We start from the raw sequence: 49,057 nt of genomic DNA, 5'->3' as shown, positions 1-49,057 counted from the left end.
TTTAAGGAGTTTATTTTAAACTCTCTCTTTTTGGGGGTTTTAAATTCTCTTTTTTGAACCCTTTGTTTTTGAATTCTCTTTTTAATGGGTTTCTTTTTTAAACTCTCTTTTTTTAAAGCTTTCTTTTAAATTCTCTTTTTTTTAAATTCTCTTTTTTTTAAATTCTCTTTTTTTAAAGCTTTTTTTAAATTCTTCCTTTTTTAAGGGATTTCTTTTTTTAAACTCTCTTTTTTTGTGGGGGTTTGATCTTTTTCTTTTTTCTGATTTTTTAATTTTTTAATCTTTTTACAAAACAAAGTTTTTATTTTCAAACGCTAATCATAAAAAACACTCAAAGGTGTTTTTTATAACCAACAATCAAAGAGCTTGCCAAAAGCAAGCGATAGTTTTAAAAAGGAAAAATCTTTTTTAGCGTTTTTGATGATGTGTTAGTGGAAAACTTGACGCTAAGTTAAGCGATAATCTCTTAAAAAAGTGCTTTTTTGGGGGATTTAGTGGGGTTAAAAGGGGGAGAATGGTTTCAAATACTTCCTATCTCTTTAAGGAAATGCGTTTTTAAATGTTTGAAATAAAACTCAATAAAATGATTTTTACAATAAAACGAGAGTTAAAACGATAAAAAAATTTAAAAACCCATTTTAAAAAACGAAAGAGTATTGAAGTCAAGAGCAACTCAACGCTTTCACTTGAAATCAAGGCATTAAGTTAGTAGAACTAATGAAATCACAAGCCAAACGCCTATAAAAGCGTTTGAGCGTGTTTTCACAAAGATGACCAAACCTTAAGCATGCTCGGATTTTTGCTTTTCTCTATACTCTATGATCATGCTGTGGATTTCATCTTTTAATTTTAATTTCTGTTTTTTCATGTGGCTGACTTCAGCGTCGCTAGCGTTTTGTTGCTCGGCGGTTTTGATGTCGTCATCAAGCTGGTTGTGTTTCTCAAAAATCTTATCAAAATGCGGATTATTCGCTTTTAACACGCTGATCTCGTCTCTAAATTCATGGAACATGGTTTTCTCCTTTATTTTGGATGTTTAAAGTATAATAAACTATCTTTTTAAAAAAACAACTTAAAAGAGCTGTAAAATAGCCTTAAAAGACGCGATAAAACAACAAAAAGGAATACCCATGGATATTCGCAACGAATTTTTACAATTTTTTCAAAATAAGGGGCATGCCGTTTATCCTAGCATGCCTTTAGTGCCTAATGACGCTACCTTGCTTTTTACCAATGCCGGCATGGTGCAATTTAAAGATATTTTTACCGGGATGGTGCCACGCCCTAGCATTCCTAGAGCGGCAAGCTCGCAATTGTGCATGCGCGCAGGGGGTAAGCATAACGATTTAGAAAATGTCGGTTATACCGCAAGACACCACACGCTTTTTGAAATGCTAGGGAATTTCTCTTTTGGGGATTATTTCAAAGAAGAAGCGATTTTGTTTGCGTGGGAATTTGTAACCAAAAATTTAGGGTTTAAGCCTAAAGATTTATACATCAGCGTGCATGAAAAAGACGATGAAGCCGTTAAATTATGGGAAAAGTTTGTGCCTATTGATAGGATTAAAAAAATGGGCGATAAAGATAATTTCTGGCAAATGGGCGATAGCGGACCTTGCGGGCCTTGCAGTGAAATTTACATTGATCAAGGCGGAAAACACTTTAAGGGGAGCGAGGATTATTTTGGGGGCGAGGGCGATAGGTTTTTAGAAATTTGGAATTTGGTGTTCATGCAATACGAACGCTCTAATGATGGCGTTTTGTCCCCCTTGCCAAAGCCCAGCATTGATACAGGCATGGGATTAGAAAGGGTGCAAGCGTTATTAGAGCATAAGCTCAATAATTTTGATTCTTCATTATTCGCGCCCTTAATGGAAGAAATCAGCGAGCTTACAAGCCTAGATTATGCGAGCGAGTTCCAGCCAAGCTTTAGGGTAGTGGCCGATCACGCAAGAGCGGTAGCGTTTTTGCTCGCTCAAGGGGTGCATTTTAATAAAGAAGGCCGTGGCTATGTTTTAAGGCGCATTTTAAGGCGCGCTTTAAGGCATGGGTATTTAATGGGCTTGAAAGAAGCGTTTTTATACAAAGTCGTGGGCGTGGTGTGCGAGCAATTTTCTAACACGCATGCGTATTTGAAAGAGTCTAAAGAAATGGTAATGAAAGAATGTTTTGAAGAAGAAGAGCGCTTTTTAGAGACTTTGGAATCTGGCATGGAATTGTTTAACTTGTCTTTAACACATTTGAATGAAAATAAAATCTTTGATGGCAAGATCGCTTTCAAGCTTTATGACACTTTTGGTTTCCCTTTGGATTTGACAAACGACATGCTAAGAAGTCATGGGGCGTGCGTGGACATGCAAGGCTTTGAAAATTGCATGCAAGAGCAAGTGAAACGCTCTAAAGCTTCATGGAAAGGCAAACAAAATAACGCTGATTTTAGTGCTATTTTAAACGCTTATGCGCCCAATGTTTTTGTGGGGTATGAAACGACAGAATGTTCTGCTAAAGCCTTAGGGTTTTTTGATAGCGGTTTTAAAGAAATAACAGAAGCAAACCCTCACCAAGAAGTCTGGGTCTTATTAGAAAAAACCCCTTTTTATGCAGAAGGTGGGGGGGCTATAGGTGATAGGGGCGCGCTTTTTAAAGACAATGAAGAAGCGGCTATCGTGCTAGATACAAAAAACTTTTTTGGGCTTAATTTTTCGCTTCTTGAAATCAAAAAAGCGCTCAAAAAAGGCGATCAAGTGATCGCACAAGTGAGCGATGAGCGCTTAGAAATCGCTAAACACCATAGCGCGACGCATTTATTGCAGAGCGCTTTAAGAGAGGTTTTAGGCTCGCATGTGAGTCAAGCAGGGAGTTTGGTGGAATCCAAGCGATTGCGCTTTGATTTTTCGCATGCTAAAGCGCTCAATGATGAAGAGTTAGAAAAAGTGGAAGATTTAGTCAACGCTCAAATTTTTAAACATTTGACAAGCCAAGTGGAGCATATGCCTTTAAATCAGGCTAAAGATAAGGGAGCGTTAGCGTTGTTTAGCGAAAAATACGCTGAAAATGTGCGGGTGGTGAGTTTTAAGGAAGCGTCCATTGAATTGTGTGGGGGCATTCATGTGGAAAATACTGGGCTGATTGGGGGGTTTAGGATCCTTAAAGAAAGCGGGGTGAGCAGTGGGGTCAGACGCATTGAAGCGGTGTGTGGGAAAGCCTTTTACCAACTGGCTAAAGAAGAGAATAAAGAGCTTAAAAACGTTAAGATTGCATTGAAAAATAACGATGTCATAGCCGGCATCAACAAGCTTAAAGAGAGCGTGAAAAACAGCCAAAAAGCCCCCGTTTCTATGGATTTACCGATTGAAAAAATCCATGGCGTGAATTTGGTGGTGGGCGTCGTGGAGCAAGGCGACATTAAAGAAATGATTGACCGATTGAAAAGTAAGCATGAAAGATTGCTCGCTATGGTGTTTAAACAAGAAAACGAGCACATCACTCTCGCATGCGGGGTGAAAAACGCCCCCATAAAAGCGAACGCATGGGCTAATGAAGTGGCGCAAATTTTAGGGGGCAAAGGGGGCGGGAGAGACGATTTTGCGAGCGCTGGGGGCAAGGATATTGAAAATTTGCAAGCCGCGCTCAATTTAGCGAAAAATACCGCTCTTAAAGCTTTAGAGGGATAGCATGGAGCTTGTTTTAGGCTCTCAATCCAGTGCTAGGGCGAATCTTTTAAAAGAGCATAAGATTAAGTTTGAACAAAAAGCACTCTATTTTGATGAAGAAAGCCTAAAAACCACAGACCCTAGGGAGTTTGTCTATCTGGCGTGCAAGGGGAAAATAGAAAAAGCTAAAAAATTGCTCACAAACCATTGCACTATCGTGGTGGCGGATAGCGTGGTGAGCGTGGGTAATCGCATGCAACGAAAAGCTAAAAACAAGCGAGAAGCCCTTGAATTTTTAAAACGCCAAAATGGCAATGAAATAGAGGTTTTAACATGCTCTGCATTCATCTCTCCTGTGTTGGAATGGCTGGATCTATCGGTTTTTAGAGCGCGTTTAAAAGCGTTTGATTGCAGCGAAATAGAAAAATATTTAGAGAGCGGATTGTGGCAAGAAAGCGCGGGCTGTGTGCGTTTAGAGGACTTTCATAAGCCTTATATTAAAAGCTCAAGCAAGAATTTAAGCGTGGGGTTGGGGCTGAATGTGGAAGGCTTGTTAGGGGCGCTAAAATTAGGGGCTAAAATCGCATCGTCATAAACGCTATTGTTTTATAAGCGTTAAAAACACTCCATCTGACTGATAGACCCCCTTGACAAACAAAAAAAACGATATACTCTAGCATTTGATGTTTAAGGAGTTGTCATGGGGTCTTGGTCTCGTATTCTTTTATCAATCTTGATGGTGGTTTTGGGATTAGCGCTTACTGCCATGCTCATAAATTGGCATGTTTAGCGGGAATGATCTATTGTGGCTATGGCATTATTACAGATTTTAGTGCTCTATCAGCCGCAATGGGGTGGTGGTCTTTATCAAAAATAACATGGTTTTGTGTGGGCTATGCGCTTTTTTGGTCGCTCGTGCTTATTATGGGTCGTCTTGCATGCTCTGTGATAGAAGACTATTCGTAAAAATTGATTGAAAAAATTAAAATAGGGGAAAAACCAGAACCTTTAAAAACAGGTTCTAGCAAAAATATAAGATTAGGGATTATTTCCCAAAACGCCCACCGGTGGTAGGGTAGCCATAAATAGAGCCATCTTTGATTTTCATGTGATCTTCCCAAGGCAATTTGTATTTACCAGCGGCTAAGTCTTTGATGTAGGTTAAGCCTGCGTCATGTTCTCCGCCCGGTTTAGCCACATACCCTCTATGGCCTAGGTTGTAAATGTTGTTTTCTAAGCCCCAGCTTAAGCGAGCGTTGTCTGCCATTTTAGGATAGATTTCCCCGGTTACAATCTCCCAAGGGTTGCGGTGCCCTTGAACAAGAGTCGTGCCATCAAAGTTACAGATTTGCCCTTCGCCAAAGTAGTAAAAGACATTGTCATAGCCGGCTAAATTCACGCTCACGGTATACATCAAATTGTGCCATGCGTTGGAGCGGTTGGTCAAAATCCATTGATCATTGACTTGAGTGCTATAGCCTGAAATGCGGATATACACATTGCACCCTTTATAGGCCGCTTCTCTAGCGAGCTCTGGAATCATGCCGTCATGGCAAATGCACACGGCTAATTTTGATCCGCCCGGACCCTCGCACACAGGCATTCCTAAATCCCCAGGATACCATGGCTCAATGGGATTCCATGGGAATAACTTGCGGTATTTTAAAACGATTTTACCTTGCGGATCAATGATAATAGCGGTGTTGTAGGGGTTTTTGTTAGAATCAGGATTGCGTTCCATGATTGAAAAAACACCATAAACTTTCGCCTCTTTACACGCTTGAGCGTAAGCTTCCGTCTCTTTACCCGGGACATCTAATAAAAACTCTTCACTAAGCCACTTAGCGGTATTCAAACCTTGCGTGCTATACTCAGGGAAAATGATAAGCTCCACTCCTGGATACCCCGCTTTAGTCGCATGCAAGGTTCTGATAATGCTTTCAATATTGTGATCAATATCCTTACGGCTGTTGACAATTGGTACAGGAAACTGAATGGCTGCCACTAAAAACCCTTCAATAGGTTTGCCCATACTACCGATACTTCCCATAATAACTCCTTCTAAAAAGTTTTGTCGCAATAACAATAATAATTATTGCGAGAGAATACTATTACAAGAGAACTAATTTAGAGTAAATGCGAGATTTTTTGATAAAAAGATTTAAATCTATTTTTAAAGTGCTTTTCAACCTTTATGGGTGTTGTTTTAAAAACCCCTAAAAGCCCTCTAGCAATTCCACAAATTCCTTAAAAATATAATGGCTTTCTTTAGGGCCGGGGCTACTTTCTGGGTGGTGCTGGACAGAAATAATGGGAGCGTTTTTATAACGCACGCCCTCAATGGTGTTGTCAAAAAGATTGCGGTGCGTGATTGTAGCGATTTCTTCAATTTCTTCAGGGACGCAATAGTTGTGGTTTTGCGCGGTGATTTCAACGGCGTTTGTTTTTAGGTTTTTAACGGGGTGGTTGCTCCCATGATGGCCAAATTTGAGCTTGTAAGTAGGGTAGCCTTGCGCGATAGAGAGTAATTGATGCCCTAAGCAAATGCCAAACATGGGGATTTTAGCGTTAATGAGTTGCTTGATTTCTTTAATTTCTTGCTGCAAACTCAAAGGATCGCCCGGCCCGTTAGAGAGAAAAATCCCGCTAATTTCTTTTTTTTCATAGGCTTTAATCAGCTCGCTAGCCTTAGTGTGGTGCGGGTAAATAAGGGCTTTTAACCCCACATTTTGAAGCTCGTTTAAAATATTGCCCTTAGTCCCAAAATCTAACACAGCGATAATTTTATGCGAAGTTTTTTCATCAAAAGGCTTGTAATCTAGGGTTTTGAAATCAAAAGCAACGTGCTGGTGCGTGATTATTTTTGGCGTGGAAACGCTAGCTACTAAAGGGGAATGAGAAATTCTAGGGGCGTTTTTTAAAATTTTTTCAAGCTCGTTTTTGTCATGCTCTATCGTGGAAGCGACCATCATCAAGCACCCATGATGGCGTAAGGTTTTGATCAAACTCCTGGTATCAACGCCACAAATCCCTAAAACGCCACGCTCTTTTAAATAAGCGCTCAAGCTAGAATCCGCCCTTGAGTTAGAAAAAAAATCGTTGTAATGGCGCGCTAAAACCCCTGCACATGAAAAAAAGGATTCATCATCTTTAGAATTAGCGCCCACAACCCCAATTTCAGGCATGCTAAAAACCACAAATTGCCCCTTATAGCTAGGGTCGCTGATGACTTCTTGATAGCCGCTCATAGAAGTGTTAAAAACAAGCTCGCCCACTTGCGTACCGCTAGCCCCAAAACTTTGCACTTGCAAAAAAAGCCCGTTTTCTAAATAGAGAGAGACCATTATAAAAAGCCCTTGCGTCTTAATTCTTCTTCATAGAGCCTTTCAAACACAAGCTCGTATTCATCGCTCCCTACGGGGAGTTTGCGTTTGTAATGCTTGATTTTTTCATGCACTTCATTTTCAATGTTTTCATACGCTTTAGAATAGGTGTCAATGGATTTGTAAATCAAATTCCTTATCAAATTTTCTGACACGCTAAACATGATCAAATCTTCATCTAAGATTTTATTCAAAATCTGGTGCGACAAATCGTTGCACCTTTCTTCCCAAAACAAATGAAAGCCCTCTTTTTGAGCGATCTGTCTTTTAATCATCCAAAAAAGCTGCCTTTCATCCATCCGCATGAATTCTATCTCATCGGTGTTTTCTTCTAAAAGCTCTCTAGCTTGTTCATCTATGGCGTTTTCTTTTTTAACGCTTTTTTCCAAAATCCCTTCTATCAATTCGCACAATAATTCTCTAGGGGCTTTTAATTCTAATAGTTTTGAATGGATAAAGTCATTGGCAATCTTATGGCTTATATGGTTTATATGGGTTAGTTTGAGTCTCATGATTTTTCTCGCGTATTTTATTTATTTTTAGAGTGTATTTTATCGTTTTTTAGATAAAACGCTTTTTAAAGAATGGGTTAATGGCGCACCAAACTATAGGATTGTAGAATTTTATCAGCGTAGATGATTGTAATATCCGGGCGTTTTTTAGAAATCTTAGTGTTGATCAGTCTTAACCTCCCCCCTTCTTTAATGCCATAAAATTGGAGCCTTAAAGCGAGTTGTTTATCGTTAGTGCGGATTTGATGAATGCCCCTTAATTGCAAAGCTGTAGCGACTTCTTTGGCTAAAAAATGCCGGTTCAATAATTTTTCATTAGCGCCAGAAATTTTACTCCCCCATAAAAAAAGCGTTTCAGTGAGCATTAAAAGATACAAACTAAAAACGCGCAAATAATACTGCCCCCTAAATTCTTTTAAACGCACCCTAAGGCTATTCAAAACGCTTTTAATGAATAGGGGCAAACCGATTAAGGCTAAGGGGGCGAAAGTTTTTAAATCTATTTCTTGGCGCATGCTCAAAAGCAAAGGGAAAAGCCAACCGCTCGCGCTCATAAAGGCTAGTAACGATGGTTTTTTATCCAAAAGGGCTTTATAGAGCGTATAAGGGTAGTAGAGGAACAATAAGGGCGAATACAAAAGCATGAGTTCTAGGCATGTGTCTATGAAATACCCACTAGGCAAGCCCTTATTGAAACTCCCGCTAAAAAGAGCGGTATTCACACCCAAACAAACCAAAGTAAAGATCGCGCTCTTAAAGTAGCGTATTCTTAAAGCGTAGGCAAAAACCCCTAGCAAAAGCGGGATAAACGCGCCGTCTAAAAACGCGCAAGCGCTAAGGGTTAAATAAGGGATTTTTTGGGTTTTGATATACAAATAGCTAACCAAAAGCCCAAGGCTTAACACCAGCACGCTTTTAGCCAGTAAAATCGCAAAGAGATTCACTCCAGGCAATAAAGCGTAAGTCAATACCACATAAAGGGCGTCTTTAGGCTTTTTTAAAATGTTTCGCCCTATAAAATAAAATAAAAACATGTTAATGAGATGAGCGATCAAAAAAGGCAACCTCAAAGCCAAATCGTTTTGACCTAAAATAGCGGTGCTTTTTTGAGCGATTTGAACAAACCATGCGCTGCTATAAAAAAAGTCTTTCGCTTCATTGTAGCTGATAGAAATTTCTCCACTCATCAACAGCCCCAAAGCTAGGACTAAAAAAACCATGACGATAAAGACTAAATCGCTTAAATCAAAGCTTCTTATTTTTTTCTCTGGATAAATAAAATAGCTAAAGTATAACAGAGCACTTTGTAAGGGGCTTAGTTGCATCGCTTAAATTTTTTTCAATTCTTTTAAAAGAGCGGGCAAAGCAATGAGTAAGCCTGAACATAAAATCAAAGCCACCCCCAAAGAGCTTTTAAGATCCAAAAATTTATCGCCTAAATACAGCCCGAACAACAGCCCCCAAACAATGCGGGTGTATTCAATGGGGGCAATGATCCCAGCAGGAGCGTTCATGTAAGCATAAGTTAAGAAATACTGCCCTAAAGTCCCGCTAATCCCTATTAAAGAAATCCACAAAATGTCTTCTTTTCTAGGAATATGAATGCCTGTGGATAAAAAAGGAATATCAATGAACATGCCCATTAACCCAAGAAGGCTCATGCCAAAGGCGAACGCTAAAATCACGGCTTGCTTGTCATAATATTCCCTCAAATCCCTTAAAGTGATATACGCTAAAGACACAAAGATCCCGCTCAATATGCCCATAAAAATTTCAACCGGCCCCACATTTTCCACGCTAGGATCTGAAATCAACACCACCCCCACTAGCCCGATGCATGCGGAAATCAACGCGCTTCTTTTGAGTTTTTCTTTCAAAAGCAAAGGGGAAAGAAGCACCGTATAAATCGGCGCGCATTGCGAGAAAGCCGTCGCTGTAGCGAGCGAAATTTTTTCAATATTATAAAAAAACGCTAACATGGCCAAGCCCCCCACAACGACCCTAAAAGCGAGCTTTTTAAAACCGCCTTGTTTGTAACTCTTTAAGCGGTAGGGTTTGAAAGGATAAATAAGTAAGAGTAAGAGCGTCATGGTAATGGAGCGGTAAAACACGTTTTCCATAGGGGAAAAATAATCCGCTGTGATTTTAACAAACGCGCTCATGATCCCAAAGCATAAATTCGCCAAGAGTATCATTGAAACGCCAAATAAAATGGTATTACGCATGCCCTTTACCCATAAAGATTTTAGGGTAGTTTAACCTAAAATCTCTAATTAAGACTTAAGTTTTTAGGCTCTAAAAGCATAAAAGTTGCATTGATTGGTAAAATCATGCTATAACAATGTTCTAGGAGTTTTACCTTTTGTTTTGTCTAGAATCATTCTAGAAGCTTCAGCATTTCAAACTCCTTATAGAAATATGAAAACATAAAAACACAAATCCTTTTTGAAAATAAACTCCTAGACCCTTTTTAAAGGGTTTGAACGCCATCACTTAGAAAACTCTTTTAAGCTTTTTGAGTCCCTTGTTCTGTTAAACCCATGCTATGAGGCTTAGTCTCATTAGGGAATGAATTTTGCTTAATATTAGCGTAAAATTCAATTTTAGGAAATTCGCATGGCTGTTTCTTCTATCAATCAATTTGATTCTAATCTCTATGGGCTTTTAAACGCTAAAAGCGCTCCTAAAGAAGACCTGGCTCCTGTTGAAAACACAGAAAAAATAGAGCGAGAAAAAAAGGACGCTCCAACAGAAAACCTCCCCTTCAACCCTGACAAGCGAGAGACTTACGGCTTTTTGGTTTTAGAATTGATGAGCGATAGAGAGTATGAGGCTTTTTTAAGGGCTACGGCAGGAATGGATGAGAGCCAAAAACGCTTGGCCGCTCAGTCGCTCTATAGTTTGACGGATTTTTATAACGGGAAATTCTCTAAAGAAGTGGAAAACGCTCCCAAACAACCGGTGAATGGCTTGCACAAAAAAGCCCTACAAACCTTTAACGCTACCAACCATAACGCTTTTTTACAACGCTATCAAAACGCTTACAACAACCCTTCAACGATGGATGTTACCCTTTAAAAAGGGGGTTAGGGTGAGGCGCTTTTTTAATCCGTTTCTTCTAAACTCTTAAACACCTTGATGAGATCGATATGCTCATCAATGTCATGCACTCTTAAAACGCTCGCTCCATTTTGCAACGCCATTAAATGCAAGCTCAAAGTGCCGGCGAGCCGGTCTTGAACTTCACGCCCGGTGATAAGTCCGATCGTGTTTTTGCGACTCGCGCCCACCAATAAGGGTTTTTTGAATTTGAGAAAGTGGCTTAAATGCTTGATCAAGGCTAAATTATGCTCTTTTAATTTAGCGAATCCAAACCCAATATCTAAAACAATATCTTGAAGCGCGTATTTTTCTAAAACCTCTAGTTTTTCCTTAAAAAAGCGATCCATTTCATCAAATAAATTGTGGTAAAAAACGTTTTCTTGCATGTCTTTGGGGGTTTTTTGAGCGTGCATTAAAATGCAAGTGGGCTTGTAATCTCTGGCGACTTCTAGCATTTCAGCGCTATTAAAACCGCTCACATCATTAAGGATGGAAAAATGATGCTCCAAAGCCATTCGGGCGGTTTGGGCATGGTAGGTGTCTATGCTGAATTGTGCGCATTGGTAGAGTTTTTGGGATTTGATTTCTAATAAAATTTCTTTTAAGCGATCTTGCTCTATTCTTGGATCAATGATTTCACTCTTTGGTCTTGAACTGGCCGCACCTATATCAATGAGCGTGATACCTTTTTCTAGTAATTGATAGATTTCTTCAAGCGCTTTTTTGCTATCAAAACGGCTCTTTTCATAGAAACTATCCGGAGTGAGATTCAAGATTGCCATGATCTGTGGGTTGTTAGGTTTTTGGGCTTTGAGATGGCTTTTTAATTCTTGCGCTAAATGTTTAAGCCCAAAGGGTTGGGAATGGCACTTAACAATCAGGCGTTCTAATTGGTTAGCGCTTACAACCAACACCCCATCATAAAAAGGCTCTTTAGCTAAAATACAATCTCTTGGCGTGGCGAAATCGCCCCCAACGCTGATGGCCTCTTGTTTTAAAATGAGCGCAGCGCTTAAGGGCAGATGTTGGATTTCAAAAACAAAGCTAACGCCTTTTTGATGCATGTGGTTTTGCGCGATCTTTTCTGGGCCTATTTTTTGTAGAGCACTTTTGAGCGCATCAAGGTTAAGGCGTTTTACAATCATGGCGTTTTCTTTTTAGACAACAGGCTTAAAAGTAGGGGTAAAAGATTGTAGCTGAGTTTGTAATAAGAGCTGTTAGCCTTGATCGCTAAATCAAAAGCTTGCAATTCTTGTTCGTTTAAGGGGATCTTATGCCTGCTAACGCTCTCTAACAGGCTTTCAATTTTTTCCCTCTGATTTTCTCTGGAATCAAAATTTTCTTTGTCTAAATTTTTTAAAAACGCATAAATATCTTTCAAATCCAGCCTTGATAAATCCAAATCTAAAGGTTTTAGGGGGATTTTTTGGCGCTTGTCTTCTTTGATCAAGCGGGATTTAATGGTGGCTAAAACATGGTTTGGGCTTTTAGCAAACATGATAAAACAAACGTTATTCGGGGGTTCTTCTAAGATTTTTAAAAGCGCGTTTTGGGCTTCTATGCCATAACTGGGCGCGGCGATTAAAAAGGCGTTTAATTCGCTGTGTTTGAGGTGGGCCTTTGAAATCACTTCTTTGGCATGCTCTATTTTAAAATCCTTATTGAAAGTTTTGATCACTTTTTTGTCTTTTTCAAGGATCTCGGTGTAGAATTTAATGTGGTGTTCAAAAAGGCTTGCAGTCTCTTCTAGGCTCTCTTCAAGATTGTCCGTATAAATAAGGCGGTTGGAGTTTTTCACAGAGTAACCTTATTGTATAGCACGCTAAAAAGCGCGTTTTCAAAGAGTTTGAAGAGTTGCAATAATTTATAATCCAGCAAACTATCATGCTCTTTTAAAAGCAGGCAATCTTCTTTAAGCTCTTCAAAAAGCCATAAAAAACTAGGGATTTTACTCAGTAGTATCGTTTTCAAGCCTTCATTTTCAATTTTCCCAACATGCCAAAACATGGGGTTTTGATAAGTCATTTCTATGGTGGCTAGAGAGAGATTCGCATCGTTTTTGGGGTAGAAAGAAGAAGCGTTAAAATCAATGACTGACAATAAGGGGCGCTCTTTTAAATCTTTAGGGTTGAGATTAGAAAGAATGTAGTTTAGAAACCAGCTCCTAGAAGAATCAGCGCTCACTAACAGCGATCCGCCATTAAGCACATGCGAAATGGTTTGCGCGATGAGTTTTGCATAGCTTGATCGCTCTAATTCCAACCACCCGCTTTGTTGGGCGATAAACTCCCCTTGATCGCGCACAAATTCCTTGATCCAGTCGTAGAAATTTTTCATTGATCTAATTGATACACCGCATGCAAAGTTCTAACCGCTAATTCAGCGTATTTAATGTCAATCAAAACCGAAATTTTAATCTCGCTTGTAGAAATCATCATGATATTGATATTGTCTTTGGCTAGGGCTTTAAAAGCGATGCTCGCTACCCCAGAATGCGACTTCATGCCCACGCCCACTATGGAAACTTTAGCGATATTTTCATCATAATCAATGGAATCCATTTGCGCTAAAAAAGGCTTTAGGGCTTGCTTGGTTTCTTCTATTTGGGTTTTAACGATCGTAAAATCCAAATCGGTTTTGCCGTCTCTGCCGATCGTTTGGACGATCATATCCACATTAATGCGATACTCCGCTAAAGCGCCAAAGATTTCAGCGGCAATGCCTGGCCGATCTTCCACGCCCTCCATGCTCACACGAGCCTGATTCTTATCCAATGCGATCCCACTCACTATAGGGGTTTCCATGCGTTTTCCTTTAAAGTCTTTTTCAGCCACAATGAGCGTGCCTTCGCTATGGTTAAACGAATTGCGAGTCACTAACTTCACGCTGAGTTTTTTGGCTAATTCTACCGAGCGGTTTAACAACACTTTAGCCCCCATAGAAGCTAATTCAAGCATTTCATCATAGCTGATTTGTGCGATTTTTTGAGCCTTTTCTTCAATGCGCGGATCGGTGGTATAAACGCCATCCACATCCGTATAGATTTCGCACAAATGCGCTTTTAAAGCCCCGGCCAAAGCGACCGCGCTCAAATCGCTCCCCCCACGCCCTAAAGTCGTTGTTTCGCCTTGAATATCAGCGCCTTGAAACCCAGCGATCACCACAATGTAGTTTTTTTCTAAAAGCTCTGTGATGCGTTGGGTGTCAATGGATTGGATCACGGCGTTTTGAAAATGCGAGCTGGTTAAAATGCCCGCTTCTTTCCCGCTCAAGGAAATGGCTCTATGCCCGTATCTCTCTAACGCCATGCTCAAAGCCGCGCTTGAAATCCATTCTCCTGCGCTTACAATCCTATCCATTTCCCGCTTGTTAGGGTTGTGGCTAAAATTCTTGCCAAATTCTAAAAGCCTGTCGGTTTCGCCGCTCATCGCAGAAACCACCACCACCACTTGATGCCCTAATTTAACGCTTTCTAAAACCCTTTGGGCGACATTGTGGATCCTTTCTATGCTGCCCATGCTCGTGCCGCCGTATTTTTGAACGATTAACACCCTATAAATACCCCTCTTTTCTAAAATAAGCGATGACCTGGCGGTACACTTGACGCTTAAAGGGGACGATTTTTTTAAGCAAATCCTTAAGATGGATGAATTGATAGGCTCTAAATTCTGGCGTGTGTTTGTTCAAATCAATGTTGTTGGTATGCTTTAGGCGCACTAAAAAATAGCGTTGCTTTTGCCCGTCAAAGGAATAAAATTTATGTTCCATGTTGCTTGGGAAATCATAGGCGATCCATCTGGGGTATTGCGCCAAAATCTCTATTTCATTCGTGCCGATTTCTTCTAACAATTCCCTATGGAGCGCTTCTAATGGGGTTTCTCCCTCATCAATGCCCCCTTGGGGGAATTGCCACGCTCCTTCAATATCTATGCGTTCAGCGATAAAAATTTCGCATGTATTAGGGTAGTCTGGCGACACAATGATAGCCGCAACGTTAGGACGATATTTTTTATGTAGCATAGGTCTTTATTTTAGCTCTTTCTTGTTTGATATAAGATCGTATTATAGTGTATGCTGGCTTTAAATAGGGTTAAGAATGCCATTAAAATCAAAAATTAAGAAAAAAGGGTTTGAAACTCATTTTAATAGCGCCCAAATAACGCTATTAAAATTAAGAGAGTTTATTTGAGAGTGGGGATGTATTTGGCTAAAGCTTTGATGTCTTCATCGCTTAATTTTTTAGCTTGCGCGGTCATGACAGGATTTTTGTTGGTACCGTTTTTAAAATCCATAAGCTCTTTTTCAATTTCCGCTTCAGTCATCATGTTGACGATTTTGCTTTTACCTAAAGCTTTCTTTTCAAACTTAACCCCATGGCAAGCGGCACAACTTTTTGCAAGAGCTTTAACATCGGTTGCCATTAAGGTATTAGCGAACGCTAAAACGCCTAAAGCCATAATAACTTTTTTCATCGTTTGTCTCCTTGATTACCAAAATAATCCTAAAATGATACAATTACAAGTTTAAGTTTTGCTTAAAAATGAAATGAAAATGAGAGAAATAAATATGATTTTATACATTCATATCCCTTTTTGTGAAAGTAAATGCGGTTATTGCGCTTTCAATTCCTATGAAAATAAGCATGGGTTAAAAGAAGAATACACTCAAGCGCTGTGCTTGGATTTAAAGCATGCCTTAAAGCAAACTGACGAACCAATTGAAAGTATTTTTATTGGCGGCGGCACGCCCAACACCTTAAGCGTCAAATCTTTTGAAAGGATTTTTGAGAGCATTTATCGCAATGCGCGCTTGAGCTTGGATTGTGAGATCACCACTGAAGCTAACCCCGAATTGATTACTAAAACCTGGTGTCAAGGCTTAAAAGATTTAGGGATCAACCGCTTGAGTTTGGGGGTGCAAAGTTTTAGGGAAGATAAATTATTGTTTTTAGAGCGCCAACATTCCAAAAATACCGCTCCTGTGATAGAGATTATTTTTAAAAGCGGGATTGAAAATATCAGCATTGATTTGATTTATAACACCCCATTAGACAATGAAAACTCTTTAAAAGAAGAATTAAAACTCGCTAAAGAACTCCCTATCAACCACTTGAGCGCTTATTCTTTGAGTATTGAAAAAAACACGAATTTAGAAAAAAACGCCAAAAAACCCTCATGCGCTAATTTTGACAATGCAATCAAAGAGGTTTTAGAGAGCTTTTCTTTTAAGCAATACGAAGTGTCTAATTACGCTAGAAATTATCAAGTCAAACACCATTTAGCTTACTGGGGGGCTAAAGATTATTTAGGGTGCGGGGCCGGGGCTGTGGGCTGCGTGGCGAATGAGCGCTTTTTTGCAAAAAAACTCATAGAAAACTACATCAAAGACCCCCTACAACGCCAAGTTGAGACGCTTAATAAACAAGACAAGCGATTAGAAAAGCTGTTTTTAGGCTTAAGATGCGTGCTGGGGGTTGAGCTTGGTTTGTTAGATGAAAATAAAGTAAAGTTTTTGATTGAAGAAAATAAGGCTTTCATTAAAAATAACCGCTTGATAGCGAGCGATTTTTTCATGGCCGATGAAATGGCTTTGTGGCTGTTGTAAGGCTCTGCTTTAATAGAGCGTTAATAAAAACGCTAGGAAGCGTTTTTTAATTAATGCCTACAAAATTTTTAGCCAAAAACCACCCAATAGCCACCCCAATAAGCCCTAAAATGTTCGTGCCTAAGACATAAGAAACGGCTTCAATGTATTGGGATTTTTGCAAGAGTTTTAAAGTGTCTAACCCATAAGAAGAAAAGGTCGTAAAACCCCCTAAAACCCCAGTAACAAAGAAAATCCCAAAATCATCGCCAAAAACTTTTTTAGCGGCCAAATGCCCCATAAAACCGATGACAAAACACCCTATGAGATTCACGCTAAAAGTCCCTAAAGGGAAACTTTCAAACATTAAAAATTTACTGGGCATCATTTTGCCCACAAAATACCTTAACGAACTCCCTATAGCCCCCCCTAAAGCGGCCCATAAAAAGACAAGATTCATGCATCATCCTTTAAAAATCAATGGAGAGTATTATAATGAGATGTTTTTAATATTCCTTAACCCTCAAACTTAAAGCCAGTTCTAAACACGCTTCTAAGGAGGGCTTTTTGGCAATATAGCTTGGAATGCCTTGTTCTTGTAAAAAATGAGCGGTCGTGTTGCCAATGCTGATAGCGGTGTAATTTTCTAAAAATTCAAAATAGCGCAAAAAGGCTTTTGCATGGCTTATGGCGGTAAAAATAAGAATACTCTTTTCTTTGGGTTTTAGGGCGTTTTGTTCGCTTAAGGTCAAATGTTTGAGCTTGTTTTCATAAACAACGGCTTGCTTGAAATCAATACCATGCTCTAAAAGAATGGTGTCTAAAGAAGAGGCAATCTCTTTTGCCCTGAGATACAAAACGCTTTTTTTTTCCAATAAAGGAAGGATTTCTTGAACAAACTCCTTGCCATGGGCTTTTTCCCCTATAAAGGCGACTTTAAAATGGTGATCTTGTAGAGTTTTGGCGGTGGGTTCGCTCAAAGCGTAAGCAGGAATGTTTTGTAAAATTTTGAGTTTGGGGCTGTCTTTTAGAGTTTCTAGCAAGGAAAACACCGCATTTTTAGAGGTGAAAATAAGAGCGTTAAAAGGGGTTGGATCTAATTCTAAGGGATAGTAGCATAATTCGTTTAAAATGAGAGTCTTATAAGGGGCGATTCTTTGAGAATGCACCCATACAATCTCCCTCATGCCTAGTTTTTTTTGTCTTTTTTATCGCAAGTGTCATCATAGACCATTCTAAAGCCGTATTTTTCAAAATCATAGACATTGCCCTCTAAATAATAGGGCGTATAGCCTAATTCATGCATGCTTTTAGCCGCATCTAAAGCCCTACGGCCAGCCCTGCAATGGAGCAACACTTTTTGATCTTTGTGTTTGGATAAAAAATCAGCGAGCTTTTCTGGGTCATTGACACTAATGAGCGTAGCGTTAGGCAAATGCAATTCTTCGTATTCGTCCAATTCGCGCACATCCACCACGATAAAATCATTGAAATTGACTTCTTCTAAACTGATTGCATAATCTTCAAGCATGTTTATCCTTAATTTTTAAAGTAATGTTATGTTACAATGATTTGATAAATAGGAATGTTTAAGGAGTGTGCGTGGAAGAAAATTACCATGCTTTTTTTACTGAAGCGAGCAGGTTTTTAAACGAGCGGATCTTTAAGGATTATTTACGCCGTTTGGCTTATGGCATTGATGCGTCATGTTATCGTTATATCCCTAAAATAGTCGCTTGGGTGAAAGATGAAGAAGAAGTCCAAAAGCTTTGTGTTTTAGCCAAAAAGCATGGCGTTACATTGACTTTTAGAGCGGCTGGGAGTTCCTTATCAGGGCAAGCGATCTGTGATGGGGTGTTAGTGATGGCTACGCATTTTTTCAAAGACGCTAAAATTTTAAATAACGCTACAAGCATTCAGCTCTCATGCGGAGTCATAGGGAGTAACGCGAACGTTTTATTGAAACCTTATCATAAAAAAATAGGCCCGGATCCCTCTACGATAAACATCGCTATGATAGGGGGGATTGTTGCTAATAACGCTAGCGGGATGTGTTGCGGGGTGGAGCAAAACAGCTACAAAACCCTAAAATCCTTAAGAGTGATTTTAGCTGATGGCACTCTTTTAGACACGGCCAATCAAGAGAGCGTTGAGAGTTTCAAAAACGCGTGCAAAGATTTGATTGAAGGGGTTTTGAATTTAAGAAAAGAGATTTTAGAAGATAAAGAATTGCATGCTTTAATTAAGAAAAAATACGAGATCAAAAACACCACCGGCTACAGCTTGAACGCTCTTGTTGATTTTGAAGATCCTATTGAAATCATTAGCCACTTGTTCATAGGCTCTGAGGGGACTTTGGGCTTTATTTCAAGCGTGGAATTAGAATGCGTGAAAGACTACGCTTATAAAACTTGTGCGTTATTGTTTTATGAAAATTTAGAGCGATGCGCCAAAGCCGCTCAAATTTTAGCCGCCTTAAAAGCCAAACAACCTGAAATGATTTCTTCAGCAGAGCTTATGGATTATGCGTCCCTAAAAAGTGTGAAAAATTTAGAGGGCATGCCCAGAGTGATTTTAGAAATCAAAGAACCTAACGCATGCTTACTCATTCAAAGCGAAAGCGATGATCCTTTGATTTTAGAAAACAACATGCAAGCGATTTTAAACGCTTTGAATGCGATACCGGTCGTTTTAGATTCTCAAATCAGCAGTGATCCTAACATTTATCAATCGTGGTGGAAGATCAGAAAAGGCATTTTCCCTATCGCAGCGTCAAAAAGAAAAAGCCAAAGCTCTGTGATCATTGAAGACGTGTGTTTCAGTCAAGAGGGTTTTGTAGAAGGGGCAAAAGCGATTGAAGGGCTTTTAAAAAAACATGGCTTTAAGGATAACAGCATTATTTTTGGGCATGCGTTAAGCGGGAATTTGCACTTTGTCGTTACGCCGATTTTAGAAAATGAAGCTGAAAGGAGGGCGTTTGAAAATTTAGTTTCTGAGATGTTTTTAATGGTGAGCGAAAGCTCTGGCTCTATTAAAGCCGAACACGGCACAGGCAGGATGGTAGCCCCTTTTGTGGAAATGGAGTGGGGAGAAAAAGCCTATAAGATCCACAAACAAATCAAAGAATTGTTTGATCCTAATGGCCTTTTAAACCCTGATGTGATCATCACAAACGATAAAGAAATCCACACTAAAAATTTAAAGAGCATTTACCCTATTGAAGAGCATCTGGACATGTGCATGGAATGCGGGTTTTGTGAAAGGATTTGCCCCAGTAAAGATTTATCTTTAACGCCACGACAACGAATCGTTATCCACAGAGAGGTAGAGCGCTTAAAAGAAAGAGTAAGTCATGGTCATAATGAAGATCAGGTTTTATTAGATGAGCTTTTAAAAGAGTCTGAATATTTAGCGCACGCCACTTGCGCGGTGTGCCATATGTGCTCTACCCTATGCCCTTTAGAAATTGATACCGGGAGCATCGCTTTAAAGCATTATCAAAAAAACCCTAAAGGCGAAAAGATCGCTTCAAAGATCCTAAATCACATGCAAACAACCACAAGCATGGCTCGTTTTTCTTTAAAAAGCGCTCGCTTAGTTCAAAATCTCATAGGCCCTCACAACTTAGTGAGCCTAACTAAAGGGATTAAAAAATTCATCAAGCCCTTCCCTAAAGCCTTTCATTACATGCCCAAAAACAACGCCTATCCTTTAGAAAATAAAACGCATGGGGGTGAAGAAAAAGTCATTTATTTCAGCACTTGCATCAACCGATCGTTCGCTCCATCAAACAAAATGGCGGATAAAAGAAGCGTTCAAGAAGTGTTTGAATCCTTATGCCAAAAAGCCAAAGTTTCTGTGATGTATCCTAATGGATTGGATGCGCTTTGTTGCGGGAAAGCCTTTATCAATTACACCGACTTAACCAAACAAAACAATGAAAAAAACCATGCGGTTTTTTTGCAATTAAGCGATAAGGGAAAAATACCGATCGTTTTAGACCATAGCGCATGTTCGACGCATTTTTTCAAGCAAATGAAAGCTTACAAGGATTTGAAAGTCTATGATTTGAGCGTCTATATTGAAGAAGTTCTAAGCCCTAAATTAAAATTCAACCCCATTAACGAAGACATAGGGTTATACACGATGTGCGCTTTAAAGTTAGAAAATAAAGAAGAGTTGTTGTTTAATTTGGCTAAAAAATGCACTTTGGGCGAGATTGTTATCCATAAAGAAACGGGTTGTTGCGGCTTTGCAGGGAATAAGGGCTTTTTTACCCCTGAACTCAACGAGAGCGCTTTGAATGGCTTTCAAGCATTTTACCAATCCTATGATCTTAAAAGGGGCTTTTCCACTTCCAGCACTTGCGAGATCGGTTTGAGTGAAAAAACCCGATTTTCTTGGCAGCATATCGCTTATTTGGTGGATGCTTGCACGCTTTAAATGGTGTATAATTAAAGAATTTCTTTAAAGGGTAAAGGCATTGGATAACACTCTCAAACACCTTGCCATTATTATGGATGGTAATGGCAGGTGGGCTAAATTAAAGAATAAAGCTAGGGCTTATGGGCATAAAAAGGGCGTAAAAACTCTTAAAGACATTACGATCTGGTGCGCTAACCATAAACTAGAATGCTTGACTTTATACGCTTTTTCTACGGAAAATTGGAAACGCCCTAATAGTGAAGTGGATTTTTTGATGAAAATGCTTAAAAAATACCTTAAAGATGAGCGATCCACTTATTTAAATAATAACATACGCTTCAGGGCGATAGGGGATTTAGAGGGCTTTTCTAAAGAATTGAGAGACACGATCTTACAGCTTGAAAACGATACCAGGCATTTTAAGGATTTTACGCAAGTTTTAGCCCTTAATTACGGATCTAAAAACGAGCTTTCAAGGGCGTTTAAAAGCTTATTAGAAAGCCCGCCTAGCCATATAAACCTTTTAGAAAGCTTAGAAAATGAAATTTCCAATCGTTTGGACACGCATGATTTACCAGAAGTGGATCTATTGTTACGAACAGGGGGGGAAATGCGCTTGTCTAATTTTTTATTGTGGCAGTCCAGCTATGCGGAATTGTTTTTCACGCCGATTTTATGGCCTGATTTCACCCCTAAAGATTTAGAAAACATCATTAGCGATTTTTACAAAAGAGTGCGCAAATTCGGGGAATTAAAATGTTAGTAGAAATAGAGAATTTGACTAAAACTTATGGGAGTTTAAAAGCGTTAGACAATATCAATTTGAAATTACCCAAACAGCAATTTATAGGGCTTTTAGGCCCTAATGGGGCGGGCAAAACCACCCTGTTAAAAATTTTAGCCGGATTGAATTTAAACTATCAAGGGGAAGTGAAAATTTTAAATCAAAAAATCGGCATAGAGACTAAAAAAAGCGTGGCGTTTTTAAGCGATGGGGATTTTTTAGATCCTAAATTAACGCCTTTAAAAGCGATCGCTTTTTACAAGGATTTTTTCAGCGATTTTGATGAATCAAAAGCCCTAAATTTGCTCAAACGCTTCAGCGTGCCTTTAAAAAGAGAGTTCAAAGCCCTTTCAAAAGGCATGAGGGAAAAATTGCAGCTGATCTTAACCCTATCACGAAACGCTTCTTTGTATCTTTTTGATGAGCCGGTGGCTGGGATTGACCCTATTGCAAGAGAAGAGATTTTTGAGTTAATCGCTAGTGAGTTTAGCCAAAACGCAAGCTTGTTAGTCTCTACGCATTTGGTGGTGGATGTGGAAAAGTATTTAGACAGCGCGATTTTTTTAAAAGAAGCTAAAGTGGTGGCTTTTGGGGGTGTGGGAGAATTAAAAAAGGGGTATAGCAGTTTGGAAGCGGCGTATAAAGAAAGGTTGAAATAAATCAGTCAGTTTCTCTTAAAACGCCTAAACGCCAATCAAAACTATCACAGATTGCTGGAATATTTTTGCATGGAATTTCTTTAAAATTTAAGTATAATTGTAAGAATCGCCTGGATGATTCGTGTTTCTTATTGATGGCAAGTTCGTTGAAAAAATAAGTTAGGCTAAGGTAGTGGTTTTTGTGTGATGGCATTTTTTAAATCTGCCCCTAAGAAAATCCTCCTAGCCTTATTAGTGTAGGTTTGTTGAACTTATGCGCATGTAAAAGTAGCGGTCATCTGGGTTTAAAAACAACCACATTTTAGGAAAGACATGAAAGATAACAACAACTATAATGTTTTAATTGTGGGGAATAAGGGGCGAGAGTATGCTTTGGCTCAAAGGCTTCAGCAAGATGAGCGAGTGAATGCTTTGTATTTCTGTTTGGGTAATGGTGGCACTCAAGATTTAGGCGAAAATCTGGAATGCGAACATTACGAGCATATCGTGGAATTAGCCCTAAAAAAACAGATCCATTTAGCCATCATTTCAGAAGAAGAGCTTTTGGTTTTAGGGCTTACAGAGATGCTAGAAAAAGCGGGTATTTTAGTGTTTGGGGCTTCTAAAGAGGCGGCTAAATTAGAGGCTTCTAAAAGCTATATGAAAGCTTTTGTTAAAGAGTGTGGTATCAAAAGTGCATCTTACTTTGAAACAAACGATTTAAAAGAAGCTCTCAATTACATTCAAAACGCTTCTTTCCCCTTAGTGGTTAAAGCGTTGAATAAAAACACAAGCATTGTCCATCAAGAAGAAGAAGCGATAAAAATCCTTGAAGACGCTTTCAAACAAAGCAATGAGTCTGTGATTATAGAGCCTTTTTTAGAGGGGTTTGAGCTTTCAGTTACAGCGCTCATAGCCAATGATGATTTTATCTTGTTGCCCTTTTGTCAAAACTACAAACGCTTATTAGAGGGGGATAACGGGGTCAATACAGGGGGTATGGGGGCCATCGCTCCTGCAAACTTTTTCTCTAATGAGTTGGAAGAGAAAATAAAAAATCACATCTTTAAACCCACTTTAGAGAAACTTCAGGCTGATAACACGCCTTTTAAAGGGGTTTTACTCGCTGAAATTGTGGTTATAGAAGAAAAGGGCGTTTTAGAGCCGTATTTATTGGATTTTAGCGTGCGTTTTAAAGATATTGAATGCCAGACGATTTTACCCCTTTTAGAAAGCTCGCTTTTAGATTTGTGTTTGGCCACAGCCAAAGGGGAATTACATTCTCTTGAATTGGTGTTTTCTAAGGAATTTGTGATGAGTGTGGCGCTTGTTTCTAGGAATTACCCCACCAGCTCTTCGCCCAAACAAACCCTTTATATTGATCCGGTTGATGAAAAAAAGGGTCATTTGATTTTGGGGGAAGTGGAGCAGGATAACGGCGTGTTTGAAAGCAGTGGGGGGAGGGTGATCTTTGCCATTGGCAGAGGAAAATCCTTATTAGAAGCCAGAAACCATGCTTATGAAATCGCTCAAAAGGTGCATTTTGAAGGCATGTTTTATCGCAAGGATATTGGTTTTAAGGTGTTGGATTTGAAAGAATATTCTTGAAGTTTAAGACAAACCAGAGAGTTTGTCTTGTTTGTTTTGAATGCGATCCCCAAATTTAGAAAAAGAAGAAACTGAAATCATAGAAACACTCCTTATGCATGAAAAAATGCGTCTATGCCCCTTGTATTGGCGCATCTTAGCGTTTTTAACCGATAGTTTGTTAGTGGCGTTTTTATTGAGCGATCTTTTAGGCGTGTGCGATTTTTTGCATTCTTTATATTGGCTGACTAACCCCATTTATCACAGCGCGTTTGTGGCGTTTAGTTTTATTATCTTGTATGGCGTTTATGAGATCTTTTTTGTGTGTTTGTGCAAGATGAGTTTGGCTAAATTGGTTTTTAGGATTAAGATTATTGATATTTATTTAGCAGATTGCCCCAGTAGGGCTATTTTATTGAAGCGTTTAGGGTTAAAGATCGGGGTTTTTCTATGCCCCTTTTTATGGTTTGGGGTGTTTAAAAATCCCTATCATAGGGCATGGCATGAAGAAAAAAGCAAAAGTCTTTTGGTGTTGTTTTAATCATGATTTATTGGTTGTATTTGGCGGTCTTTTTTTTGTTGAGCGCATTAGACGCTAAAGAAATCGCTATGCAACGATTTGACAAACAAAACCATAAGATTTTTGAAATCCTTGCGGATAAAGTGAGCGCTAAAGACAATGTGATAACCGCTTCAGGGAATGCGATCTTATTGAATTATGATGTGTATATTCTAGCGGACAAGGTGAGCTATGATACCAAGACTAAAGAAGCGTTGTTAGAGGGCAATATTAAGGTTTATAGGGGCGAGGGTTTGCTCGTTAAAACCGATTACGTGAAATTGAGCTTGAATGAAAAATATGAAATCATTTTCCCCTTTTATGTCCAAGACAGCGTGAGCGGGATTTGGGTGAGCGCGGATATTGCTAGCGGGAAGGATCAAAAATATAAGGTGAAAAACATGAGCGCTTCAGGGTGTAGCATTGATAACCCCATTTGGCATGTCAATGCGACTTCAGGCTCATTCAACATGCAAAAATCGCATTTGTCTATGTGGAATCCTAAGATCTATGTCGGTGATATTCCTGTATTGTATTTGCCCTATATTTTCATGTCCACTAGCAACAAACGCACCACCGGGTTTTTATACCCTGAGTTTGGCACTTCCAATTTAGACGGCTTTATTTATTTGCAACCCTTTTATTTAGCCCCCAAAAACTCATGGGATATGACCTTTACCCCACAAATCCGCTATAAAAGGGGTTTTGGTTTGAATTTTGAAGCGCGCTATATCAACTCTAAAGACGACAGGTTTTTATTCAACGCGCGTTATTTTAGGAATTACACTCCATACGTCAAACGCTACGATTTGAGGAATCAAAATATCTACGGGTTTGAATTTTTAAGCTCCAGTAGGGACACTTTACAAAAATACTTCCATCTTAAGTCTAATATTGACAACGGGCATTACATTGACTTTTTATACATGAACGATTTGGACTATGTGCGTTTTGAAAAGGTCAACAAGCGTATCACAGACGCCACGCACATGTCTAGGGCGAATTACTATTTGCAAACAGAAAACAATTATTACGGCTTGAATATCAAGTATTTTTTAAACCTGAATAAAATCAACAATAACCGCACTTTCCAATCTGTCCCTAATTTGCAATACCATAAATATTTAAATTCTTTGTATTTTAAAAATTTGTTGTATTCGGTGGATTATCAGTTTAGAAACACCGCAAGAGAGATTGGCTATGGTTATGTGCAAAACGCTTTGAATGTCCCGGTGGGCTTGCAATTTTCTTTGTTTAAAAAGTATTTGTCTTTAGGGCTTTGGAATGATCTCCAATTGTCTAATGTGGCCTTAATGCAATCTAAAAGATCTTATGTGCCAAGTATCCCCAATGAATCAAGGGAATTTGGGAACTTTGTGTCTTCAAATTTTTCCATGTATGTCAATACGGATTTAGCCAGAGAATACAACAAGCTTTTCCACACGATCCAATTGGAAGCGATTTTCAACATCCCTTATTACACCTTTAAAAACGGCTTGTTTTCTCAAAACATGTATGCCTTAAGCGCGCAAGCCTTAAACAGCTACACTTCGCCTTTATTGAGAGATTATGATTATCAAGGGCGTTTGTATGACTCCGTGTGGAATCCTAGCAGCATTTTACCTATCAATGCGAGCAATAAGACAGTGGATTTAACCCTAACGCAATACCTTTATGGTTTAGGGGGGCAGGAGTTATTGTATTTTAAAATATCGCAACTCATCAATCTTGACGATAAAGTTTCGCCCTTTAGAATGCCCTTAGAAAGCAAAATTGGGTTTTCGCCCTTAACGGGATTGAATATCTTTGGGAATGTCTTTTATTCGTTTTATCAAAACCGCTTAGAAGAAATCTCTGTGAACGCCAATTACCAACGCAAATTTTTAAGCTTTAACCTCTCTTATTTTCTAAAAAACAATTTCAGCAGTGGGATTAATAGCATTGTAGAAAATCCTGCGGATTATTTAAAGGCGGGTTTTAGCAACGACTTTGGTTATTTTTCCATGAGCGCGGATGTGGGTTATGACATTAGAAACAATGTGGTTTTAAATTGGAATGTGGGGATTTACAAAAAAATCCGTTGTTTTGGGATTGGCTTTCAATTTGTCAACCAGCGACGCCCTATCCTCACCGGCGATCCCAACCAACCTATAAGAGTGTTTGAAAATAACTATGTTAAGCTAGAATTAGATTTTTCACCGATCACTAAAACCAATGTAACTTACCGCTCTTTACAGCGTAAGTAAGAAAAGGAATGCATTTGAATACGGATTTTAGCCATATCACTGACATCGAAAACATGCGTTTTATCAATGAAGAAGACGCTTTGAACAAATTGATCAATGAAATCCACACGCGCCACATTGATTTAAAAGATTCCATCATGCTCGCTTTGAGTTTTAACGCTCTGTATTTAGCTCACGCTTTAGCGCAAAAATTTGGAGCGACTTATGATATACTTTTTTTAGAACCTATCCTAGCCCCCTTAAACTCAAAATGCGAGATCGCTTTGGTGAGTGAAAGCATGGATATAGTGATGAATGAAAGTTTGATCAATTCCTTTGATATCACTTTAGACTATGTTTATGGGGAAGCCAAGCGGGCTTATGAAGAAGACATTTTGTCTCGCATCTATCAGTATCGCAAAGGCAATGCGATCAAAAGCTTAAAAGATAAAAATATTTTTATCGTAGATAGGGGGATTGAAACCGGGTTTAGAGCAGGGTTAGGCGTGCAAACTTGCTTGAAAAAAGAATGCCAAGACATTTATATTTTAACCCCCATTCTCGCGCAAAATGTCGCTCAAGGCTTAGAAAGTTTGTGCGATGGGGTGATTAGCGTGTACCGCCCTGAATGTTTTGTCTCTGTGGAGCATCATTATAAAGAACTCAAGCGATTAAGCAATGAAGAAATTGAAAAATACTTGGGCGCTAACAACGCGCCTAATTTAAAAAAGGAACATTAAATATGGATTTTATCACCATCAACTCTAGTAACAAAACCGAAGAATTTGCTCTCAAACAAGTGGCCAAACAAGCCACCAGCTCTCTAATGTATCGCTTAGGAAAAACCATCATTTTAGCGAGCGTGTGCACAGAAAGAGAGCCTGTGAGTGAAGATTTTCTGCCTTTAGTGGTGCAGTTTTTAGAAAAATCTTATGCAGCCGGTAAAATCCCGGGCGGTTTTGTCAAAAGAGAAGGCAGGGCGCAAGATTTTGAAATCTTAACCTCTAGGCTCATAGATAGGACTTTACGCCCTTTATTCCCTAAAGATTACCGCTACCCTACCCAAATCACTTTAATGGTTTTAAGCCATGATATTGAAAATGACTTGCAAGTCTCTGCTTTAAACGCCGCTTCAGCCGCTCTCTTTTTGGCCCATATCGCTCCTATTAAAAGCGTGAGCGCTTGCAGGATCGCTAGGGTGGATAACGAATTTATCATTAACCCTAACACAAGCCTTTTGAATCAATCCAGTTTGGATTTGTTCGTGTCCGGCACAAAAGAGAGTTTGAACATGATAGAAATGCGATCTTTAGGGCAAAAATTAAACGCTTTAGAAGAACCTTTAATGCTAGAAGCTTTAGAATTGGCTCAAAAAAGTTTGAAAGAAACTTGCACGCTTTATGAAGAGGTTTTCACGCCCCACCAAAACGAGCTGCTTTTTAAAAAGAGCCAAGGAATAATTTTTAATGAAAGGCTGTTAGATTTATTAACAAATCAGTATTTTGATGAAATCATCAAAGGCATTGAAAGTTCTGCTTTGAGCGAGCGAGAAAACGTTTTCAACGAAATTGCCAGAAAAATCAGTGAAGCCCACTCAGAATTCAGTTTAGAAGAAATTGAATGGTCTTTAGAGAAAGTGAAAAAAACTGAGATAAGGCGCATGATCATTAAGGATAAAATCCGCCCGGATAAGCGCGCGTTAGAAGAAGTGCGGCCCATTTTGATAGAGAGCGATTTGCTCCCTATGGCGCACAGCTCCATTTTATTCACTAGGGGGCAAACTCAAAGCTTAGTGGTAGGGGTTTTAGGCACGGATAATGACGCTCAAACCCATGAGAGTTTGGAGCATAAAGCCCCTATCAAAGAGCGCTTCATGTTCCATTACAATTTCCCTCCTTTTTGCGTGGGCGAAGCGAGTTCTATTGGCGCGACTTCAAGGCGCGAATTAGGGCATGGGAATTTGGCTAAAAGAGCCTTAGAAACGAGCATTAAAAATAAAGAGCAGGTGATACGATTGGTTTCTGAGATTTTAGAAAGCAATGGTTCAAGCTCAATGGCGAGCGTGTGCGCGGGGTCTTTAGCCCTTTATGCAAGCGGTGTGGAAATTTATGATTTAGTCGCTGGGGTGGCTATGGGCATGGTGAGCGAGGGGAAAGATCACGCCATTTTAAGCGATATTAGCGGATTAGAAGACGCCGAAGGCGATATGGATTTTAAGATTGCTGGGAATTTAGAAGGCATTACGGCTATGCAAATGGATACCAAAATAAACGGTATTAGATTAGAGGTTTTATACCAAGCTTTACTCCAAGCCAAAGAAGCGCGAGAACACATTTTAAAAATCATGCATGAAGCGAAAGAAAAGATCGTGATCAATTTTTCCCATTTGCCCACGACTGAAATTTTTAATGTCGCGCCAGATAAAATTGTAGAAATTATCGGTCAAGGGGGGCGTGTGATTAAAGAGATAGTGGAGAAGTTTGAAGTTAAAATTGATTTGAACAAACCGAGCGGTGAAGTGAAGATCATGGGGAATAAAGAGCGCGTTTTGAAAACTAAGGAATTTATTTTAAATTATTTGCAGTCTTTAGATCAAGAATTGGAGCAATACGCTATTGATGAGGTGCTAGAAGCTCAAGTGAAAAGAATTGTGGATTTTGGGGCGTTTTTAAGCTTGCCTAAGGGGGGTGAAGGCTTGTTGAGAAAACAACATATTGACAGGTGTCAAGTGGCTTTAAAAGAAGGCGATAGTATCAAATGTAGGGTGATTAGCTTCAATAAGGGTAAAATCGCTTTGGATTTGGCTTAAAATTTTAAAAAGCGTTTTTTAAAAGCGTTTTTAAGCTAGTTTGTATTAAAATAAATTCTTGCTTGTATTTTTGAAAGTAGAGGAACGATTCGAAATGAAAATCAAGCCTAATTTTTGAAACGGAGTGCGAAAATGAAATTTTTAGCGTTATTTTTTCTGGCTTTAGCGGGCGTTGCTTTCGCTCATGATGGTGGAATGGGTGGGATGGATATGATTAAATCCTATTCTATCTTAGGAGCGATGATCGGTCTAGGGATTGCCGCTTTTGGTGGGGCGATCGGCATGGGGAATGCGGCCGCAGCGACCATTACAGGCACAGCGAGAAACCCAGGAGTGGGCGGTAAATTGCTCACAACCATGTTCGTGGCCATGGCGATGATTGAAGCGCAAGTGATTTATACTCTAGTGTTTGCTATTATCGCTATTTATAGTAACCCATTCTTAAGCTAAGGGTTTTGATGGGCTAAATTATTGCTTAAAAAGCATGATTTAGCTACAATACTTGTTTTAATTTTTAGCACTGGTGGTGGAATTGGTAGACACGCCATCTTGAGGGGGTGGTGGGAGCAATCTCGTGCGAGTTCGAGTCTCGCCCAGTGCACCATTAAGTTTTTTTAAGGAATAAGTGGGTATAATCTTACTCTTTGTTCTATGATACGCCGAAGTGGTGGAATTGGTAGACACGCTAGACTCAAAATCTGGTGGGAGCAATCCCGTGTCGGTTCGAGTCCGACCTTCGGCACCATTAATAGTAATCTTTTTCAATCTGCTTTTTATTTTTTCATTTAAAATAGTTTTATTCCAAATAAATGCCAAATAAATGATGGATTAGTGCGTTTTTAAGCCTTTTTTAAAGGGTTGTTTAATCCATTATAAAAGGAGTGTGAGTTTAGGTATAATGACAAGAAAAATTTGCATCAAGTTTTATTGGAATGGATGAGAAAAAATCTGCTTAAGTCATGTTGATTCAAATATATTTCAACCGGAGACTCTATCATGTTGGATTTGTCTTATAGCCTGGAGCGTGTTTTGCAAGAAGACCCGGCAGCTAGGAATAAGTGGGAGGTTCTTTTGCTTTATCCGGGCATTCATGCATTGCTTTGTTACCGCCTAGCGCATGCGTTGCACAAGAAAGGGTTTTATTTTATTGCGCGCGCGCTTTCTCAGTTAGCGCGTTTTATTACTGGGATAGAAATCCACCCAGGCGCTAAGATTGGGAGAGGGCTTTTTATCGATCATGGCATGGGTGTGGTGATTGGCGAGACCACAGAGATTGGAGATGATGTTACCATTTATCATGGCGTAACTCTAGGAGGTACAGGCAGGTTCAAGGGCAAGCGCCACCCTACTTTAGGCAACCGAGTGGTAGTGGGGGCAGGGGCTAAGGTTTTGGGTGCGATTTGCGTGGGCGATGGTGTGAAGATTGGGGCTAATGCGGTGGTGCTTTCAGATTTACCCGCAGGCTCTACGGCTGTAGGCGCTAAAGCCAAAACCATCACCAAGGATCGTTAATTTTAGACAAGCAGTTGAAATTTGCGCCATGCGGGTTATTTTGAGGTAAATTGATTAATGAGACTGATTTTATGAGAGTTAAGCGAGTTTGCTTTTAAGCTATTCTTTAGGGATCTTGTGATAAAATACTCAAATACTCAAATACTCAAATACTCAAATACTCAAATACTCAAATACTCAAATACTCAAATACTCAAATACTCAAATACTCAAATTAAGGTTTATCTGTTAGTTAGGCTATAGACTAGACTGATAGTTTGATGTTGGGTATATCACAATTTATATTTTAGGAGATTTATAATGGCGGTTGTAGTTAAAGTCGTTAATGGCAAAATACAGGAATTTGAGAATGGTAGCTATAAAAGAACTTATGGTAGTAATATTGTAGCTGCAGATACTGATGGGCATATTGTTGCTGCTGTTACTGCAAAGGGTAAAGTGGAAGAATATAAAGATGGTAGCTATAAAAGAACTTATGGTAGTAACGCTGTTAACGTGCAAGTTTCAGGTGGTATAGTGGCTGTAACCACATCAAATGGTAAAGTGGAAGAATATGAAAATGGTTTCCGTAAAAGAAGCTACTAGAAAATAGGGCAATAGCGGCAAAAGTTTTGATGCATTCAGCTAGTAGGGGGTGTCGCTGTTTTTTTAGCGGTATTTTAATGAGTAGTTGCGATAGAAAAAGTCTTTGTTTATAATAGGGGGGTTGTTTCGTTGTTTTAATGAAGCGATTGGTAGGGTGTGCGGTATTAAAAACGATCATTGTTTTGCATAGAACTGATTAGTTAGTTTTAAGATTGTTTTAATCGTGGGGGCTGAGACTTACTTCAAGTTATGTTACAATTCATAGAATTTAATATTAAGTAATACCACTTTAAAGAAAGCCAAGATACAAGCACAAACTAATGAACTACATCGGCTCTAAATACAAGCTCATTCCCTTTATTAAGGAAAATATCCATGCGGTTGTGAGCAATGATCTCTCTGGTGCGATTTTTTGTGATCTATTCGCTGGGACGGGCATTGTGGGGCGTGCGTTTAAAAAAGCCGTTAATAAGGTTATTTCTAATGATTTGGAATATTATAGCTTTGTTTTGAATCAAAATTATATCGGCAACATTCAAGAAATCCCTAACCAAGAAGAGCTTATTGATAGGCTCAATAGCGTTGCTTTAAAAAAGGGCTTTATCTGTTCGCATTATTCTTTAGGGGGAAGTTCAAGGCAGTATTTTAGCGAAACAAACGCTCAAAAAATTGATGCGATGCGTTTAAAAATTGAAGAGCTTAAGCTTTCTCAAAACATTGATAATTGCGCGTATTATTTTTTGCTCGCATCGCTATTGGAGAGTGCAGACAAGGTGGCTAACACCGCTTCAGTCTATGGGGCTTTTTTAAAACGCCTTAAAAAAAGCGCTCAAAAAGAACTCATTTTAAAAGGCGCTCATTTTGATTTGAGTTTAAACGCTAACGAAGTGTATCAGCAAGACGCTAGCGAGTTGATTAGAAAGATTTCAGGGGATATTTTGTATTTAGACCCTCCTTATAATGCGAGGCAATACGGAGCGAATTACCATTTACTAAACACGATTGCTGCTTATACGCCTTTTGCTCCAAAAGGCAAAACCGGCTTGCCCAGCTACCAGAAATCCTCTTTTTGCTCTCGCGCTAAAATCTTAAACGCTTTTGAAAACTTGATCAAAACAGCACGATTCAAATACATCTTTTTAAGTTATAACAATGAAGGGCTTATGAGCGAGACAGAGATTGGAAATATCTTAAAAAAGTACGGCACTTACTCCTTAATGACCAAAACTTACATGCGCTTTAAAGCGGATAACAAACGCGCCCACAAAGCCGTGCACACCAAAGAGTGTTTGCATGTTCTGATTAAATAAGAGTCAAAATAACCCAGCCTTTAAATGGCAAAAATAATCGCTTAAATATCGCTTAAATAAGGTAAAATGAAACCAAAATAAGCCTACAAGAAAGGGGAAGTCAATGGCGCTTGAAGTGGTTTTATGGGATTTTGATGGCGTGATTTTTGACAGCATGCATTTAAAAAATGAAGGGTTTAAGGCGTTGTTCCAAAAGCATGGCAACAAGAATCAAGAGGATTTGAAACAATTTGAAGTTTATCATTATCAAAGTGGGGGGATTTCAAGGAATGAAAAAATCCAATATTTTTATAACGAGATTTTAAAAACCTCTATCACCCAAGAAGAAGTGGATGCATTAGCCCTAGAGTTTGGAGCTATTATAGAGCAAAAGCTTTTTGATAGGGGGCATTTGAATAGTGAAGTGATGGCGTTTATTGATGAGCATTATAAAAATTACATTTTCCATATCGCTTCAGCGGCCTTGCATAGCGAATTGCAGGTGTTGTGCGAGTTTTTAGGGATTGTTAAGTATTTTAAGAGCGTTGAAGGGAGTCCGCCCAATAAACCCAAAATCATTACTAATATCATTCAAAAATACACCTATAACCCAAGCCGCATGCTAATGATAGGCGATAGCGTCAATGACTATGAAAGCGCTAAGGCTAATGAAGTGGCGTTTTTGGGTTACAACAGCAAGGTTTTGAAAAATTTAGTGGGTCAAAACGGCTATCAAGGGAAGTATTTAGAGAGCTTTAAGGGGTTTGATTTGCAAAGCTTGATAAAAGAGTGAAGCCAATCAGACAAGTTGCTCTTTGTGCTTACTCATATCAATAATGACTTCACAGCGTTCAATCGTGCTTAAGCGGTGGGCGATGACGATTAGGGTTTTATTTTTAGCGATTTGATAGATTTCATCCATGATTTTACTTTCAGTTTCATTGTCTAGGGCTGAAGTGGCTTCATCTAAAACCAAAATTTCAGGGTTATCGTATAAGGCTCTTGCAATGCCTATGCGCTGTTTTTGACCGCCGCTAAGCTTAGCGCCCCCTTCGCCCACTTGGGTTTTAAGCCCTTCATGTTCGCATAAAAAATCATAAATATGAGCCATTTTACACACCTTAATCAGGCGTTTTTCATCTATAGCGCTCCCAAAGGCGATATTATCCCCCACAGTGCCATCAAAAAGGTAAATATTTTGGGGGATATAGCCTATTTTTTTACGCCATGAGCGCCTGTTTTCGTTGGTTAAAAGGGTGTTGTCAATGAAAATTTCCCCACTTTTAGGGTAGGTAAGCCCCATAATAATATCCGCCAGCGTGGATTTCCCGCACCCGCTATGGCCTATAAGAGCGACTTTCTGGCCTTTTTGAATGGTGAGGTTAAAACCCTCTAAAACCGGGTGTTTTTGCTTGTAAGCGAAGGAAATGTTTTGAAGAGTGATTTTTTCATTAAAGTCTAAAGGGACTAAATCCTCTTGCTCAATGGTTTTAGAAAGGCTTTTAAAAACAATGTTGGTCGCAAGCTGGTTGTAAGCGATTTCATTGTATTGATTTAAAACGCCAGTTACAGAAGGGAGCGTGCGATAAAGCGCTAGAGCATACATAGAAATGGTAGGGAGCACCATTTTAGCTTCGCCGTATTTAAATAAAATATAAGCGACCGCTAAAATCAACAAGCTAAAACCCACCGTTTCTAATGAATACCTGGGGACCACTTGCAAAGTAGAATAAATAATCTCGGTGTCATGGGCTTTGCGGCTATTTTCACCAAAAAGCTTGTGGGCTTCTTCGTGGTTGTCTTTGAGTTTAGTGATTTTGAAATTGCTGAAAAATTTGGAAAAAACTTTAAGCGTTTGCGCTCTAGATTTAGCCGCTATCTCACCCTTTTTTTGGATAAGAATGGTGATTTTTTTAGTGATAATAAAAATTTGTATAGAGATGATTAGGGTGAACACAAGCGTTAGCTTCCAGTTAGTGATTAATAGCGTGGAATAGAAAAAAACGATCACGGTTAATTCAGTGAGTAAATTCAAAAAAGCGTTAAAGCTCATAAACATGCTTTCTGCTTTATTGTTGATAATATCCCTTAAGGAATCCAAATTATGGTTAAGATGGGAGAGATAGTTGCTTTTAATGTGCTGTAAAAAAAGTTGTTGTTTGATATGATAAGCTTTTTTGTGTGAAAAACGCCCTTTCAAATAGGTGAAAGACACCCCATAAAACATCCTGAACAAATAAATCCCCACCAAGCAAAAACTAAAGAAATACATAAGACGAACAGGAGATGAAAAATGGAAAAAATCATAGACCATTTTCCAATCTTTATCGTCTAAAGCCCTGTTGGGATCGGAAGCGAGAGTGATAAAAGGCATAAGGAGCGTAAGGGACATCACTTCCACAAAAGAAGAAAAAATCGCCATTAACACAAGAAGGAAAAAAACCATTTTTTCCTTGAAAGTGATGAGCATATAGATTTGCTTTAAAGAACGCAAAAAATATTTTAAAGTAGAAATTTTATGTTTTTTTCTTGCCATGATTTAAGTGTCCATAAATTCTAATAAGCTTGAGCTATGTTAAGCCAAATTGAGCTAGATTATAGCTAAAATTTTAACCATGCTCTAGCGTTGTGTGAGAGTGATTGGGTCTTTTAGTGCTATTTCTTGACAAGTTAAGCATAAAACTGCTATAATCCCAAGTCTTTGATTTATTTAATTTGTGCTGGCTTAGCTCAGTTGGTAGAGCAGCTGCCTTGTAAGCAGCAGGTCGGGGGTTCAAGTCCCTTAGCCAGCTCCAGTTAATGTAAGAATTTTTGGTGAGATACTCAAGTGGCCAACGAGGGCAGACTGTAAATCTGCTGACTATGTCTTCCGTGGTTCGAATCCACGTCTCACCACCATGTTTGTTTTGTGTTTTGTTTTATAGATGCGGGAATAGCTCAGTTGGCTAGAGCATCAGCCTTCCAAGCTGAGGGTCGCGGGTTCGAGTCCCGTTTCCCGCTCCATTTTTAGGATAACATTTTAGTTTTTGAGACGCCTATATAGCTCAGAGGCAGAGCACTTCCTTGGTAAGGAAGAGGTCGGCGGTTCAATTCCGCTTATAGGCTCCAGTTTATAATCTCTTGAATGGCGATAAGACAAAAATGTCTTAAATTTTGTGGTAGCATTTAGGAATACTTGGGATTTTGTTTAGTATAATTCTAAAATCCATTTCAAAAAATTAAGGAGAAATACAAATGGCAAAAGAAAAGTTTAACAGAACTAAGCCGCATGTTAATATTGGAACCATTGGGCATGTAGACCATGGCAAAACGACTTTGAGTGCAGCGATTTCAGCGGTGCTTTCTTTGAAAGGTCTTGCAGAAATGAAAGACTATGACAATATTGATAACGCCCCTGAAGAAAAAGAAAGAGGGATCACTATCGCTACTTCTCACATTGAATATGAGACTGAAAACAGACACTATGCGCATGTGGATTGCCCAGGACACGCTGACTATGTAAAAAACATGATCACCGGTGCGGCGCAAATGGACGGAGCGATTTTGGTTGTTTCTGCAGCTGATGGTCCTATGCCTCAAACTAGGGAGCATATCTTATTGTCTCGTCAAGTGGGCGTGCCTCACATCGTTGTTTTTTTAAACAAACAAGACATGGTAGATGACCAAGAATTGTTAGAGCTTGTAGAAATGGAAGTGCGTGAGTTGTTGAGTGCGTATGAATTTCCTGGTGATGACACCCCTATCGTAGCGGGTTCAGCTTTAAGAGCTTTAGAAGAAGCAAAAGCTGGCAATGTGGGTGAATGGGGTGAAAAGGTGCTTAAGCTCATGGCTGAAGTGGATGGTTATATCCCTACTCCAAAAAGAGACACTGAAAAAACTTTCTTGATGCCGGTTGAAGATGTGTTCTCTATTGCAGGTAGGGGAACTGTGGTTACAGGCAGGATTGAAAGAGGCGTGGTGAAAGTGGGCGATGAAGTGGAAATCGTTGGTATCAGAGCCACACAAAAAACCACTGTAACCGGTGTAGAAATGTTTAGAAAAGAGCTAGAAAAAGGTGAAGCCGGCGATAATGTGGGCGTGCTTTTGAGAGGAACTAAAAAAGAAGAAGTAGAACGCGGTATGGTTCTATGCAAACCAGGTTCTATCACTCCGCACAAGAAATTTGAGGGAAAAATTTATGTTCTTTCTAAAGAAGAAGGTGGGAGACACACCCCATTCTTTACCAACTACCGCCCGCAATTCTATGTGCGCACGACTGATGTGACCGGCTCTATCACTCTTCCTGAAGGCGTAGAAATGGTTATGCCTGGCGATAATGTGAAAATCACTGTAGAGTTGATTAGCCCTGTCGCATTAGAGTTAGGGACAAAATTTGCGATTCGTGAAGGCGGTAGGACTGTTGGTGCTGGCGTTGTGAGTAATATTATTGAATAATCTTACTCAATAATAAAAGTAAAAGAGTTACCATAAAAGGTCGCTAATAAAGGGTCATTATGAAAGTTAAAATAGGGTTGAAGTGTTCTGATTGTGAAGACATCAATTACAGCACAACCAAGAACGCCAAAACTAACACTGAAAAACTGGAGCTTAAGAAGTTCTGCCCAAGGGAAAATAAGCACACTCTTCATAAAGAAATCAAATTGAAGAGCTAGCTTTTTCTTTGGTGTTGTAATTTAAAAGGAGGGGAGATTAGGTCAGTAGCTCCAATGGTAGAGCGTCGGTCTCCAAAACCGGTTGTTGGGGGTTCGAGTCCCTCCTGGCCTGCCATCTGCTAATTTATTCTGTCAAATTTTTGTTTCAATTGGATTGTTTTTAAATTTTTTAATTTTAGTTTAAGCTATTTTGGATAGAATTAAAAATTCTTTTAATGTATAAATGTATTAAGTTTAAGTGAGGGCGAAAAGAAACTATGGATAAATGGCTCATGCAATATAAATTGGCTAGAGAAGAGCTTTCTAAAGTGATATTTCCTATTAAGGAGCAGATACGCAATGCACTTATTTCTGTTTTAGTGGTGGTGAGCGCTATCACGCTGTTTTTAGCTTTGTTGGATTTTTCTCTAGGGGCTTTTGTCTCTAGTGTTCTATAGGTTGGTGGCTTTAAATAAGGAGAATAATGATGGATTGGTATGCCATACAAACTTATTCAGGGAGCGAGCAGTCCGTTAAGAAAGCGATTGAGAATTTAGCGAATGACCATGATATAAGAGATAGGATACAAGAGATTATTGTGCCTACCGAAGATATTATAGAGGTTTCTAAAAAAAGCAAGACAAAAGTAACGGAACGAAGCCTTTATCCTGGATATGTTTTTATTAAGGTGGATTTAGATACGGTTTTGTGGCACAAGATACAATCTTTGCCAAGAGTGAGTCGTTTTATTGGAGAAAATAAAAAACCAACCCCATTGAGTGAAGCGGATATTGGGCATATTTTAGAAAAAATGAATAATCGAGCAGCCCCCAAGCCCAAAATCTTTTTTGAGCAAGGCGAAGTGGTACGCGTGGTGGAAGGACCTTTTGCGAACTTTACCGCTACGGTGGAAGAGTATGATGTGGAACACCGCAAGCTCAAACTCAATGTTTCTATTTTTGGTAGGAACACTCCAATAGAGATTTTGCATTCACAAGTGGAAAAAATTATATAACTTTTTAAGGAGAAAACATGGCTAAAAAAGTAGTCGGAGAAATCAAACTTCAAATCCCTGCCGGTAAGGCAAACCCTTCACCTCCCGTAGGGCCAGCGTTGGGTCAAAGAGGGGTTAATATCATGGAATTTTGCAAGGCTTTTAACGAGAGAACTAAAGACATGGGGAGTTTTAATATCCCAGTCATTATCACGGTTTATCAAGATAAGAGTTTCACCTTTATCACTAAAAAGCCTCCGGTAACGGATTTGATCAAAAAAGCTTCTGGGGTTGAAAAAGGTTCTGACAACCCGCTCAAAAATAAGATTGCAAAGCTCACCCACAAGCAAGTGGAAGAGATCGCACAATTAAAAATGGAAGATTTAAACACAAGCACCATGGAAGCGGCCAAAAAAATCGTTATGGGCAGCGCTAGGAGCATGGGCGTAGAAGTTGTGGATTGATTGGGTTTTGTTGGAATTGAAAGAAATTTTTAAGGATTAGAATCGTGGCAAAAAAAGTATTTAAAAGATTGGAAAAACTTTTTTCTAAAATTCAAAACGATAAAGCGTATGGCGTAGAGCAAGGCGTAGAGGTGGTTAAATCCCTCGCTTCAGCCAAATTTGATGAAACCGTGGAAGTAGCGTTAAGGCTAGGGGTTGATCCAAGGCATGCGGATCAGATGGTGCGCGGTGCGGTGGTGCTTCCTCATGGAACAGGGAAAAAAGTAAGAGTGGCCGTTTTTGCAAAAGATATTAAGCAAGATGAAGCCAAGAACGCTGGGGCTGATGTCGTTGGTGGGGACGATTTAGCTGAAGAAATCAAAAATGGTCGCATTGATTTTGATATGGTGATTGCAACGCCTGATATGATGGCGGTTGTCGGTAAAGTGGGTAGGATTTTAGGCCCTAAGGGTTTGATGCCAAACCCTAAAACCGGAACCGTTACGATGGATATTGCTAAAGCGGTTAGTAATGCTAAAAGCGGTCAAGTGAATTTCAGGGTGGATAAAAAGGGCAATGTCCATGCCCCTATTGGTAAGGCGAGTTTTCCTGAAGAAAAAATCAAAGAAAACATGCTTGAGTTGGTTAAAACAATCAACCGCCTAAAACCCAGTAGTGCAAAAGGTAAGTATATTAGAAACGCCGCTCTTTCGCTCACCATGTCGCCTTCAGTGAGTTTGGACGCACAAGAATTGATGGACATTAAATAGCGTTAGGAGTTTTTAATCTTAGGCTGAAGATCGTAAGAGCTAAGAAGCTTAAAATTTCTTTTTTAAAAAGATAATCTTGCAGAGGTCTAGTCTAGAAAGGAGGAAAAGATGCAAAAACAACATCAAAGGCAGCATAAAGTAGAGTTGGTCGCTAACTTAAAGTCGCAATTTGCAGATGCCAAAGCCCTTTTAATTTGCGATTATAAGGGTCTTAGCGTGAGCAAGTTGGAAGCTTTAAGGAATAAGGCTCGCATTCAAGGCATTAAAGTGCAAGTGATTAAGAATACTCTTGCTCATATTGCTATGAAAGAGACCGGCTATTCTGATTTGGATTTGAAAGAAACCAATGTGTTTTTGTGGGGCGATGATCAAATCGCTCTCTCTAAACTCGTGTTTGATTTCCAAAAAGAGCATAAAGATCACTTTGTGTTGAAAGCGGGCTTGTTTGATAAAGAAAGCGTTAGTGTAGCTCATGTGGAAGCGGTTTCAAAACTCCCAAGCAAAGAAGAGCTTATGGGAATGTTGCTTTCTGTTTGGACGGCTCCGGTGCGTTATTTTGTTACGGGTTTAGACAATTTGCGTAAAGCGAAAGAAGAAAACTAAGAGCCTATGATGGCTTTAATTTAAAAAAATTTGAAGGATTGGATTATGGCAATTTCAAAAGAAGAAGTGTTAGAGTATATTGGTTCATTGAGCGTTTTAGAGCTTTCTGAATTGGTTAAAATGTTTGAGGAAAAATTTGGCGTGAGCGCGACTCCAACGGTTGTAGCGGGTGCAGTTGCAGCTGGCGGTGCAGCGGCTGAGAGCGAAGAGAAAACCGAATTTAATGTGATCTTGGCTGATAGCGGTGCTGAAAAAATTAAGGTGATTAAAGTGGTTCGTGAAATCACTGGACTTGGCTTGAAAGAAGCTAAAGACGCTACTGAAAAAACCCCTCATGTGCTTAAAGAAGGCGTGAATAAAGAAGAAGCTGAAACCATCAAGAAGAAACTTGAAGAAGTAGGCGCTAAGGTTGAAGTCAAGTAAGACTTAAGAATAGAAAGGTCTTTGCGCCTTTCTCTGCTCTAGCGTGGCAGATGATTTTGCTCCATGATTTTGTTTGTGAGCGTGTGGCCTAAAGTGGTTAGTATTGCAGGTGGGTTTTGGTATTTTTATCATGGATGGTTCTAAAGTTTAAAGATCCTTTTGCAATGCTTACTTGAATTAATGCATTAAATAACTCAAAATTTTTGATCAAAGGCTTGAAATATGTCAAAAAAAATTCCCCTAAAAAACCGCTTGAGAGCTGATTTTACAAAAACCCCAACAGATTTAGAAGTTCCTAATTTATTATTATTGCAACGAGACAGCTACGATTCTTTCTTGTATTCCAAAGATGGCAAAGAGAGCGGGATTGAAAAGGTTTTTAAATCCATTTTCCCTATCCAAGATGAGCATAACCGCATCACTTTAGAGTATGCGGGTTGTGAATTTGGCAAGTCTAAATACACCGTTAGAGAAGCGATGGAGAGAGGCATTACCTACTCTATCCCGCTCAAAATTAAAGTGCGCTTGATTTTGTGGGAAAAAGACACCAAGAGTGGCGAAAAGAACGGCATTAAGGATATTAAAGAACAAAGCATTTTCATTCGTGAGATCCCTTTGATGACAGAACGCACTTCATTTATTATCAATGGAGTAGAGCGCGTGGTGGTCAATCAACTCCACAGAAGCCCCGGTGTGATTTTCAAAGAAGAGGAGTCCAGCACTTCTTTAAACAAACTCATTTACACAGGGCAAATCATCCCTGATAGGGGTTCGTGGCTGTATTTTGAATACGATTCTAAAGATATTTTATACGCTCGTATCAATAAACGCCGTAAAGTGCCTGTTACCATTTTATTCAGGGCGATGGATTATCAAAAACAAGACATTATCAAAATGTTCTACCCGCTTGTTAAAGTGCGTTATGAAAACGATAAATATTTGATCCCGTTTGCTTCATTAGACGCCAATCAAAGAATGGAATTTGATTTGAAAGATCCTCAAGGCAAGATCATTCTTTTAGCGGGCAAAAAGCTCACTTCAAGAAAGATTAAAGAGCTTAAAGAAAACCATTTAGAATGGGTGGAATACCCTATGGATATTTTACTCAATCGTCATTTGGCTGAACCTATTATGGTGGGAGAAGAAGTCTTATTGGACATGCTCACTCAGCTGGATAAAAACAGATTAGAAAAAATCCACGATTTAGGCGTGCAAGAATTTGTGATCATCAATGATTTGGCTTTAGGGCATGACGCTTCCATTATCCATTCTTTTTTAGCCGATTATGAGTCTTTGAAATTACTCAAGCAAACCGAAAAAATTGATGATGAAAACGCTCTAGCGGCGATTCGTATCCATAAGGTTATGAAGCCAGGCGATCCTGTTACGACTGAAGTGGCTAAGCAGTTTGTCAAAAAACTTTTCTTTGACCCTGAACGCTATGATTTGACCATGGTGGGCCGTATGAAAATGAATCACAAGTTAGGCTTGCATGTGCCTGATTACATTACGACTTTAACGCATGAAGATATTATCACTACCGTTAAATACCTTATGAAGATCAAAAACAATCAGGGCAAGATTGATGACAGAGACCACTTGGGCAATCGTAGGATCAGGGCGGTAGGGGAATTGTTGGCCAATGAATTGCATTCAGGCTTAGTGAAAATGCAAAAGACCATTAAAGACAAGCTCACTACCATGAGCGGGGCTTTTGATTCGCTCATGCCCCATGACTTGGTCAATTCTAAAATGATCACAAGCACCATCATGGAATTTTTCATGGGCGGCCAGCTCTCGCAATTTATGGATCAAACTAACCCTTTGAGTGAGGTTACGCACAAACGCCGCCTTTCAGCGCTCGGTGAAGGGGGATTGGTGAAAGACAGGGTAGGGTTTGAAGCCAGGGATGTGCACCCCACGCATTATGGCCGAATTTGCCCTATTGAGACTCCAGAAGGTCAAAATATCGGTTTGATCAACACCCTTTCCACTTTCACGAGGGTGAATGATTTAGGCTTTATTGAAGCCCCTTATAAAAAGGTTGTGGATGGCAAAGTGGTGGGCGAGACGATTTATTTGACCGCTATTCAAGAAGACAGCCACATCATCGCTCCCGCAAGCACCCCTATTGATGAAGAGGGTAATATTTTGGGCGATTTGATTGAAACGCGCGTGGAAGGCGAAATCGTTTTAAACGAAAAAAGCAAAGTTACCTTAATGGATTTAAGCTCTAGCATGCTAGTAGGGGTCGCCGCATCGCTCATTCCTTTCTTAGAACATGATGACGCTAACCGCGCCTTAATGGGGACTAACATGCAACGCCAAGCCGTGCCATTATTAAGAAGCGACGCTCCCATTGTAGGCACAGGGATTGAAAAAATTATCGCTAGGGATTCTTGGGGAGCGATCAAAGCCAATCGTGCAGGCGTTGTAGAAAAAATTGATTCTAAAAATATTTACATTTTAGGCGAAGGCAAAGAAGAGGCCTATATTGATGCGTATTCTTTGCAAAAAAACTTACGCACTAACCAAAACACCAGCTTCAATCAAGTCCCTATCGTTAAAGTGGGCGATAAAGTGGAAGCTGGGCAAATCATCGCTGATGGCCCTAGCATGGACAGAGGCGAGTTAGCGTTAGGGAAAAACGTGCGCGTGGCGTTCATGCCTTGGAATGGCTATAACTTTGAAGACGCGATCGTGGTGAGTGAGCGCATCACTAAAGACGATATTTTCACTTCCACCCACATTTATGAAAAAGAAGTGGACGCTAGGGAGCTTAAGCATGGCGTGGAAGAATTTACCGCTGATATTCCTGATGTGAAAGAAGAAGCACTCGCTCATCTTGATGAAAGCGGGATCGTTAAAGTCGGCACTTATGTGAGCGCTGGCATGATTTTAGTGGGCAAGACTTCTCCTAAGGGCGAGATTAAAAGCACGCCTGAAGAACGGCTCTTAAGGGCTATTTTTGGGGATAAAGCTGGGCATGTGGTCAATAAGAGTTTGTATTGCCCTCCCAGTTTGGAAGGCACGGTGATTGATGTGAAAGTCTTCACTAAAAAAGGCTATGAGAAAGACGCGCGGGTTTTGAGCGCGTATGAAGAAGAAAAAGCCAAGCTTGATATGGAGCATTTTGACCGCTTGACCATGCTCAATAGAGAAGAATTGTTGCGCGTTAGCTCGCTCCTTTCTCAAGCGATTTTAGAAGAGCCTTTCAGCCACAATGGCAAGGATTATAAAGAAGGCGATCAAATCCCCAAAGAAGAAATCGCTTCAATCAACCGCTTCACTTTGGCTAGTTTGGTCAAAAAGTATTCTAAAGAAGTGCAAAACCACTATGAAATCACTAAAAACAATTTTTTAGAGCAAAAAAAAGTTTTGGGCGAAGAACATGAAGAAAAGCTTTCTATTTTAGAAAAAGACGATATTTTGCCTAATGGCGTGATCAAAAAAGTCAAGCTCTATATCGCTACAAAACGGAAGCTTAAAGTGGGCGATAAAATGGCAGGAAGGCATGGGAATAAAGGGATTGTGTCTAATATCGTGCCGGTTGCGGACATGCCTTATACCGCTGATGGCGAGCCTGTGGATATTGTCTTAAACCCTTTAGGCGTGCCAAGCCGCATGAACATTGGGCAGATTTTAGAAATGCATTTAGGCTTAGTGGGGAAAGAGTTTGGCAAACAAATCGCTAGCATGCTAGAGGATAAAACCAGAGATTTTGCCAAAGAATTGCGCGCTAAAATGTTAGAAATCGCTAACGCCATTAATGAAAAAGACCCCTTGACAATCCATGTCCTTGAGAATTGCTCTGATGAAGAGCTTTTGGAATACGCTAAAGATTGGAGCAAGGGCGTTAAGATGGCTATCCCTGTGTTTGAAGGCATCTCGCAAGAAAAATTTTACAAGCTGTTTGAATTAGCCAAGATCGCTATGGATGGCAAAATGGATCTGTATGATGGGCGCACCGGCGAGAAAATGAGGGAGCGCGTGAATGTGGGCTATATGTATATGATCAAGCTCCACCACTTAGTGGATGAAAAAGTCCATGCCAGAAGCACAGGCCCTTATAGCTTAGTAACGCACCAGCCTGTTGGGGGTAAAGCGCTCTTTGGGGGTCAAAGGTTTGGGGAAATGGAAGTATGGGCCTTGGAAGCTTATGGTGCAGCGCACACTCTAAAAGAAATGCTTACCATTAAATCCGATGATATTAGAGGCAGAGAGAACGCTTATAGGGCTATCGCTAAAGGTGAGCAAGTGGGCGAGAGCGAAATCCCTGAGACTTTCTATGTCTTGACTAAAGAATTGCAATCGCTCGCTTTGGATATTAATATTTTTGGGGACGATGTGGATGAGGATGGAGCGCCTAAACCCATTGTCATTAAAGAAGATGACAGGCCTAAAGACTTTAGCTCTTTCCAGCTCACTCTAGCCAGCCCTGAAAAAATCCATTCTTGGAGTTATGGGGAAGTTAAAAAGCCAGAAACGATCAATTACCGTACCCTAAAACCTGAACGAGACGGCTTGTTTTGCATGAAAATCTTTGGCCCTACTAAAGATTATGAATGCTTGTGCGGTAAATACAAAAAGCCTCGCTTCAAAGACATTGGCACATGCGAAAAATGCGGTGTGGCGATCACGCACTCCAAAGTCAGGCGTTTTAGAATGGGGCATATTGAATTGGCCACTCCTGTAGCGCATATCTGGTATGTCAATTCCTTGCCTAGCCGTATCGGCACGCTTTTAGGCGTTAAGATGAAAGACTTAGAACGCGTGTTGTATTATGAAGCTTATATCGTTAAAGAGCCAGGCGAAGCCGCTTATGACAATGAAGGCACTAAGCTTGTGATGAAATACGATATTTTGAATGAAGAGCAGTATCAAAATATCTCACGAAGATACGAAGACAGAGGTTTTGTAGCGCAAATGGGCGGCGAAGCGATCAAGGATTTGTTAGAAGAAATTGATCTGATTGTTTTGTTACAAAGTTTGAAAGAAGAAGTGAAAGACACTAATTCCGATGCGAAAAAGAAAAAACTCATTAAGCGTTTGAAAGTGGTAGAAAGCTTTTTAAATTCTGGTAACAGGCCTGAGTGGATGATGCTCACGGTTTTACCGGTATTGCCACCGGATTTAAGGCCTTTAGTCGCACTAGATGGCGGGAAGTTTGCGGTCAGCGATGTGAATGAATTGTATCGTCGTGTCATCAATCGTAACCAACGCTTGAAACGCCTAATGGAGCTTGGGGCTCCAGAAATCATTGTGCGCAATGAAAAAAGGATGTTGCAAGAAGCCGTGGATGTGCTTTTTGATAACGGTCGCAGCACTAATGCGGTTAAAGGGGCTAACAAACGCCCTTTAAAATCGCTCAGCGAGATCATTAAAGGCAAGCAAGGGCGTTTCAGGCAAAACCTTTTAGGTAAGCGTGTGGATTTTTCAGGCAGAAGCGTGATTGTGGTTGGACCCAATCTTAAAATGGATGAATGCGGGTTGCCTAAAAACATGGCGTTAGAGCTCTTCAAACCGCATTTGTTATCCAAACTTGAAGAGAGAGGTTATGCCACTACGCTCAAACAGGCTAAACGCATGATTGAGCAAAAAAGCAATGAAGTGTGGGAGTGCTTGCAAGAAATCACAGAGGGGTATCCGGTGCTACTCAACCGCGCTCCTACCTTGCACAAGCAATCCATTCAAGCGTTCCATCCAAAGCTGATTGATGGTAAAGCGATTCAATTGCACCCGTTAGTGTGTTCAGCGTTCAACGCCGATTTTGATGGGGATCAAATGGCGGTGCATGTGCCTTTAAGCCAAGAGGCGATCGCTGAATGCAAGGTGCTCATGCTAAGCTCTATGAATATCCTTCTGCCCGCTAGCGGTAAAGCCGTAGCTATTCCTAGCCAGGATATGGTTTTAGGGCTTTATTATCTTTCTTTAGAAAAGAGTGGGGTCAAGGGCGAGCATAAGCTTTTTTCTAGCGTGAATGAAATCATCACCGCTATTGATATGAAAGAATTAGACATCCACGCAAAGATTAGGGTTTTGGATCAAGGGAATATTATCGCTACGAGTGCAGGGCGCATGATCATTAAGTCCATTTTGCCTGATTTTATCCCTACGGATTTGTGGAACAGACCCATGAAGAAAAAAGATATTGGCGTGCTTGTGGATTATGTGCATAAAGTCGGCGGTATCGGCATTACCGCAACCTTTTTGGATAATTTAAAAACGCTTGGCTTTAGGTATGCGACTAAGGCTGGTATTTCTATCTCTATGGAAGATATTATCACACCCAAAGACAAGCAAAAAATGGTGGAAAAAGCCAAAGTAGAGGTTAAAAAAATCCAGCAACAATACGATCAAGGGCTGCTCACTGACCAAGAGCGTTACAACAAGATCATTGACACTTGGACTGAAGTCAATGACAGAATGAGTAAGGAAATGATGACTGCTATCGCAAAAGATAAAGAGGGCTTTAACTCTATTTATATGATGGCGGATAGCGGTGCAAGGGGGAGCGCGGCGCAAATCCGTCAGCTTTCAGCGATGAGAGGTCTTATGACAAAGCCGGATGGCAGTATCATTGAAACGCCCATTATTTCTAACTTTAAAGAGGGGTTGAATGTTTTAGAATACTTTAATTCCACGCATGGCGCTAGAAAGGGCTTAGCGGATACGGCGCTAAAAACCGCCAATGCGGGGTATTTGACAAGAAAGCTCATTGATGTTTCGCAAAACGTCAAGGTGGTGTCTGATGATTGCGGCACGCATGAAGGGATTGAAATCACGGATATTGCGGTGGGGAGTGAATTGATTGAACCTTTAGAAGAGCGTATTTTTGGGCGCGTTTTATTAGAAGATGTGATTGATCCCATTACGAATGAAATCTTGCTTTATGCGGACACTTTGATTGATGAAGAGGGCGCTAAAAAGGTGGTTGAAGCCGGGATTAAATCCATTACGATCCGCACCCCAGTAACTTGTAAAGCGCCAAAGGGCGTGTGCGCGAAATGCTATGGCTTGAATTTAGGCGAAGGCAAAATGAGTTATCCGGGTGAAGCGGTGGGCGTGGTAGCCGCGCAATCTATTGGGGAGCCTGGAACGCAGCTCACTTTAAGGACTTTCCATGTGGGCGGGACAGCGAGCAGGAGCCAGGATGAGCGTGAAATTGTAGCGAGCAAAGAAGGTTTTGTGCGTTTCTACAACCTTAGGACTTACACGAATAAAGAGGGTAAAAACATTATCGCTAACCGCCGTAACGCTTCTATTTTAGTGGTAGAGCCTAAGATTAAAGCGCCTTTTGATGGGGAATTACGCATTGAAACGGTCTATGAAGAAGTCGTTGTGAGCGTGAAAAATGGCGAGCAAGAAGCTAAATTCGTTTTAAGAAGAAGCGATATTGTCAAGCCAAGCGAATTAGCCGGCGTTGGCGGTAAGATTGAAGGCAAGGTGTATTTGCCTTATGCTAGCGGGCATAAGGTGCATAAGGGGGGAAGTATCGCTGATATTATCCAAGAGGGCTGGAACGTGCCTAATCGCATCCCTTACGCGAGCGAATTGCTAGTCAAGGATAATGACCCCATTGTGCAAGATGTGTATGCCAAAGAAAAAGGTGCAATCAAATACTATGTTTTAGAGGCTAACCATTTAGAGCGCACCCATGGGATCAAAAAGGGCGATATGGTGAGCGAAAAAGGCTTGTTTGCGGTTATCGCTGATGATAATGGTAGGGAAGCCGCTCGCCATTATATCGCTAGGGGTTCTGAGATCTTGATTGATGATAATAGCGAAGTGAATGCGAATAGCCTTATTTCTAAGCCCACTACAAACGCGTTAAGCACGATTGCCACATGGGATCCTTACAACACCCCTATCATTGCGGACTTTAAGGGTAGAGTGAGTTTTGTGGATATTATCGCAGGGGTTACGGTCGCTGAAAAAGAAGACGAAAATACCGGTATTACTAGTTTGGTGGTGAATGATTATATTCCAAGCGGGTACAAACCAAGCTTGTTTTTAGAGGGGGTTGATGGCGAAGAAGCGCATTATTTCCTAGAGCCAAAAACTTCTATCGCCATTAGCGATGGCTTTAGCGTAGAACAGGCTGAAGTGCTAGCGAAAATCCCTAAAGCGACCGTTAAATCTAAAGACATTACCGGAGGTCTCCCAAGGGTTTCAGAATTGTTTGAAGCGAGAAAACCCAAACCTAAAGACGTAGCGATCCTTTCTGAAGTTGATGGGATTGTGAGTTTTGGCAAACCCATTCGCAATAAAGAACACATCATCGTAACTTCTAAAGATGGCCGTTCTATGGATTATTTTGTGGATAAAGGTAAGCAAATTCTAGTGCATGCTGATGAATTTGTGCATGCGGGAGAAGCGATGACAGATGGGGTGGTTTCAAGCCATGATATTTTAAGGATCAGCGGTGAAAAAGAGCTTTATAAATACATTGTGAGCGAAGTCCAGCAAGTGTATCGCAGGCAAGGGGTAAGCATTGCGGACAAGCACATTGAAATCATTGTGTCTCAAATGTTAAGGCAAGTGCGT

43 protein-coding genes and 7 tRNA genes (1 of these 50 running past the window's edge) are annotated in these 49,057 nt (G+C 40.0%); 34 read left to right on the top strand and 16 right to left on the bottom strand.

What is annotated here, in order from left to right:
* Positions 1–781: 781 nt before the first annotated feature.
* Positions 782–1,012 (bottom strand): HP1242/YdcH family protein, encoded by a 231-nt coding sequence (locus EAL87_RS04885; RefSeq protein WP_000468329.1) that lies wholly within the window; start codon positions 1,010–1,012, stop codon positions 782–784.
* A 118-nt stretch (positions 1,013–1,130) separates the two neighbouring features.
* Between EAL87_RS04885 and alaS the strand changes: the two genes are divergently transcribed.
* The 3 genes from alaS (at position 1,131) to EAL87_RS04870 (ending at position 4,619) form a co-directional block, all read left to right on the top strand.
* On the top strand, positions 1,131–3,674 hold the full coding sequence (gene alaS, locus EAL87_RS04880; RefSeq protein ID WP_120913354.1) for an alanine--tRNA ligase: 2,544 nt from the start codon (positions 1,131–1,133) through the stop codon (positions 3,672–3,674).
* A 1-nt stretch (position 3,675) separates the two neighbouring features.
* Positions 3,676–4,248: a septum formation inhibitor Maf gene (gene maf / locus EAL87_RS04875; protein WP_120913352.1), complete on the top strand. Its 573-nt coding sequence runs from the start codon at positions 3,676–3,678 to the stop codon at positions 4,246–4,248.
* 113 nt (positions 4,249–4,361) lie between these two features.
* Positions 4,362–4,619 (top strand): hypothetical protein, encoded by a 258-nt coding sequence (locus tag EAL87_RS04870; RefSeq protein WP_120913350.1) that lies wholly within the window; start codon positions 4,362–4,364, stop codon positions 4,617–4,619.
* 79 nt (positions 4,620–4,698) lie between these two features.
* Here EAL87_RS04870 and EAL87_RS04865 read toward each other — a convergent pair whose 3' ends face one another.
* From EAL87_RS04865 to EAL87_RS04845, 5 genes are all read right to left on the bottom strand, one after another.
* Positions 4,699–5,703, bottom strand: a complete 1,005-nt coding sequence (locus EAL87_RS04865) for a formamidase (RefSeq protein WP_025447606.1) — start codon at positions 5,701–5,703, stop codon at positions 4,699–4,701.
* Between the two features lie 166 nt (positions 5,704–5,869).
* Entirely contained in the window at positions 5,870–6,997 is a 1,128-nt protein-coding gene (gene carA / locus EAL87_RS04860) for a glutamine-hydrolyzing carbamoyl-phosphate synthase small subunit (RefSeq protein ID WP_120913348.1), read from the bottom strand.
* The gene (locus tag EAL87_RS04855) at positions 6,997–7,548 is read right to left on the bottom strand and encodes a DUF507 family protein (RefSeq protein WP_120913346.1); all 552 of its coding nucleotides are present in this window, start codon (positions 7,546–7,548) and stop codon (positions 6,997–6,999) included. The genes carA and EAL87_RS04855 overlap by 1 nt, the downstream gene beginning before the upstream one ends.
* A gap of 77 nt (positions 7,549–7,625) precedes the next feature.
* Positions 7,626–8,873 carry a glycosyltransferase family 39 protein gene (locus EAL87_RS04850; RefSeq protein ID WP_120913344.1) on the bottom strand — a complete coding sequence of 416 codons (1,248 nt, stop codon included), beginning with the start codon at positions 8,871–8,873 and terminating at the stop codon, positions 7,626–7,628.
* A gap of 3 nt (positions 8,874–8,876) precedes the next feature.
* The gene (locus tag EAL87_RS04845; RefSeq protein WP_120913342.1) at positions 8,877–9,773 is read right to left on the bottom strand and encodes a DMT family transporter; all 897 of its coding nucleotides are present in this window, start codon (positions 9,771–9,773) and stop codon (positions 8,877–8,879) included.
* 391 nt (positions 9,774–10,164) lie between these two features.
* On the opposite strand from EAL87_RS04845, the gene EAL87_RS04840 reads away from it, so the two are divergent.
* Complete coding sequence (locus EAL87_RS04840) at positions 10,165–10,626, top strand: HP1233 family protein (RefSeq protein ID WP_097716505.1); 462 nt, start codon at positions 10,165–10,167, stop codon at positions 10,624–10,626.
* A 26-nt stretch (positions 10,627–10,652) separates the two neighbouring features.
* Here EAL87_RS04840 and folP read toward each other — a convergent pair whose 3' ends face one another.
* The 6 genes from folP to EAL87_RS04810 form a co-directional block, all read right to left on the bottom strand.
* Positions 10,653–11,795, bottom strand: a complete 1,143-nt coding sequence (folP, locus tag EAL87_RS04835) for a dihydropteroate synthase (protein WP_120913340.1) — start codon at positions 11,793–11,795, stop codon at positions 10,653–10,655.
* Entirely contained in the window at positions 11,792–12,448 is a 657-nt protein-coding gene (locus EAL87_RS04830; RefSeq protein WP_120913338.1) for a DNA polymerase III subunit delta', read from the bottom strand. Before EAL87_RS04830 ends, folP begins: the two co-directional genes overlap by 4 nt.
* Positions 12,445–12,987 carry a DNA replication regulator HobA gene (gene hobA, locus EAL87_RS04825; protein ID WP_120913336.1) on the bottom strand — a complete coding sequence of 181 codons (543 nt, stop codon included), beginning with the start codon at positions 12,985–12,987 and terminating at the stop codon, positions 12,445–12,447. Before hobA ends, EAL87_RS04830 begins: the two co-directional genes overlap by 4 nt.
* Positions 12,984–14,201, bottom strand: a complete 1,218-nt coding sequence (locus EAL87_RS04820) for an aspartate kinase (protein ID WP_120913334.1) — start codon at positions 14,199–14,201, stop codon at positions 12,984–12,986. Before EAL87_RS04820 ends, hobA begins: the two co-directional genes overlap by 4 nt.
* A 1-nt stretch (position 14,202) precedes the next feature.
* Positions 14,203–14,670 carry an RNA pyrophosphohydrolase gene (locus tag EAL87_RS04815; protein ID WP_120913332.1) on the bottom strand — a complete coding sequence of 156 codons (468 nt, stop codon included), beginning with the start codon at positions 14,668–14,670 and terminating at the stop codon, positions 14,203–14,205.
* Positions 14,671–14,831: 161 nt separating this feature from the next.
* Positions 14,832–15,122 (bottom strand): c-type cytochrome, encoded by a 291-nt coding sequence (locus tag EAL87_RS04810; RefSeq protein WP_120913330.1) that lies wholly within the window; start codon positions 15,120–15,122, stop codon positions 14,832–14,834.
* Positions 15,123–15,216: 94 nt separating this feature from the next.
* Here EAL87_RS04810 and hemW point away from each other — a divergent pair, with 94 nt between their 5' ends.
* A complete protein-coding gene (gene hemW / locus EAL87_RS04805) occupies positions 15,217–16,254 on the top strand; it encodes a radical SAM family heme chaperone HemW (protein ID WP_162972616.1) in 1,038 nt (345 codons plus the stop codon).
* A 46-nt stretch (positions 16,255–16,300) separates the two neighbouring features.
* Here the strand turns inward: hemW and crcB are convergent, their stop codons facing one another.
* Genes crcB through EAL87_RS04790 form a run of 3 tightly spaced genes read right to left on the bottom strand, consistent with a single transcriptional unit; the run spans position 16,301 to position 17,764 of the window.
* The gene (crcB, locus tag EAL87_RS04800) at positions 16,301–16,693 is read right to left on the bottom strand and encodes a fluoride efflux transporter CrcB (RefSeq protein ID WP_108267563.1); all 393 of its coding nucleotides are present in this window, start codon (positions 16,691–16,693) and stop codon (positions 16,301–16,303) included.
* Between the two features lie 46 nt (positions 16,694–16,739).
* A complete protein-coding gene (locus tag EAL87_RS04795) occupies positions 16,740–17,420 on the bottom strand; it encodes a uroporphyrinogen-III synthase (protein ID WP_120913328.1) in 681 nt (226 codons plus the stop codon).
* 2 nt (positions 17,421–17,422) lie between these two features.
* Entirely contained in the window at positions 17,423–17,764 is a 342-nt protein-coding gene (locus EAL87_RS04790) for a rhodanese-like domain-containing protein (RefSeq protein ID WP_120913326.1), read from the bottom strand.
* Positions 17,765–17,835: 71 nt separating this feature from the next.
* Between EAL87_RS04790 and EAL87_RS04785 the strand changes: the two genes are divergently transcribed.
* The 15 genes from EAL87_RS04785 to EAL87_RS04710 all read left to right on the top strand — a co-directional run bounded on the left by EAL87_RS04785 (position 17,836) and on the right by EAL87_RS04710 (position 33,439).
* Positions 17,836–20,676, top strand: coding sequence for an FAD-binding and (Fe-S)-binding domain-containing protein (locus EAL87_RS04785; RefSeq protein ID WP_162972611.1), 2,841 nt, complete (start codon positions 17,836–17,838; stop codon positions 20,674–20,676).
* Positions 20,677–20,716: 40 nt separating this feature from the next.
* On the top strand, positions 20,717–21,421 hold the full coding sequence (locus tag EAL87_RS04780) for a di-trans,poly-cis-decaprenylcistransferase (protein ID WP_120913322.1): 705 nt from the start codon (positions 20,717–20,719) through the stop codon (positions 21,419–21,421).
* A complete protein-coding gene (locus tag EAL87_RS04775; protein ID WP_120913320.1) occupies positions 21,415–22,101 on the top strand; it encodes an ABC transporter ATP-binding protein in 687 nt (228 codons plus the stop codon). The genes EAL87_RS04780 and EAL87_RS04775 overlap by 7 nt, the downstream gene beginning before the upstream one ends.
* A 312-nt stretch (positions 22,102–22,413) precedes the next feature.
* Positions 22,414–23,688 (top strand): phosphoribosylamine--glycine ligase, encoded by a 1,275-nt coding sequence (gene purD, locus EAL87_RS04765; protein WP_120913318.1) that lies wholly within the window; start codon positions 22,414–22,416, stop codon positions 23,686–23,688.
* A gap of 40 nt (positions 23,689–23,728) precedes the next feature.
* Positions 23,729–24,208 carry an RDD family protein gene (locus EAL87_RS04760; protein WP_120913316.1) on the top strand — a complete coding sequence of 160 codons (480 nt, stop codon included), beginning with the start codon at positions 23,729–23,731 and terminating at the stop codon, positions 24,206–24,208.
* 2 nt (positions 24,209–24,210) lie between these two features.
* The gene (locus EAL87_RS04755) at positions 24,211–26,472 is read left to right on the top strand and encodes an LPS-assembly protein LptD (protein WP_120913314.1); all 2,262 of its coding nucleotides are present in this window, start codon (positions 24,211–24,213) and stop codon (positions 26,470–26,472) included.
* A gap of 14 nt (positions 26,473–26,486) precedes the next feature.
* Positions 26,487–27,191: a phosphoribosyltransferase gene (locus EAL87_RS04750; protein WP_162972610.1), complete on the top strand. Its 705-nt coding sequence runs from the start codon at positions 26,487–26,489 to the stop codon at positions 27,189–27,191.
* A gap of 2 nt (positions 27,192–27,193) precedes the next feature.
* Complete coding sequence (locus tag EAL87_RS04745; RefSeq protein WP_120913310.1) at positions 27,194–29,260, top strand: polyribonucleotide nucleotidyltransferase; 2,067 nt, start codon at positions 27,194–27,196, stop codon at positions 29,258–29,260.
* A 132-nt stretch (positions 29,261–29,392) separates the two neighbouring features.
* Complete coding sequence (locus EAL87_RS04740) at positions 29,393–29,710, top strand: F0F1 ATP synthase subunit C (RefSeq protein ID WP_000669961.1); 318 nt, start codon at positions 29,393–29,395, stop codon at positions 29,708–29,710.
* A gap of 67 nt (positions 29,711–29,777) precedes the next feature.
* Positions 29,778–29,864: transfer RNA gene (locus tag EAL87_RS04735), tRNA-Leu, on the top strand.
* Positions 29,865–29,918: 54 nt separating this feature from the next.
* Positions 29,919–30,005, top strand: a tRNA-Leu gene (locus EAL87_RS04730).
* 251 nt (positions 30,006–30,256) lie between these two features.
* The gene (gene cysE / locus EAL87_RS04725) at positions 30,257–30,772 is read left to right on the top strand and encodes a serine O-acetyltransferase (protein WP_120913308.1); all 516 of its coding nucleotides are present in this window, start codon (positions 30,257–30,259) and stop codon (positions 30,770–30,772) included.
* Between the two features lie 300 nt (positions 30,773–31,072).
* Entirely contained in the window at positions 31,073–31,357 is a 285-nt protein-coding gene (locus tag EAL87_RS04720) for an IceA2 protein (RefSeq protein WP_120913306.1), read from the top strand.
* A gap of 320 nt (positions 31,358–31,677) precedes the next feature.
* Positions 31,678–32,667: a DNA adenine methylase gene (locus tag EAL87_RS04715; protein ID WP_120913303.1), complete on the top strand. Its 990-nt coding sequence runs from the start codon at positions 31,678–31,680 to the stop codon at positions 32,665–32,667.
* A gap of 103 nt (positions 32,668–32,770) precedes the next feature.
* On the top strand, positions 32,771–33,439 hold the full coding sequence (locus tag EAL87_RS04710; protein WP_120913301.1) for an HAD family hydrolase: 669 nt from the start codon (positions 32,771–32,773) through the stop codon (positions 33,437–33,439).
* A 6-nt stretch (positions 33,440–33,445) separates the two neighbouring features.
* Here EAL87_RS04710 and EAL87_RS04705 read toward each other — a convergent pair whose 3' ends face one another.
* Positions 33,446–35,182 (bottom strand): ABC transporter ATP-binding protein/permease, encoded by a 1,737-nt coding sequence (locus EAL87_RS04705; RefSeq protein ID WP_120913299.1) that lies wholly within the window; start codon positions 35,180–35,182, stop codon positions 33,446–33,448.
* Between the two features lie 183 nt (positions 35,183–35,365).
* Between EAL87_RS04705 and EAL87_RS04700 the strand changes: the two genes are divergently transcribed.
* The 14 genes from EAL87_RS04700 to EAL87_RS04630 form a co-directional block, all read left to right on the top strand.
* Positions 35,366–35,441, top strand: a tRNA-Thr gene (locus tag EAL87_RS04700).
* Positions 35,442–35,459: 18 nt separating this feature from the next.
* Positions 35,460–35,544 (top strand) — tRNA-Tyr (locus EAL87_RS04695).
* A 28-nt stretch (positions 35,545–35,572) separates the two neighbouring features.
* Positions 35,573–35,649 (top strand) — tRNA-Gly (locus EAL87_RS04690).
* A gap of 30 nt (positions 35,650–35,679) precedes the next feature.
* Positions 35,680–35,754: transfer RNA gene (locus EAL87_RS04685), tRNA-Thr, on the top strand.
* A 126-nt stretch (positions 35,755–35,880) separates the two neighbouring features.
* Entirely contained in the window at positions 35,881–37,080 is a 1,200-nt protein-coding gene (gene tuf, locus EAL87_RS04680) for an elongation factor Tu (protein ID WP_120913297.1), read from the top strand.
* A gap of 59 nt (positions 37,081–37,139) precedes the next feature.
* Entirely contained in the window at positions 37,140–37,298 is a 159-nt protein-coding gene (gene rpmG / locus EAL87_RS04675) for a 50S ribosomal protein L33 (protein WP_000865159.1), read from the top strand.
* 39 nt (positions 37,299–37,337) lie between these two features.
* Positions 37,338–37,413, top strand: a tRNA-Trp gene (locus tag EAL87_RS04670).
* A gap of 142 nt (positions 37,414–37,555) precedes the next feature.
* Positions 37,556–37,735, top strand: a complete 180-nt coding sequence (secE, locus tag EAL87_RS04665) for a preprotein translocase subunit SecE (protein ID WP_000362121.1) — start codon at positions 37,556–37,558, stop codon at positions 37,733–37,735.
* 29 nt (positions 37,736–37,764) lie between these two features.
* Positions 37,765–38,292, top strand: a complete 528-nt coding sequence (gene nusG / locus EAL87_RS04660; RefSeq protein ID WP_000384125.1) for a transcription termination/antitermination protein NusG — start codon at positions 37,765–37,767, stop codon at positions 38,290–38,292.
* Positions 38,293–38,309: 17 nt separating this feature from the next.
* Positions 38,310–38,735 carry a 50S ribosomal protein L11 gene (gene rplK / locus EAL87_RS04655; protein WP_001085997.1) on the top strand — a complete coding sequence of 142 codons (426 nt, stop codon included), beginning with the start codon at positions 38,310–38,312 and terminating at the stop codon, positions 38,733–38,735.
* Positions 38,736–38,779: 44 nt separating this feature from the next.
* A complete protein-coding gene (gene rplA, locus EAL87_RS04650) occupies positions 38,780–39,484 on the top strand; it encodes a 50S ribosomal protein L1 (RefSeq protein WP_001085839.1) in 705 nt (234 codons plus the stop codon).
* Positions 39,485–39,592: 108 nt separating this feature from the next.
* A complete protein-coding gene (gene rplJ, locus EAL87_RS04645; protein WP_120913295.1) occupies positions 39,593–40,087 on the top strand; it encodes a 50S ribosomal protein L10 in 495 nt (164 codons plus the stop codon).
* A gap of 45 nt (positions 40,088–40,132) precedes the next feature.
* Complete coding sequence (gene rplL, locus EAL87_RS04640; RefSeq protein WP_120913293.1) at positions 40,133–40,510, top strand: 50S ribosomal protein L7/L12; 378 nt, start codon at positions 40,133–40,135, stop codon at positions 40,508–40,510.
* A 222-nt stretch (positions 40,511–40,732) separates the two neighbouring features.
* Positions 40,733–49,057: the 5' portion of a DNA-directed RNA polymerase subunit beta/beta' gene (locus EAL87_RS04630; protein ID WP_120913291.1), read on the top strand. The gene runs 348 nt beyond the window's last position; only the first 8,325 of its 8,673 coding nucleotides appear in the window; the start codon lies at positions 40,733–40,735; its stop codon lies off the right edge, out of view.

Origin of the sequence: Helicobacter pylori, assembly GCF_003636935.1 — a bacterium.
GTDB lineage: Bacteria > Campylobacterota > Campylobacteria > Campylobacterales > Helicobacteraceae > Helicobacter > Helicobacter pylori_CH.
This window is presented reverse-complemented; position numbering and strand designations above follow the sequence as displayed.

What these genes read in the sequence shown, in the direction of transcription:
- EAL87_RS04885 (WP_000468329.1), bottom strand. Translation starts at nt 1,012, where the DNA reads ATGTTCCATGAATTTAGAGACGAGATCAGCGTGTTAAAAGCGAATAAT.
- alaS (WP_120913354.1), top strand. Translation starts at nt 1,131, where the DNA reads ATGGATATTCGCAACGAATTTTTACAATTTTTTCAAAATAAGGGGCAT.
- maf (WP_120913352.1), top strand. Translation starts at nt 3,676, where the DNA reads ATGGAGCTTGTTTTAGGCTCTCAATCCAGTGCTAGGGCGAATCTTTTA.
- EAL87_RS04865 (WP_025447606.1), bottom strand. Translation starts at nt 5,703, where the DNA reads ATGGGAAGTATCGGTAGTATGGGCAAACCTATTGAAGGGTTTTTAGTG.
- carA (WP_120913348.1), bottom strand. Translation starts at nt 6,997, where the DNA reads ATGGTCTCTCTCTATTTAGAAAACGGGCTTTTTTTGCAAGTGCAAAGT.
- EAL87_RS04855 (WP_120913346.1), bottom strand. Translation starts at nt 7,548, where the DNA reads ATGAGACTCAAACTAACCCATATAAACCATATAAGCCATAAGATTGCC.
- EAL87_RS04850 (WP_120913344.1), bottom strand. Translation starts at nt 8,873, where the DNA reads ATGCAACTAAGCCCCTTACAAAGTGCTCTGTTATACTTTAGCTATTTT.
- EAL87_RS04845 (WP_120913342.1), bottom strand. Translation starts at nt 9,773, where the DNA reads ATGCGTAATACCATTTTATTTGGCGTTTCAATGATACTCTTGGCGAAT.
- EAL87_RS04840 (WP_097716505.1), top strand. Translation starts at nt 10,165, where the DNA reads ATGGCTGTTTCTTCTATCAATCAATTTGATTCTAATCTCTATGGGCTT.
- folP (WP_120913340.1), bottom strand. Translation starts at nt 11,795, where the DNA reads ATGATTGTAAAACGCCTTAACCTTGATGCGCTCAAAAGTGCTCTACAA.
- hobA (WP_120913336.1), bottom strand. Translation starts at nt 12,987, where the DNA reads ATGAAAAATTTCTACGACTGGATCAAGGAATTTGTGCGCGATCAAGGG.
- EAL87_RS04815 (WP_120913332.1), bottom strand. Translation starts at nt 14,670, where the DNA reads ATGCTACATAAAAAATATCGTCCTAACGTTGCGGCTATCATTGTGTCG.
- EAL87_RS04810 (WP_120913330.1), bottom strand. Translation starts at nt 15,122, where the DNA reads ATGAAAAAAGTTATTATGGCTTTAGGCGTTTTAGCGTTCGCTAATACC.
- hemW (WP_162972616.1), top strand. Translation starts at nt 15,217, where the DNA reads ATGATTTTATACATTCATATCCCTTTTTGTGAAAGTAAATGCGGTTAT.
- crcB (WP_108267563.1), bottom strand. Translation starts at nt 16,693, where the DNA reads ATGAATCTTGTCTTTTTATGGGCCGCTTTAGGGGGGGCTATAGGGAGT.
- EAL87_RS04795 (WP_120913328.1), bottom strand. Translation starts at nt 17,420, where the DNA reads ATGAGGGAGATTGTATGGGTGCATTCTCAAAGAATCGCCCCTTATAAG.
- EAL87_RS04790 (WP_120913326.1), bottom strand. Translation starts at nt 17,764, where the DNA reads ATGCTTGAAGATTATGCAATCAGTTTAGAAGAAGTCAATTTCAATGAT.
- EAL87_RS04775 (WP_120913320.1), top strand. Translation starts at nt 21,415, where the DNA reads ATGTTAGTAGAAATAGAGAATTTGACTAAAACTTATGGGAGTTTAAAA.
- purD (WP_120913318.1), top strand. Translation starts at nt 22,414, where the DNA reads ATGAAAGATAACAACAACTATAATGTTTTAATTGTGGGGAATAAGGGG.
- EAL87_RS04760 (WP_120913316.1), top strand. Translation starts at nt 23,729, where the DNA reads ATGCGATCCCCAAATTTAGAAAAAGAAGAAACTGAAATCATAGAAACA.
- EAL87_RS04755 (WP_120913314.1), top strand. Translation starts at nt 24,211, where the DNA reads ATGATTTATTGGTTGTATTTGGCGGTCTTTTTTTTGTTGAGCGCATTA.
- EAL87_RS04745 (WP_120913310.1), top strand. Translation starts at nt 27,194, where the DNA reads ATGGATTTTATCACCATCAACTCTAGTAACAAAACCGAAGAATTTGCT.
- EAL87_RS04740 (WP_000669961.1), top strand. Translation starts at nt 29,393, where the DNA reads ATGAAATTTTTAGCGTTATTTTTTCTGGCTTTAGCGGGCGTTGCTTTC.
- cysE (WP_120913308.1), top strand. Translation starts at nt 30,257, where the DNA reads ATGTTGGATTTGTCTTATAGCCTGGAGCGTGTTTTGCAAGAAGACCCG.
- EAL87_RS04720 (WP_120913306.1), top strand. Translation starts at nt 31,073, where the DNA reads ATGGCGGTTGTAGTTAAAGTCGTTAATGGCAAAATACAGGAATTTGAG.
- EAL87_RS04715 (WP_120913303.1), top strand. Translation starts at nt 31,678, where the DNA reads ATGAACTACATCGGCTCTAAATACAAGCTCATTCCCTTTATTAAGGAA.
- EAL87_RS04710 (WP_120913301.1), top strand. Translation starts at nt 32,771, where the DNA reads ATGGCGCTTGAAGTGGTTTTATGGGATTTTGATGGCGTGATTTTTGAC.
- EAL87_RS04705 (WP_120913299.1), bottom strand. Translation starts at nt 35,182, where the DNA reads ATGGCAAGAAAAAAACATAAAATTTCTACTTTAAAATATTTTTTGCGT.
- tuf (WP_120913297.1), top strand. Translation starts at nt 35,881, where the DNA reads ATGGCAAAAGAAAAGTTTAACAGAACTAAGCCGCATGTTAATATTGGA.
- rpmG (WP_000865159.1), top strand. Translation starts at nt 37,140, where the DNA reads ATGAAAGTTAAAATAGGGTTGAAGTGTTCTGATTGTGAAGACATCAAT.
- secE (WP_000362121.1), top strand. Translation starts at nt 37,556, where the DNA reads ATGGATAAATGGCTCATGCAATATAAATTGGCTAGAGAAGAGCTTTCT.
- nusG (WP_000384125.1), top strand. Translation starts at nt 37,765, where the DNA reads ATGGATTGGTATGCCATACAAACTTATTCAGGGAGCGAGCAGTCCGTT.
- rplK (WP_001085997.1), top strand. Translation starts at nt 38,310, where the DNA reads ATGGCTAAAAAAGTAGTCGGAGAAATCAAACTTCAAATCCCTGCCGGT.
- rplJ (WP_120913295.1), top strand. Translation starts at nt 39,593, where the DNA reads ATGCAAAAACAACATCAAAGGCAGCATAAAGTAGAGTTGGTCGCTAAC.
- rplL (WP_120913293.1), top strand. Translation starts at nt 40,133, where the DNA reads ATGGCAATTTCAAAAGAAGAAGTGTTAGAGTATATTGGTTCATTGAGC.